The 44,016-nt window shown below is 72.2% G+C and carries 43 protein-coding genes; 25 read left to right on the forward strand and 18 right to left on the reverse strand.

Going from position 1 to position 44,016, the window contains the following annotated elements:
• Positions 1-494 precede the first annotated feature (494 nt).
• Entirely contained in the window at positions 495-2,096 is a 1,602-nt protein-coding gene (locus LX15_RS28000; protein WP_253673231.1) for a CocE/NonD family hydrolase, read from the reverse strand.
• Between the two features lie 300 nt (positions 2,097-2,396).
• Between LX15_RS28000 and folP the strand changes: the two genes are divergently transcribed.
• Positions 2,397-3,266, forward strand: coding sequence for a dihydropteroate synthase (folP, locus tag LX15_RS28005; protein WP_253673233.1), 870 nt, complete (start codon positions 2,397-2,399; stop codon positions 3,264-3,266).
• An 8-nt stretch (positions 3,267-3,274) separates the two neighbouring features.
• Positions 3,275-4,216, forward strand: a complete 942-nt coding sequence (locus LX15_RS28010; protein WP_253673235.1) for a glucosyl-3-phosphoglycerate synthase — start codon at positions 3,275-3,277, stop codon at positions 4,214-4,216.
• 208 nt (positions 4,217-4,424) lie between these two features.
• On the opposite strand, the gene LX15_RS28015 is transcribed toward LX15_RS28010, so the two are convergent.
• Both LX15_RS28015 and LX15_RS28020 read right to left on the reverse strand, forming a co-directional pair.
• A complete protein-coding gene (locus tag LX15_RS28015; protein ID WP_253673237.1) occupies positions 4,425-4,781 on the reverse strand; it encodes a hypothetical protein in 357 nt (118 codons plus the stop codon).
• A 1-nt stretch (position 4,782) separates the two neighbouring features.
• A complete protein-coding gene (locus LX15_RS28020) occupies positions 4,783-6,528 on the reverse strand; it encodes an AbeC-like domain-containing protein (protein WP_253673239.1) in 1,746 nt (581 codons plus the stop codon).
• A 459-nt stretch (positions 6,529-6,987) separates the two neighbouring features.
• On the opposite strand from LX15_RS28020, the gene LX15_RS28025 reads away from it, so the two are divergent.
• The 5 genes from LX15_RS28025 (at position 6,988) to LX15_RS28045 (ending at position 9,449) form a co-directional block, all read left to right on the forward strand.
• Positions 6,988-7,326 (forward strand): PadR family transcriptional regulator, encoded by a 339-nt coding sequence (locus tag LX15_RS28025; RefSeq protein WP_253673241.1) that lies wholly within the window; start codon positions 6,988-6,990, stop codon positions 7,324-7,326.
• On the forward strand, positions 7,308-7,964 hold the full coding sequence (locus LX15_RS28030) for a permease prefix domain 1-containing protein (RefSeq protein ID WP_253673248.1): 657 nt from the start codon (positions 7,308-7,310) through the stop codon (positions 7,962-7,964). Before LX15_RS28025 ends, LX15_RS28030 begins: the two co-directional genes overlap by 19 nt.
• Before the next feature lie 86 nt (positions 7,965-8,050).
• Positions 8,051-8,380 (forward strand): DivIVA domain-containing protein, encoded by a 330-nt coding sequence (locus tag LX15_RS28035; RefSeq protein WP_253673250.1) that lies wholly within the window; start codon positions 8,051-8,053, stop codon positions 8,378-8,380.
• Positions 8,377-8,844, forward strand: coding sequence for an SRPBCC family protein (locus LX15_RS28040; protein WP_253673252.1), 468 nt, complete (start codon positions 8,377-8,379; stop codon positions 8,842-8,844). Before LX15_RS28035 ends, LX15_RS28040 begins: the two co-directional genes overlap by 4 nt.
• Positions 8,841-9,449, forward strand: coding sequence for a DNA-3-methyladenine glycosylase I (locus tag LX15_RS28045; protein WP_253673261.1), 609 nt, complete (start codon positions 8,841-8,843; stop codon positions 9,447-9,449). The genes LX15_RS28040 and LX15_RS28045 overlap by 4 nt, the downstream gene beginning before the upstream one ends.
• Positions 9,450-10,358: 909 nt before the next feature.
• Here the strand turns inward: LX15_RS28045 and LX15_RS28050 are convergent.
• The gene (locus LX15_RS28050) at positions 10,359-11,150 is read right to left on the reverse strand and encodes an enoyl-CoA hydratase-related protein (RefSeq protein WP_253673263.1); all 792 of its coding nucleotides are present in this window, start codon (positions 11,148-11,150) and stop codon (positions 10,359-10,361) included.
• Positions 11,151-11,208: 58 nt separating this feature from the next.
• Positions 11,209-11,988 (reverse strand): PaaX family transcriptional regulator, encoded by a 780-nt coding sequence (locus LX15_RS28055; protein WP_253673265.1) that lies wholly within the window; start codon positions 11,986-11,988, stop codon positions 11,209-11,211.
• A gap of 197 nt (positions 11,989-12,185) precedes the next feature.
• Here LX15_RS28055 and LX15_RS28060 point away from each other — a divergent pair, with 197 nt between their 5' ends.
• Both LX15_RS28060 and LX15_RS28065 read left to right on the forward strand, forming a co-directional pair.
• Positions 12,186-12,353, forward strand: coding sequence for a DUF3117 domain-containing protein (locus tag LX15_RS28060; RefSeq protein WP_073487062.1), 168 nt, complete (start codon positions 12,186-12,188; stop codon positions 12,351-12,353).
• 299 nt (positions 12,354-12,652) lie between these two features.
• Positions 12,653-14,170 (forward strand): leucyl aminopeptidase, encoded by a 1,518-nt coding sequence (locus LX15_RS28065; RefSeq protein ID WP_253673267.1) that lies wholly within the window; start codon positions 12,653-12,655, stop codon positions 14,168-14,170.
• A 90-nt stretch (positions 14,171-14,260) separates the two neighbouring features.
• Here LX15_RS28065 and LX15_RS28070 read toward each other — a convergent pair whose 3' ends face one another.
• The 3 genes from LX15_RS28070 to LX15_RS28080 all read right to left on the reverse strand — a co-directional run bounded on the left by LX15_RS28070 (position 14,261) and on the right by LX15_RS28080 (position 17,470).
• Complete coding sequence (locus tag LX15_RS28070; RefSeq protein ID WP_253673269.1) at positions 14,261-15,532, reverse strand: pentapeptide repeat-containing protein; 1,272 nt, start codon at positions 15,530-15,532, stop codon at positions 14,261-14,263.
• A 62-nt stretch (positions 15,533-15,594) separates the two neighbouring features.
• On the reverse strand, positions 15,595-16,389 hold the full coding sequence (locus tag LX15_RS28075; protein WP_253673277.1) for a PhzF family phenazine biosynthesis protein: 795 nt from the start codon (positions 16,387-16,389) through the stop codon (positions 15,595-15,597).
• Between the two features lie 160 nt (positions 16,390-16,549).
• Positions 16,550-17,470: a LysR family transcriptional regulator gene (locus tag LX15_RS28080; RefSeq protein WP_253673286.1), complete on the reverse strand. Its 921-nt coding sequence runs from the start codon at positions 17,468-17,470 to the stop codon at positions 16,550-16,552.
• 65 nt (positions 17,471-17,535) lie between these two features.
• On the opposite strand from LX15_RS28080, the gene LX15_RS28085 reads away from it, so the two are divergent.
• Positions 17,536-18,825 carry an MFS transporter gene (locus tag LX15_RS28085; protein ID WP_253673288.1) on the forward strand — a complete coding sequence of 430 codons (1,290 nt, stop codon included), beginning with the start codon at positions 17,536-17,538 and terminating at the stop codon, positions 18,823-18,825.
• Here the strand turns inward: LX15_RS28085 and glgA are convergent.
• The gene (glgA, locus tag LX15_RS28090; RefSeq protein ID WP_253673290.1) at positions 18,804-19,988 is read right to left on the reverse strand and encodes a glycogen synthase; all 1,185 of its coding nucleotides are present in this window, start codon (positions 19,986-19,988) and stop codon (positions 18,804-18,806) included. The two genes, LX15_RS28085 and glgA, sit on opposite strands and share 22 nt — an antisense overlap.
• 151 nt (positions 19,989-20,139) lie before the next feature.
• Between glgA and glgC the strand changes: the two genes are divergently transcribed.
• Positions 20,140-21,357, forward strand: a complete 1,218-nt coding sequence (gene glgC / locus LX15_RS28095) for a glucose-1-phosphate adenylyltransferase (RefSeq protein WP_253673292.1) — start codon at positions 20,140-20,142, stop codon at positions 21,355-21,357.
• A gap of 439 nt (positions 21,358-21,796) precedes the next feature.
• Here the strand turns inward: glgC and LX15_RS28100 are convergent, their stop codons facing one another.
• Positions 21,797-22,444, reverse strand: a complete 648-nt coding sequence (locus LX15_RS28100; protein WP_253673294.1) for an O-methyltransferase — start codon at positions 22,442-22,444, stop codon at positions 21,797-21,799.
• Positions 22,445-22,721: 277 nt separating this feature from the next.
• Between LX15_RS28100 and sigE the strand changes: the two genes are divergently transcribed.
• The 4 genes from sigE (at position 22,722) to LX15_RS28120 (ending at position 26,367) form a co-directional block, all read left to right on the forward strand.
• Positions 22,722-23,315 carry an RNA polymerase sigma factor SigE gene (gene sigE / locus LX15_RS28105; protein WP_253673296.1) on the forward strand — a complete coding sequence of 198 codons (594 nt, stop codon included), beginning with the start codon at positions 22,722-22,724 and terminating at the stop codon, positions 23,313-23,315.
• The gene (locus LX15_RS28110) at positions 23,312-24,088 is read left to right on the forward strand and encodes a zf-HC2 domain-containing protein (protein ID WP_253673298.1); all 777 of its coding nucleotides are present in this window, start codon (positions 23,312-23,314) and stop codon (positions 24,086-24,088) included. The genes sigE and LX15_RS28110 overlap by 4 nt, the downstream gene beginning before the upstream one ends.
• Before the next feature lie 156 nt (positions 24,089-24,244).
• The gene (locus tag LX15_RS28115; protein WP_253673306.1) at positions 24,245-25,867 is read left to right on the forward strand and encodes a S1C family serine protease; all 1,623 of its coding nucleotides are present in this window, start codon (positions 24,245-24,247) and stop codon (positions 25,865-25,867) included.
• Between the two features lie 98 nt (positions 25,868-25,965).
• Positions 25,966-26,367, forward strand: coding sequence for a sec-independent translocase (locus LX15_RS28120; RefSeq protein ID WP_253673308.1), 402 nt, complete (start codon positions 25,966-25,968; stop codon positions 26,365-26,367).
• Positions 26,368-26,568: 201 nt separating this feature from the next.
• Here the strand turns inward: LX15_RS28120 and LX15_RS28125 are convergent, their stop codons facing one another.
• Positions 26,569-27,714: an Mrp/NBP35 family ATP-binding protein gene (locus LX15_RS28125; RefSeq protein ID WP_253673310.1), complete on the reverse strand. Its 1,146-nt coding sequence runs from the start codon at positions 27,712-27,714 to the stop codon at positions 26,569-26,571.
• A gap of 137 nt (positions 27,715-27,851) precedes the next feature.
• Between LX15_RS28125 and LX15_RS28130 the strand changes: the two genes are divergently transcribed.
• Entirely contained in the window at positions 27,852-28,343 is a 492-nt protein-coding gene (locus LX15_RS28130) for a MarR family winged helix-turn-helix transcriptional regulator (protein ID WP_253673312.1), read from the forward strand.
• Positions 28,344-28,388: 45 nt separating this feature from the next.
• Positions 28,389-28,808: an NUDIX hydrolase gene (locus tag LX15_RS28135; RefSeq protein ID WP_253673315.1), complete on the forward strand. Its 420-nt coding sequence runs from the start codon at positions 28,389-28,391 to the stop codon at positions 28,806-28,808.
• A 54-nt stretch (positions 28,809-28,862) separates the two neighbouring features.
• Here LX15_RS28135 and LX15_RS28140 read toward each other — a convergent pair whose 3' ends face one another.
• The 3 genes from LX15_RS28140 to LX15_RS28150 form a co-directional block, all read right to left on the reverse strand.
• A complete protein-coding gene (locus LX15_RS28140) occupies positions 28,863-29,378 on the reverse strand; it encodes a DUF1003 domain-containing protein (RefSeq protein WP_253673323.1) in 516 nt (171 codons plus the stop codon).
• Between the two features lie 83 nt (positions 29,379-29,461).
• Complete coding sequence (locus LX15_RS28145; RefSeq protein ID WP_253673326.1) at positions 29,462-30,739, reverse strand: magnesium transporter MgtE N-terminal domain-containing protein; 1,278 nt, start codon at positions 30,737-30,739, stop codon at positions 29,462-29,464.
• 52 nt (positions 30,740-30,791) lie between these two features.
• A complete protein-coding gene (locus LX15_RS28150; RefSeq protein WP_253673328.1) occupies positions 30,792-31,238 on the reverse strand; it encodes a MarR family winged helix-turn-helix transcriptional regulator in 447 nt (148 codons plus the stop codon).
• 72 nt (positions 31,239-31,310) lie between these two features.
• Here LX15_RS28150 and LX15_RS28155 point away from each other — a divergent pair, with 72 nt between their 5' ends.
• Entirely contained in the window at positions 31,311-31,772 is a 462-nt protein-coding gene (locus LX15_RS28155; RefSeq protein ID WP_253673330.1) for a DUF1579 family protein, read from the forward strand.
• Positions 31,773-32,652: 880 nt separating this feature from the next.
• Here the strand turns inward: LX15_RS28155 and LX15_RS28160 are convergent.
• Complete coding sequence (locus LX15_RS28160; protein ID WP_253673338.1) at positions 32,653-32,988, reverse strand: hypothetical protein; 336 nt, start codon at positions 32,986-32,988, stop codon at positions 32,653-32,655.
• A gap of 164 nt (positions 32,989-33,152) precedes the next feature.
• Between LX15_RS28160 and LX15_RS28165 the strand changes: the two genes are divergently transcribed.
• The 5 genes from LX15_RS28165 to LX15_RS28185 all read left to right on the forward strand — a co-directional run bounded on the left by LX15_RS28165 (position 33,153) and on the right by LX15_RS28185 (position 40,074).
• Positions 33,153-34,112, forward strand: coding sequence for an HpcH/HpaI aldolase/citrate lyase family protein (locus tag LX15_RS28165; RefSeq protein WP_253673341.1), 960 nt, complete (start codon positions 33,153-33,155; stop codon positions 34,110-34,112).
• A 238-nt stretch (positions 34,113-34,350) separates the two neighbouring features.
• On the forward strand, positions 34,351-37,857 hold the full coding sequence (locus LX15_RS28170; protein WP_253673343.1) for a patatin-like protein: 3,507 nt from the start codon (positions 34,351-34,353) through the stop codon (positions 37,855-37,857).
• A 57-nt stretch (positions 37,858-37,914) separates the two neighbouring features.
• Positions 37,915-38,160 (forward strand): hypothetical protein, encoded by a 246-nt coding sequence (locus tag LX15_RS28175; protein WP_253673345.1) that lies wholly within the window; start codon positions 37,915-37,917, stop codon positions 38,158-38,160.
• A gap of 319 nt (positions 38,161-38,479) precedes the next feature.
• On the forward strand, positions 38,480-39,061 hold the full coding sequence (locus LX15_RS28180) for an RNA polymerase sigma factor (protein ID WP_253673347.1): 582 nt from the start codon (positions 38,480-38,482) through the stop codon (positions 39,059-39,061).
• Positions 39,028-40,074 carry a CU044_5270 family protein gene (locus LX15_RS28185; RefSeq protein ID WP_253673349.1) on the forward strand — a complete coding sequence of 349 codons (1,047 nt, stop codon included), beginning with the start codon at positions 39,028-39,030 and terminating at the stop codon, positions 40,072-40,074. Before LX15_RS28180 ends, LX15_RS28185 begins: the two co-directional genes overlap by 34 nt.
• 51 nt (positions 40,075-40,125) lie before the next feature.
• Here the strand turns inward: LX15_RS28185 and LX15_RS28190 are convergent, their stop codons facing one another.
• Together LX15_RS28190 and LX15_RS28195 are read right to left on the reverse strand one after the other, a co-directional pair.
• Positions 40,126-40,692, reverse strand: a complete 567-nt coding sequence (locus tag LX15_RS28190) for a GNAT family N-acetyltransferase (RefSeq protein WP_253673351.1) — start codon at positions 40,690-40,692, stop codon at positions 40,126-40,128.
• 95 nt (positions 40,693-40,787) lie between these two features.
• Positions 40,788-41,303: an HAD hydrolase-like protein gene (locus tag LX15_RS28195; RefSeq protein ID WP_253673353.1), complete on the reverse strand. Its 516-nt coding sequence runs from the start codon at positions 41,301-41,303 to the stop codon at positions 40,788-40,790.
• A 67-nt stretch (positions 41,304-41,370) separates the two neighbouring features.
• Between LX15_RS28195 and cutA the strand changes: the two genes are divergently transcribed.
• The gene (gene cutA / locus LX15_RS28200) at positions 41,371-41,694 is read left to right on the forward strand and encodes a divalent-cation tolerance protein CutA (RefSeq protein ID WP_191892448.1); all 324 of its coding nucleotides are present in this window, start codon (positions 41,371-41,373) and stop codon (positions 41,692-41,694) included.
• On the opposite strand, the gene LX15_RS28205 is transcribed toward cutA, so the two are convergent.
• Positions 41,691-43,028, reverse strand: coding sequence for a helix-turn-helix domain-containing protein (locus LX15_RS28205; RefSeq protein ID WP_253673355.1), 1,338 nt, complete (start codon positions 43,026-43,028; stop codon positions 41,691-41,693). The genes cutA and LX15_RS28205 overlap by 4 nt on opposite strands.
• Before the next feature lie 359 nt (positions 43,029-43,387).
• On the opposite strand from LX15_RS28205, the gene LX15_RS28210 reads away from it, so the two are divergent.
• The gene (locus tag LX15_RS28210) at positions 43,388-43,684 is read left to right on the forward strand and encodes a hypothetical protein (RefSeq protein WP_253673357.1); all 297 of its coding nucleotides are present in this window, start codon (positions 43,388-43,390) and stop codon (positions 43,682-43,684) included.
• Positions 43,685-44,016 lie beyond the last annotated feature (332 nt).

Genomic DNA, 44,016 nt, shown 5'->3' on the forward strand with positions numbered 1-44,016 from the left:
CTCGGGGCCGGCTCTGGTGTTCGAGCCCGGCCGGTTCGACGTGTTCCTGCGGCAGGTCAGGCGGTAGGTCGTTGCTCTGGGTGTCCTTCGTCGCCCGGTGATCCTGCTCGGATGGTGGCGTGGGTGAGTCCCGGGTGAGGCGAGCCTCGGAGTTGTCCACAGTCACCCGATTTCCTCCACAGGGCCTGGTGTGGGCCTTGGGCGCGGGGTGGTGGGCCGATAGGCTGGAGCAGGGCTCGCCCCCCAGGGCGGGTGGGGGCTGTACCGGAGTAGTGGGGCGCGGGTGACCGTGCCGGGGCCGCCACCAGGAGTTCTCGGGGCATTGAGGATGAGGGCCGCGTCGTGTGTGGCTGCCTGGCCCCGACGTGCGGGGAAGTGGCGGGAAGCCCCCCAGGGCGTCGTGACGGGGAAGAGCGGCTGATCTGTCCTTAGTGGACGAAGGGTGCGGTCGGGACGCCGTTGTCCCGACCGCACCCGTGGTCCGGCGGTGTCCGTCAGGCCGTGGGGATCCGCAGCCAGGACGGGTCGCCCTCCGGCGAGCCGAAGGTCACCGTGGCCCCGCGCTGGCTCATGCCGACGTAGCGCGGGTCGACGGTGTCGACCACCAGGACCAGTCGGTGCCCGGCCGGGACGTTCCAGGTCACGGGCTCCAGGTCGATGTCGACGCTCTGGGCGACACCGGGCTTGGCGCCGCGCAGCGTGAGCGGCTTGTGCGTGATCAGTGCGCCGTCGCCGAGCGAGCCCACGTCGTACAGGTAGGCGTAGAGCGTCGTGGTGGCCGCGCTCGGGGTGACGGTGGTGTGCAGGCGCGGAGCACCGTTGACCGTGGTGGCCCTGTCGTAGCTGGGACCCCACCAGACGCCGGCGTCGGCGCGGTTCACCTGGGGCATCCACACCCCCGTGGGGATGTTGAAGAAGCCCTGCAACATGCCACTGACCATGATCGTGCCGCTGTTGGCGGCGGTGTCCCACCCGGTGTTGATGCGGTGCGTCCAGCCGGTCGCCGGGGAGCCGGCCAGCGAGCCGGTCACCTGCGGCGAGGTCCAGCCCGTCGTCGGCTGGGTCAGGTAGAACGTGCTCGTGCGCCCGGTGGCCGCCTCCCAGCTCGGGTAGCTGCGCCAGCCCCCGCCGTTGTTCGGCTTCAGGTGCACCGGGTTCTCGCGGTCGATGCCGTTGTCCACCCCGCGCAGGTGGTGGTCGAACCAGCGCCGGGTGTTCTCCCAGATCTCGTTGGGGAACCCGGCCGCGCCGAACAGCTCGGGGGTGGCGTGGTCGCCGGGGCTGAGCATGAGCCGCTTCGGGCCGCTGACGCGGTTGTAGAAGTCGACGAGCTGGCTGGGCGGGAAGATGCCGTCCTGCCAGGGGTGCGCGATCATGACGGCCGGGCGGTTGGCGTTGATCTGGTCGACCTTGGTGGACACCGAGCGCTCCGGCGCGATCGGCAGCACCTTGTCGAAGTTCCCCGCGCGGTAGTCCGCCTCGGCCTGCCGCAGCTCGGGGCCTGGCCGGCCGGTCAGGTGGCCCAGCCCCATCAGCAGCTCGACGGCCTGGAAGCTCACCGTGTGGTTCGGGTAGAGGGAGGCGGCGAGGTCGGCCCAGCCGCTCATCGCCGAGACCGCGCGCACCCGCCGGTCGGCGGCGGCGGTCAGGAGGCTGATGCCCGAGCCGTAGGAGATGCCGGCCATGCCGACCCGCGCGGGGTCGCCGCCGGCGTGCTCGATCGCCCAGTCGATGACCCTGCGGGCGTCCGCGACGTCGGTCGGTCCGGCCACCCCGATCTCGCCGCCGGAGTCCCAGAAGCCCCGGCTGGTGTAGCTGACCACGACGTACCCGGATTCGTAGGCCATCTTCCACGCGGCGCCGACGTACTCCAGGTTGTTCACACCCCAGCTCGACGGCAGCACCAGCAGCGGGTGCGGTCCGGGGCCGCGTCCGGTCGGCCGGATCACGAACGCCTTGAGCGGCGTGCCGCCCTCGCCGGGGATGGTCTCGTACCGCGTGGTGAAGCCGGGCGCGGCGGTGGCCGCCGGGGTGACCAGGAGCGAGCCGAGCAACGCGGTCAGGGCCGCGAGCAGGAGCAGGGGGATCCGCCGCATCCCGACCTCCTTGAACGTGAGGTTTCTTCGGTGTTACTGCCGGGTAATGGTCGTGGAGTGGATCACATGATCGGCGTCACTGTGACCAAGGTCACCGCGAGCTGTTGACGTCCACCGTGACCGCGTTGACGTGCGGAGATCGATTCAGCGCGGTGGCGGATGCCTTCTGGCTCCCGCCGTTCGGGTTACTCTCTGTGGCGCACGAGGGTGATGGTGCTCACGAGAGTTCGACAGAAGTGAGCGAGGTCACATCGGTCGCCGCGCGGCGGTTCCGCTGTCATCGCCTGGCACGATCGGGACGTGAGCACGCTGCGGTTCGGCAAGCGCGAGGTCCGGCAGGACCGCGCCCTGGTGATGGCGATCGTCAACCGGACCAGGGACTCCTTCTACGACCGCGGCGCGACCTTCGCCGAGGACGCCGCGCTGGCCGCCGTCGACCGCGTGGTGGCCGAGGGCGCCGACATCGTCGACATCGGAGGCGTGCGCGCCGGGTCGCACGGCGAGGTCGTCGACGTCGACGAGGAGATCCGGCGCGTCGTCCCGTTCGTCGCCGCCGTGCGCGAGCGCCACCCCCGCCTGGTGATCAGCGTCGACACCTGGCGGCACGAGGTCGGGCGGCTGGTCTGCGAGGCGGGCGCCGACCTGCTCAACGACACCTGGGCCGGGGCCGACCCCCGGCTCGCCGAGGTCGCCGCCGAGTTCGGCGTCGGCATCGTGTGCTCCCACACCGGAGGCCTCGCCCCGCGCACCGACCCCCACCGCGTCCGCTACGCCGACGTGGTCGCCGACGTCGTCGAGGAGGTGACCCGGCAGGCCGAGCGGATGGTGCGCCTCGGCGTGCCCAGGGAGGGGGTGCTGATCGACCCCACCCACGACTTCGGCAAGAACACCTGGCACAGCCTGGAGCTGCTGCGCCGGCTGGACGAGCTGGTGGCCACCGGGTGGCCGGTGCTGATGGCCCTGTCGAACAAGGACTTCGTGGGCGAGACCCTCGACGCCGAGGTGGGCGAGCGGGTCGACGGGACGCTCGCGGCGACCGCGGTCGCGGCGTGGGCCGGCGCGAAGGTGTTCCGTGCGCACAACGTCCGGCAGACCCGGCACGTGGTGGAGATGGTCGGCAGCATCGCCGGGACCCGTCCGCCCGCGCGGGTGCTGCGGGCCATGGCCTGACCGTCGTCATGCGGTCCGACGTCGAGCGCTGGTTCGCCGCGCGCACGATTCAGTATCCACAGTGGACTGTTGAGGAGCTGCGCTCGGCCAAGGGCGGGCGCACGGTGAGCGTCGTGCTGCCCGCGCTGAACGAGGAGTCCACGGTGGGGGACGTGGTGGCCGCCGTGCTCCCCCACACGTCCACAGTGGACGGACGGCGGCTGGTGGACGAGGTCGTCGTGGTCGACTCCGGGTCCACCGACCGCACGGCGGAGGTGGCGGCCTCGGCCGGCGCGCGGGTGGTGCGCCGCGAGGACGTCGTGCCGCACCTGCCGCCGGTGCCCGGCAAGGGCGAGGTCCTGTGGCGCTCCCTCGCCGCGACCACCGGCGACCTCGTGGTCTTCCTGGACTCCGACCTGGTCGAGGTCGACGTGGGTTTCGTCCCCGCGCTGCTCGGGCCGTTGCTCACCGTCGACGGCGTGCACCTGGTCAAGGGCTTCTACCGCCGGCCGCTGCGGATGGAGAACAGCGAGGCGGACAACGGCGGAGGGCGGGTCACCGAGCTACTCGCCCGCCCGCTGATCGCCGCCCTGCGGCCGGAGCTGTCCGGCATCGTGCAGCCCCTCGGCGGCGAGTACGCGGCGACGCGCGAGTTGCTGGAGTCCGTGCCGTTCGCCGCCGGCTACGGCGTGGAGATCGGGCTGCTGCTCGACACGGCCCACCGGTACGGCGTGGACGCCATCGCGCAGGTCAACCTCGGTGTCCGGAAGCACCGCAACCGCTCCCTGCGCGCGCTGGGCGTCATGGCGCGCCAGATCCTCGGCACCGTGCTCCGCCGGTGCGGCCTGCCGGACGACGGCGGCCCCTACGCGCAGTTCGCACAGGTGGCCGGCGAATGGCTGCCCGACGAGACCGAGGTCCGGCTCGGCGACCGGCCACCGATGCGCGAGGTGCTCGCGGCCGAGCGGTGACCCGCGCCGCGAGCGGGCCTGCGGCCAAGCGGTGACCGGCGCCGCGAGCGGGCCTGCGGCCGAGCGGTGACCCGTCGGTCGCGCTGATCCGCATGCCGGCGGCCGATGCCGTGCCGTGGTGCCCAGTTCCGTGATGACCAGTGCCGTGGTGCCCTGTGCGGTGGTGCCCAGTTCCGTGATGACCAGCGCCGTTGCGGCGCCCGGGCTGTCAGAGCAGCTTGCCGATCCCGTCGGCGATCTCCGCGATCGCGCCGCCGGCGGTCAACGCGGTGAGCAGGCCGCGCAGGCGCTGCCACCGGTCCCGCACGCGCCGGGGGTCGGGCTCGTCCGCCGCCAGCTCCTCCGCGAGCAGCTCCGCGTGCGCGTCGGCCCGCGCGTAGGCCGGGTCGTCCGCGTGCGCGGCCAGCTCCACGCGGAGCCGGGCGACGAGCGCGCGCAGGTCGTCACCCCGCAGCGCGCCGCCGATCGTCACGTCGCCGACGTCGACCTTGTTGTGCCGGCCCCCGAAGTTGGCGCCGACGACGGTGCTGCCGGTGATGTGGGTGTTCCTGCCTCGGTTGGCCACGTCAGTCCTTCCCGCCGCCCTCGTTGTCGCGGCTCATCGTGGCGTTGCCGGTGGTGACCGTGTTGCCCCTGCCGCCGATGTTGAGCCCGGAGACCTGGCTGTCGTTGATCACGGTGTTGTGGATGACCGCCGACGTGCTGCCACTGAACTCCTTGGTGGAGTAGCCGTGCTCCTCCAGGCAGTCGGCGATGGCCGCCATGGCCCTGCGCTCCATCAGCTTGACGTGCCGGATGCCGTCCATCTCGTGGAAGTACGTCTCGCCGTGCCGGCCGGCGGCCAGCTCGCGGATGCTGCGCCGCGACCCGTAGGTGGAGGGGAGGATGGCCTGCTCGGAGAAGATCCCGTTGCGGCGGGCCACCTCCCGCACCACGCGGAAGATCGTCCGCAGCCGCCGGAACACCGTGCCCGGCATGGCCACCAGGTCGACCAGCGCCCGCGCCACCGCGTTCGACAGGCGGGCCTCCGCCCACTCGCCGCGCGCGTAGTAGGGGGCGACGGGGTTGAGCTGGAAGGCGTTCCACTCGACGTAGAGCGTCCGCTCGTCGCACCCGATGTGCAGGTAGCTGGAGATGACCAGCTCCTTGTGCCAGGTCTCGACGCGGAAGCAGCGGTAGTAGCGGATCCACTCCGGGCTCCGCTCGGTCAGGCCCCGCACCACCTCGGTGGGCAGCCAGTTGGCCGGCGTGGACGCCGGGCTGGGCAGGATGTGGCAGGCCAGCTCCTCGTGCCGGTAGCGGATGAGGGACCGCGCCGACACGACCACGTGCTCGCTGTCGGACAGCTCGCGCAGCCGCAGGCCGGGGGCGAGGTTGTCCGAGGCCCGCATCCGCTTCAGCTCGTCCGCCACCCGGTCGTACAGCTCCACCGGGCTGAGCGGCGTCGGCTCCTCGTCGTCCCCCGCCTCCTCGTCCCGGCGAAGCCGCACCGCGATGGACCAGGACCGGGACAGCGACCCGGATCCGACGAACGCGCGCCACCCGTCGTGCACCACGAGGTTGCCGCGCTGGCCGGCGTTCGCGATGAGCTGCAACCGCTGGGCGTGCGGCTGCCACCCGGAGGCCCTCAGCGCGTGGTCGAGCCTGCCGTCCTGGGGCTGGGGTTGGCGGAACCGCCCGTAGGTGAAGTGGTTGACGAGCAGGTGCCGCAGGGCCAGCCGGTCGGCCAACAACACCGCGAGCATCACGGCGAGCAGCAGGAACACCGCGACGCCCGGGGCGACGGCGTCCACCGCCTCGTCGACGGGGTCGCGGTAGGTGGAGCGGCGGCCGTAGCCGGTCGTCGGGGGTGACAACGCGTTCACGAGGAAGAACAACAGGGCCACCAGGATGGTGGCGGTGACCAGGCCGGTCCTGGCGCTGCCGGGCGGCGAGCCGCCCCGCACCCTGGCCGCCGCCGCGGACATCCCGTGGACCATCAGCCAGACGACGGCGACCGCGATCCACGCGACCGCGGTCACCGGCGCGATGATCAGGATGACCAGGAACAGCACCAGGACGGCCGTGTCGCGCAGCACCCGCCGCCGGCGGGCCGCCAGCGCCTCCCTGAGCACGACGGCCGCGTCCACGCCGGGGGAGGGCGGGACCGCTCTCCTGGGTTCGGCGAGGAACTCCTCGATCGCGTTGTCCGCGAAGTTCTCGTCCAGGTGCGCCGCGGCCGAGAGGTGCCGGGTCGCCTCGTCGTCCCACTGCGGTGCGGCGGCGGCCGCGACGGCCTGGTCGCCCGGGTTCGCAATCGATTCAGCGGTCATCAGACCTCCAGCGCGACGGGCTGTGGGGAGATCGGTGGTGGCCCGAAGTGTTGACCCCCGTTGGCACCAACGGAAAGGAATCGGTCGCCTTCCACACGGATGGGCTAGTTCACCGGTACGTTTCCCGGCAACGACGCCGCGGAAGGGTGAGCGCGGCTCGGACGAACGGGCGGCACTGGTCATTCGCTTTCGGCGCGAGGGCGATTTCTGCGCGTCGCCCCAATGTGGGATGCCCCTGTCCCTCAACTCGGGCGTGGTGCCCTCGGGAGCCGCGAGGGCTCGGGGCGCGCCGGTCGCCGCATCGGGCGCCCCCGGCCCCGGGATGACCTGTCCGACACCCCTCGATCCACTGTGGAGGGCGGTCCGCACCTCGGCGTTCCCGCGCTCCGGGACGGTCCGCCTCCGTTCAGCCACCGGGCGGTGACACACCTCCGGGGGGCATCCGTAGACTCACTACACGTGAAGGCGGACGCGCTGCGTGGGCACCTGGATGCCTTGCTGCTGGCCACCCTCGACGGCCGCGAGCTGCATGGTTACGCGATCATCGAAGCGCTCCAACTCCGCAGTGGCGGGGCGCTGGACCTGCCGACCGGGACGGTCTACCCGGCGCTGCGGCGGCTGGAGCGGGCGGGCTACGTGCGGAGTGAGTGGACGACCGTCTCCGGTCGCCAGCGCCGCACCTACCAACTGACCACCGCCGGCAAGAAGGCGCTCACCGCGGAGCGCGCGGCATGGCGGGAGTTCACCACGGCCATCGAGGGTGTGCTGGGGAGCGGACCGTGGCCGGCCAAAGCCTGATCGACGACTACGTCGACGCGCTCGCCGCGCGCCTGCGCGGCCCGGCGGCCCTGCGCCGCGACCTGCTCACCGAGGCCAGGGACAGCCTGCACGACGCGGCCGAGAGCTACCTCGACGCCGGCTTCGACCCCGAGGAGGCGCAGCGGCGCGCCGTCGAGGACTTCGGCCCGGTCGGCCGGATCGCCAGGGAGTACCAGGCCGAGCTGGCCGTGGCCCACGGCGTGCGGTTCGTCCGTTCCCTGCTGCTGCTCATCCCGCTCGTGCACGGCCTGTGGGAGCTGAACCGCCTGCTGTGGGTCGGCGAGGGGCAGCCGGACTGGTACCGCACCGTCGCCCAGGCCACCGACCTGACCTCGTGGGTGCTCGCCGGCTCCGCCGCGGTCATCCTGATCGCGTTCCGGTGGCTGGCCCGGCTCATCGGCGACACCCGGCTGGTCGGCCGGCTCACCGGCGCGTGGTCGGTCGGCGCGGTCGGGGTCTACGGCTTCAGCCTGCTCACCGTCGTGGTCGCCACGGCGGGTGTCGACCCGGGCCTGGTGCTGCTCTCCCCGCCGGTGCTGCTGGCGACCCTGGTGACCTTCGCCGTGGTCGCCCGCCTCGTCGTGCTCGCCCGTCGCTGCTTCGTGCTCGTCGCCTGAGCCCTCCGCCCGCGCGGAGGTGCTCGTCGGAAAGCCGCGCGCCCGGCCGCCGGACGACGGTCGGCCGGGCGTGCCACGATCTGGGCGTGACCACCGCGCTCATCTACCTCGTCGTCATGGTCGCCGTGGCGGCGGTGGTGTTCCTGATCGCCTCGGCCGTGTTCGGGCGGGGCGAGGAGCTGGCCCCGCTGCCCCCGGGCGCCTCGCCCACCCGACTCCCGCCCGCCGAGGTCACCGGCGACGACGTCAGGGCCCTCCGGTTCCAGCAGGCGGTGCGGGGCTACCGCATGTCCGAGGTCGACTGGGCGCTGGAGCGCCTGGCCGGCGAACTGGACCAGCTCCGGGGCCGCGTCGCCGAGCTGGAACGCGAGCTGGCCGACCGGACGCCGTCGGAATCGTCGGAACCGTCGGAATGAGCCCCGCCGGCCGCGCCCCCGCGATCCACCTGGAGCTGACGACGCCGGTCGCGGCGCCGCCCGAGGTGGTGTTCGCGGCCGCCACGGACTGGACCCGGCAGCGGGAGTGGATGCTCGGCACCCAGGTCCACGTGGTGGCCGGCTCCGGCCACAGCGTGGGGTCCCGCCTGGTCGCCTTCACCGGCGCGGCCGACCTCGGCTTCCTGGACACCATGGAGATCACGGTCTGGGACCCGCCGCGACGCTGCGAGGTCCGGCACCTCGGCCGCCTCCTGCGTGGCTTCGGGGTCTTCTCCGTCCGGCCCCACGGGCGCGGCGCGGTGTTCGTCTGGGAGGAGCACCTCCACGCGCCGCTCGGCCCGCTCGGCGTGGCCGGCTGGACGCTCCTCGGCCCCCTCGTCCGGTGGGGCCTGCGCCGCTCGTTGACCACCTTCGCCTCGTTCTGTCAGGAGTACCCACGATGAGCGGTCCGGCCCTCGGCGCCGACGGCCTCGCCCGCTGCCCCTGGGGCGCGTCCACCCCGGACTACGCCGTCTACCACGACACGGAGTGGGGCGTGCCGCTGCGCGGGGTCACGGCCCTGTTCGAGCGCATGTCACTGGAGGCGTTCCAGTCGGGGTTGTCGTGGCTGGTGATCCTGCGCAAGCGGGAGGGCTTCCGCCGCGCCTTCGCCGGCTTCGACCCCGAGACGGTCGCCGGGTTCGGCCAGGACGACGTGGCCCGCCTGCTCGGCGACACCGGGATCGTGCGCAACCGCGCCAAGATCGAGGCGACGATCAGGAACGCGCGGGCCGTGTGCGACCTCGCCGAGCCCCTGGACGACCTGCTGTGGTCGTTCGCGCCGGACCACGAGGGCCGGCCGGCGCCGGAGTCGTTGAGCGACGTGCCGGCGACGACGGCGGAGTCCAAGGCGATGGCGAAGGAGCTGAAGCGGCGCGGCTTCGTCTTCGTCGGCCCGACCACCTGCTACGCGCTGATGCAGGCCACCGGCATGGTCAACGACCACCTCGCCGGCTGCTGGCGCCGCGCGGCGGTTCCGGTCGTGGACGTGTCCCGACCGGTCGCGTGACACCGGGGAAGGACCTCTGAACGACGGCCTTTCCGTGGGCTGGCTGATCCCGCCTCCCGCTGGGCGAACGCTGGACGACGTCCGCGCCCTGTCGGAGAAGTGCCGGCACTGGAGTCCCGGTTGCTCATCGGATGGCAGTTGGAGATCGACATCGACGTCATGGCGGCCGAGAGCCCGCTCGACCCCCTCACCCCTGACGTCGTGGTGTTCTCCGTGGACGGGCCGCTGACGACGAGGCCGATCAAGGGAGCGAACGTCCTGCTCGTGGTGGAGGTCGTCTCGAAGGGGGCCTGGCGGGAGGTCCGAGGGTCCAAGCCCATCGCGTACGCCGAGGCCGGAACCCGCACCTCTGGCGGGTCGAGAGTCCGGCGAGCGGGGCGCTCGGCGTCTGCGTGCACACCGTCGAATTCGACGAGAACCGTGGCGGGTGCGGGGCCACCGGGGAGCACCAGGACGGTCTCGTCACCGCGTCGCCGTTCACGGCGGACGCCGACCTGAATCGGCTGACCTTCCAGGGCTGGCACCGCTCACCGCCCCCACAGGAGCGCCCACCATTCCCGCCCTCGGGACAGCCCCCACCCGCCCTGGGGGGCGACCCCGCGTCCAGCCTACCGAGAGCGGACCCGCCCCCGCACCCCCAGAACCGTCGCCTGTGGACAACTCCGGAGAAATCCGCTCCCGTTCACCCGAACATCGGGTAACCGAGGACAACAGCCGATGGAGGTTGGGGATAACTCATTGCCCGAAAGTGTAGATCGCGACGCGCTTTCTGTTCACTGCCAAGGAAAGACGCGACACTGGAAAGCCCGGCCTCCGCCCGGGAGGAACCCGCGCCGCGAGCACGTCACGAGCACGCCGCGAGTTCGCTCCCGAGCGAGGACAGCCGAAACGCCGAGCCCCTCCCGTCGGTCAGCGACCGGTGAACCGGGGCTTCCGCTTGGCCACGAACGCCTCCACCGCCTCGCGGTGGTCCGCCGTCGCGCCGGCCTCGGCCTGCGTGCGCGCCTCCACGGCGAGCGCCGCCTCGACCGCCGCGCCCGCCGCCGCCAGCATGGCCTCCTTGATCTTCGCGTAGGCGGTGGTCGGCCCCGCCGCCATCCGCCCGGCGATCTCCTGGGCCACGGCCAGCGCCTCGCCGTCCGGCACGACCCGGTTGACCATGCCGATCCGCAGCGCCTCCTCGGCGCCCACCGGCTCGGCCAGCAACATCATCTCCATCGCCCTGCCGTGGCCGACCAGCCTCGGCAGCGTCCACGACGCGCCCGAGTCCGCCGCGAGCCCGACGTTGGCGAAGGCCATGAGGAACTTCGCCGACTCCGCCGCCACCCGCAGGTCACACGCGTACGCCAGCGACGCGCCCGCGCCCGCCGCCGTCCCGTTCACGGCCGCGATCATCGGCTTCGGCATGTGCAGCACCGCCGTGATCAGCGGGTTGTAGTGCTCCTCGACCGTGCGCAGCGGAGCCGGGTCACCCGAGGTGAGCAGCTCGACGTGCTCCTTGAGGTCCTGCCCCGCGCAGAACGCCCGCCCCGCGCCGGTGACGACCACCGCGCGCACCGCGTCGTCGGCCGCCGCCTCGCGCATCGCGCCCAGCAGCTCCTCCTTCAACGCCGTCGTCAGCGAGTTGTACGCCTCCGGCCGGTTCAGCGTGAAGGTGCGCACGCCCTCGGTGTCGTCGATCAGCAACACGGCTTCGGACACGGGTGTCCTCCCTCTCCTCGGTGCGTCGGCGTCGGCGTCGGTTCGGCGACACCGCCGTTCACTGGCCGTCCAAGCAGGACTCGACGAAGCGGTTCGCGCCCGGCGCGAGCCGCCCCGTGTGGTGGTCGAAGAACCGCGCCGCCGCCCGTCCCGGCCAGTCCTCGGGCAGGAGCTGCGGCGGCAGCCCGGGATCGCGGAACAGGAACTTGCGCCACGCGTGCAACAACTGTTGCGAGGCGGCGAACGCCTCGGCCGCCGCTGAGGCGTCCACAGCGGACACCCGGGGCTCCCACTCGGCGACGAACGCCGCGTAGTCCCCGCCCAGCTCGGCCAGGTCCCACGCCCGCGCGGCCAGCTCGGTGTCGTCGCCGTCGTGCTCGCCGTGGAACGTGCGCGCGGCGACCTCCTCCGAGGTCAGCACGTCGGTCAGCTCGGGGGAGGGGCGGGGCGCGACCCAGGTGACGGGTCCCAGCTCTCCGTAACCGAGCAGGCGCAGCGAGGAGGTGAGCCGGTCGCGCGCGGGGCGGGGAGGAAGCTCCTCCAGCACCACCACGTGCCATCGTCCGTCCCAAGTGGACGGACGCGTCCGGTAGATGCGCGCCGCGGCCTCGTCCAGCCGCGTCTCGGCCCGTGGCGTGAGCGCGTACCCGGGGCCGGCGGGCAGCCGCACCGGGCGCAGCCATCCCTGGCGCACCGTGCGGGAGACCGCCGTGCGCACGGCGGGCGCGGCGAAGCCGAGCGGTTCGAGCAGGCGCACGAGGGCGGCGATCGTCGCGGCGCCACCCCGCTCCCTGAGATGGCCGCCGTAGACGTCGAACAACGCTGAACGAGCCCGCACGACGGCTGAGTTTGTCAGCCCGAAAGCCACTCGACCAGTGCGGTTGGCGAGTGTGTGACCAGCGCGGAATCCGGCTTCGCGCGACACGAAGTGATCGTTCGGTTTCGTCCGTGCGTACGAATGGGGGAGAATGGACCCCGCACCCGGCGCGCTGGGCGGTGTGTCGGGCGGGGAAGAGTTGACGGAGGGAGCACGCTATGGCGGCCATGAAGCCCCGGACCGGCGACGGTCCCCTCGAGGTCACCAAGGAGGGTCGCGGGATTGTGATGCGCCTCCCGCTCGAGGGTGGTGGGCGCCTCGTCGTCGAGATGTCGGCGGAGGAGGCCAGCGAGCTGGGCGACGCCCTGAAGGCCGCTGCGGGCTGAGGTAGCCGAACCGCCAACCGGCCGGCCCGGCCAGACAACGTCCGGCCCCGGCTTCCCCATCCAGACGCTCATCCCCGACGTCCGCCGCGGGATCGAGCCCCTCGGAGGCGCCCCACCGGTCTTCTGGCCGGTGGGGCCGGTTTCCGCGGCGGCCGTTCGCGGGGGTGAGCGACTGGCACGGGGAGCCGGGGCCGGCACACATCGTCAGGCCCCTCGCCCGGCGGTCTCGGCTCCGTCGCGCGTCGTCGCGCCGGCCGGCCGCCCACGCGAGGGAGGATCACCTGTTAGGAGCGTCACAAGTGCCGTCACCGTTGCCCTCCGTTCCCACGCCGCTGGTCGATGTGCAGGTCACGACCGCGCCCCGGCGTGGCGTCCCGCTCGCCGTCGTGGCCTCACCGGCCGACGAGACCGGCTCGGCGCCGGTTCTCGGCCCCCACGCCGACCGGTTGGGACTCGACGCGGAGTGGCTGGAGCTGGTCGGCGCGACCGGCAGGGCCGGGCAGACCCACGCGGTGCCCGCGCCCGACGGCTCCCAGGGCTGGCTGGTGGGCGTCGGCTCCGGCGACGCCCGCGCGTGGCGCTCGGCCGGCGCCGCGCTGATGCGGGCCGTCGACGGCCAGGCCGCCAACGAGCAGCGCGAGGGCCGACGCCCGGCGCGCGCCGTGCAGGTGGCCCTGCCGGAGAGCGCCGACACCGAGGCGGTCGCCGCGTTCGCGCTGGGAGCCATGCTCGGCAGCCACGCGTTCAAGGTGACCAACGAGCGCACCGCCCGCACGAAGGAGCTGCGCCTCGTCCCGCCCGCCGGCGCCGACGAGGCCGCCGTGGCCGAGGCCGTGCGCGAGGCGTCGATCCTGGCGAGGGCGACCGGACTGGCCAGGGACCTGGCCAACACCCCCTCCGACGTGAAGGACCCGGCCTGGCTGGCCGGCACCGCCGCCCGGCTGGCCGAGGCCGCGCCCGGCCTCACCGCCACCGTGCGCGACGAGGCGTGGCTCGCGGAGAACGGCTTCGGCGGCATCCTCGCCGTCGGCGGCGGCTCGGTCCGCCCGCCGCGCCTGCTGGAGCTGAGCCACCGCCCGCGCGGCAGCGCCAAGGCGCCGCACCTGGTGCTGGTCGGCAAGGGCATCACCTTCGACACCGGCGGCATCTCGATCAAGCCCGCCGAGGGCATGCACCTCATGCGCACGGACATGTCGGGCGGCGCGGCGGTCATCGCCGCCCTGATCGCGATCGCCGAGCTGAACCTGCCGGTGCGGGTCACCGGGCTGGTGCCGTGCGCGGAGAACCACGTCTCCGGGTCGGCGTACCGCCCCGGCGACGTCGTGCGCCACTACGGTGGGACCACCACCGAGGTGACCAACACCGATGCCGAGGGCCGCATGGTGATGGCCGACGCCCTCGCCTACGCGGTGCGTCAGCTCAAGCCGAGCCTGCTGGTCGACGTCGCCACCCTCACCGGCGCGATGAAGGTCGCGCTGGGCCTGCGCACCGGCGGCCTGTTCGCCACCGAGGACGAGCTGGCCGAGCGGATCAACGAGGCGGGTCGGCGCACCGGCGAGGCGTGGTGGCGGATGCCGCTGCTGGACGACCACGCGGCCGACGTGCGCAGCGACATCGCGGACGTCCGGCAGTGCCCGCCCGGCCCCGGCGGCATCACCGCCGCCCTGTTCCTGCGCGAGTTCACCGGCGGCCTGCCCTGGGCGCACCTGGACATCGCCGGCCCGGCGCGCGCCGACCGGGTCTATGACGAGGTCAACCCGGGCGGCACCGGTTTCGCCGCCCGCACCCTCGTGGAGTTCGCCCGCTCCTACTGCTGACGACTCATTCCGACGGCGCGCCCCGATCACCTTCGGGGCGCGCCGTCGCTTCTGGCCCCTCAGCTCGTCGCTCGTTCTCCGCTCGCGAACTCACTCACCGCTCTCCCTCTGTTCCTGTTCGCCCTTCGCTTCTTCCGCCTCTCGCGCGATGGCCGGTGTGTACGGTTCGCCTCCCAACGTCGCCTTCTCGAACGAAGGCGAGTTTTCGAACGCGGCGTCCTCGAAGTCGGGCCTGGTCACGAAGGTGGTTCCGACAAAACGAGTGTGCCCTTTGAAGATGGTGTCTTCGAAGTCGGCGACTTCGTTGAAGGTCGTGGTTATGAACGCGGTGTCGCCGTTGAAGGTGGCCGTATTGAAGATCGCCATTTCCCTGAAGGTTGCCCCCATGAAGATGGCGAATCTGGAAAACGTGGCACAGGGGAACAGGGTGAAGCCTTCGAAGACGGTTCCCGAGAACCGGGTTTCGCAGTCGAAGGTGGCCCCGACGAAACTGACATCGTCAGTGAAGGTCGTCCTCTCGAATGTCGCGTGGCCGGTGAAGATGGACCAGTCGAAATTGGCGAAAGGAATATGACACGCTCTCAGGTCGATCTCGATGAGCGTGGCTCTGGTGAGGTCGAGGGTGAGAACCTCGGGCCAGAAGCTCTTGTTGGTGGGGATGCCGTCGCTGTCGTAGGTGGGGCGGAGGTGAGCGGCGAGAATACGCTGAGCGGCGAGACGGACGTCTCGTTCCAGTTCGGCTTCTCGACGACTCGGATTCTTGGGAGCCGTGTCACGGCCATGAGGTCGGGCTAATCTTTTTCGTTGGTTCTTGTTGGTGACCAGGGGACGCTCGACGTTCGCGCTCCCTGTTCGGTCGCCTGTTTCTGGGGGAGGGGTGTAGGGCGTGCGGAGGTAGCCGCACAGGAGGTTGACAATGGTCTGTCGATGCTCGGGGTTGTTCTGGGCGAGTCGTTCCAGGGCGTAGAGGCCGGCTAATCGGACCACGTGTTTGTCGGAGCCGAGTTGTTCGGCGGCCTTGGTGTACAGCTCGGTGATCCGACGCTCGGTCGCGTCGTGTTCGGTGATCTGACTGGTGCGTTCGGACAGGCGGTGGGCCTGTTCGGTGGACCACTGCCGACGGCTGGCCAGCACCAGGGCCACGACACCGCCGGTGCCCGCGCCGACGCTCAGCGCGGTCTTCACGAGGTCGGTGCGTTCGCCGACTGATGCTGGGTCGAGCGCCCACACCAACACCACGATGGTGAGTCCGGTGATCAGCAGGACCGGCAGGACCACCACACTGGCCAGCCACCACAGCGACTCCGGTCGTGCCCGCCACCGGCGTTTTCCTTGCCGCTTCGGCTCTTCCGTCTCTTCCACGCCCGACATGATCGGCGGAACCGGGCCGCTCCAAGACCGGTTCCGCCGATCCGACGGTCAGCTCAGGGCGCGATGTGGAACTCGCCGGAGTAGGTGCTGAGGGCGCGGCCGCCGAGCAGGAGCCGGTCCCCGTCGACGTCGACCGAGAGGACGCCCCGCCGGGGCGACGCCTGGACGGCCGTCAGGCGGGAGCGACCCAGGCGTCGTGACCACAGTGGACCGAGGCAGCAGTGCGCCGACCCGGTCACCTGGTCCTCGTCCACCCCGAGGTTGGGCGCGAACACGCGGGACGTGAAGTCGGCCCCGTTCGCGCCGCCCTGCGCGGTGACGGTCACCCGCAGGACCGGGAAGTCCCGCAGCCGCGCGGTGTTCGGCTGGAGCCGCTCGACGGCCTCCGGCGAGTCCAGCTCGACCACGAAGTCGTTCTCGGCCAGCCCGAACCACGGTTCGTCGGCCACGCCGAGGGCGTCGAGGAGGCCGTCCGGGGCCGAGGCCTCCACCAACTCGACCGGGGACAGCTCCAACCAGATCTGGTCGCCCTCGGGCCGGGCCACCAACGTCCCGCCCCCGGTGCGGAACGTGATCGGCTGGCCGGCCGGCACGGCCCCGTTCTCGTACAGCACGTGCGCGGCGGCGAGGGTCCCGTGGCCGCACAGCGGGAGTTCCGTGCTGGGGGTGAACCACCGGATGCCGTAGCCCTCGGACTCCGGCCACACGAACACCGTCGCGGGCTGGTTGAACTCCGCGCCGACCCGCCGCAGCCACGTCTCCTCCGCCGGCTCCTCCAGCAGGAGGACGGTGGCGGGATTGCCGCCGAACGGCGTCGTGCTGAACGCGTTCACCCCGTAGAACCGCACCTGTTGACGCTCCTCGTGCTCGTGGCCCGTCCGCTGCGGGCGGTAGGGAGGATCGTGTTGCCCCGATCGGGGCTGGTCAAACGGTGTTCGAGGTCACGGCGCCTGCCTTTTCGGTCACATCGTGACGGTCGCGACGGGACGAGGACGCGGGGCGGCGGCCTCAGCGCTGGGCCGTCCGCGAGCGCTGACGGGCGAAGTCGCGGAAGGCCCGCACCGACGGCGGCAGGGGGCGGTCGGCGGCCCAGACCAGGCCGATCGTGCGGCTGGCTCCGGGCAGCAGGTCCAGCTCGACCGTGCCGGGCGGGGGCATCGGCCAGGCACGGCAGACCACCGTCACGCCCAGCCCCGCCGCGACCAACCCGCGCAGGGTGTCCGTCTCCTCGCCCTCGAAGGCCAGACGCGGGCTGAAGCCCGCCTTCGCGCACAGCGCGTCGGTGATCTGCCGCAGGCCGTACCCCGGGCTGAGGGCGACGAAGTCCTCGTCGGCCAGCTCGACCAGGCGCACGCGACGCCGTTTCGCCAGGCGGTGGTGTTCGGGCACCAGCACCACGAGCGGCTCCTCGTGCAGGGGCGCCGCCGCGAAGTCGGGGGAGTCGGTCGGCGGTGGCGAGGTGAGCACGAGGTCGACCTCGCCCAGTCGGAGCCGGTCCAGCAACCCCTCGTGGGACCCCTGCACCAGCGCGAACCGCACCTGGGGGAACCGCTCCCGGAACCCCTGCACCAGGTGGGGGACGAGGGTCTGGCCGAGCGTGTGCAGGAACGCGAGCGAGACGTGACCCCTTCCGGGGTCCGCCTCCTCCACCGCCCGGCGGTATCCGCTGGTCACGGCCGCCAGGGCGTGTTCGGCGGCGTCCGCGAGGAACCGGCCGGCCCTGGTGAGCTGGACGCGTCGTCCCACCCGGACGACGACCGGGGTGCCCAGCTCCTCGCCCAACGCGGCGAGCCAGCGGCTCACGGTGGGTTGCGGAATGCCCAGGCGCTCCGCCACGCGGGTGATGTGCGGGTCCCTGCCGAGTTCCCGGAGCAGCGTGAGCCGGGGCGCGAGCCCGGTGGCCAGCGCTTCCGCCCTCTCATTCAGCACGGTATGGATTCTGGCCGTTCTTCGTATTGGACGCATCGGTTGGGGCATGCCTAGCGTCGCCGCTCGTGACCTCCCTGACCGGGTCGACAGCCCCACCGGTGCCCCTGCGCCGCATCGGGATCGCGGTGTTGTGCGCGGGGCTCGCGGTGTTCGCCCTGCTCTACGCGCCCCAGCCGGTCCTGCCGCAGATCGCGGCCGAGTTCCGGCTCGACCCGGGGACGGCGGCGCTGGCCGTCACCGTCAGCACCGCGGCCGTCGCGGTGGCGGTCGTGCCCGTCGCGACCGTGTCCGAGGCGGTGGGCCGCCGCCCCGTGATGCTGGTGTCGCTGGCCCTCGCCGTCCTGGTCGGCGTGGCGATGCCCTTCGCGCCCACCTTCGGCGCGCTGGTCGCGCTGCGCGCGGTGCAGGGCGTGGCGGTCGCCGGACTGCCGGCCACGGCCATGGCGTACCTGGCCGAGGAGATCGGCTCGACGCGGCTGGGCTCGCTCATGGGTGTCTACGTCGCCGGCACCACCGTCGGGGGGATGAGCGGCCGACTGGTCGCCGGCGTCGTGGCCGACGACGTGTTCGTGCGCGACGCCGGGTGGCGGGGTGGTCTCGTCGCCGTCTCGGTCCTGTCGGCCGTCTGCGGCCTGCTGGTCGCCTGGCTGCTCCCCGCGTCCCGTCGGCACCAGCGGCAGCCGCTGCGGGTCGCCCCGCTCATCGCGGGCCTGCGCTCCGCCGTCACCGATCCGGTCCTGTACGGGCCGTACGTGGTGGCCGTGCTGTCGGTCGGGTCCTTCATCGGGATCTACAACGCCATCGGGTTCCGGCTCGTGTCGCCGCCGTTCCAGGTCAGCCCCGCCGTCGCCGCGTTGGTGTTCCTCGCGTACGCGGCCGGCGGGATCTGCTCGGCGGTGGCCGGCCGCCTCGCCGACCGGTTCGGCCGGCCCGTCGTGCTGCTCAGCGCCCTGGCGCTGACCGCGGTCGGCGTCGTCATGACCCTGCCCGACCAGCTCGGGTGGGTGCTGGCCGGCCTGGCGGTGCTCACCGGCGCGTTCTTCGCCGCGCACGCGGTCTCCAGCGGGTGGGTCGGCGCGCGGGCCGACCCGGCGGCCAGGGGGCAGGCGTCCTCGGTCTACCTGTTCGCGTACTACCTGGGCAGCAGCGTCGGGGGATGGCTCGGCAGCACGGTGTACGGCGTGTGGGGGTGGTCCGCCCTCGTCGCGACCACCTGCGCGTGGTTGTCCGCCGCGGTCGTCGCCGTGGTCATGGCGACGTGGTTGCCGGCCCACTCCTCGGCGGACGGCCGGGGGCGCAGGGCCGAGGAGTTCGATGTGGACGGTGCGGACCGTCAGGAGAGGATCTCGCGGTAGACCTCCACGGTCCGTTCCGCCACCGTCGCCCAGGAGAACTCCTCGACCGCCCGTTGCCGGCCGGCCCGCCCCATCGCCGCCGCCCGCGCCGGGTCCGCCAGCAGCTCGTTGACCGCGTCGGCGAGCGCACGCTCGTACTCCTCGGGCTCCGACGCGTCGTAGGGCACCAGCAGCCCCGTCCTGCCGTGCGCGACGACCTCGGGGATGCCGCCGACGTCGGAGGCGACGACCGCGGTCCCGCACGCCATCGCCTCCAGGTTCACGATCCCCAGCGGCTCGTACACCGAGGGGCAGACGAACACCGTGGCGCGCGAGAGGATCTGGCGCAGTTCCGGCTGCTCAAGCATCCTCTGGACCCAGAAGACCCCGGGGCGGGCGCTGGCCAGCCGCGCCACGCGCGCGCTCGTCTCCTCGGCGATCTCCGGGGTGTCCGGGGCCCCCGCGCACAACACGACCTGCGCGTCGTGGTCGATCCGGTGCGCCGCGGACACCAGGTGCCCCACGCCCTTCTGCCGCGTGATCCGGCCGACGAACGCCACCACGGGACGGGCGGGGTCGATCCCGAAGCGCTCCAGCACGTCCGTCCCGTCCACGGGATGGAACGCGGTCGTGTCGATGCCGTTGCGCACCACGTGCACCCGGTCGGGGTCGAGCGCCGGGTAGCAGTCGAGGACGTCGGCGCGCATCCCCTCACTCACCGCGATCAGCGCGTCGGCGGCCTCGTAGGCGGTGCGCTCCACCCACGACGACAGGCGGTAGCCGCCGCCGAGCTGCTCGGCCTTCCACGGCCGGCGCGGCTCCAGCGAGTGCGTGGTGATCACGTGCGGGACGTCGTGCAGCACCTTGGCGAGGTGGCCGGCCAGGTTCGCGTACCAGGTGTGCGAGTGGACCAGGTCCACCCCGTCCACGGCCGCGGTGATCGACAGGTTCACCGCCAGGGCGCGCAGCGCCGGGTTCGCCCCGTCCAGCCAGCGTGCTCCGTCCTGCCCGATCGGGTGGTGATGGGGGATCGCGTCCCGCACCGCGTCGGCGCGCGGCCCGCCGAAGCAGTGGACGTCGACGTCGACGAGATCCCGTAGTCGGGGCACGAGGGAACCCACGTGGACTCCGGCGCCGCCGTAGACCTCCGGAGGGAATTCGCGGGTCAACACGCCGATGCGCACCCTTCCGGAGGTTAGTGGCGGCCGGTCGCGGACGGGGGCAGCGCGGGTGTGCTGCGCCCGGGTGAACGTTGGACGTCGGGGCCGGTCTCACCCCGTCCCGCCCCGGCTGGTCGGTGGCCGCTCCCCACGGCCCCGGATAGGGTCGGCCCTCGTGAAGGGGCAGCCCCACGTCCTCGGGATCGTGCTGGCGGGCGGTGAAGGAAAACGGCTGTGGCCCCTGACCGCGGACCGGGCCAAACCGGCCGTGCCGTTCGGGGGAAACTACCGCCTGGTCGACTTCGTGCTGTCCAACCTGGTCAACGCCGGCTACCACAAGCTGTGCGTGCTCACCCAGTACAAGTCCCACTCCCTGGACCGCCACATCTCCACCACGTGGCGGCTGTCCAGCGTGCTCGGCCAGTACATCACCCCGGTCCCCGCGCAGCAGCGACTCGGCCCCCGCTGGTACCTGGGCAGCGCGGACGCGATCTTCCAGTCGCTGAACCTGGTGTACGACGAGCGACCCGACCACATCGTGGTGTTCGGCGCCGACCACGTGTACCGGATGGACCCGGCGCAGATGGTGGAGCAGCACGTGGAGAGCGGGGCCGGGGTGACCGTCGCCGGCATCCGGGTGCCCAGGGCGGAGGCCAAGGCGTTCGGGTGCATCGACTCCGACGCGTCCGGGCGGATCACCCGGTTCCTGGAGAAGCCCGCCGAGCCGCCGCACGTCCCCGACGACCCCGAGGTGACCTTCGCGTCGATGGGCAACTACGTGTTCAGCACGGAGGTGCTCGTCGAGGCCCTGCGGTCGGACGCGGCCAACCCCGACTCCGACCACGACATGGGCGGCGACATCATCCCGTTGCTGGTGGCGCACGGCGAGGCCGCGGTCTACGACTTCGCCGACAACGTCGTGCCGGGCACGACCGAACGGGACCGGGGCTACTGGCGCGACGTCGGCACGCTCGACGCCTACTACGACGCGCACATGGACCTCGTGTCCGTGCACCCGGTGTTCAACCTCTACAACCGGCACTGGCCGATCCGCACGGCCACGCCGCCGTTGCCCCCGGCCAAGTTCGTGGAGGGCGGCACCGCGCAGGAGTCGATCGTCGGCCCCGGCTCGATCATCTCGGGGGCGTCCGTGCGGCACTCCGTGGTCGGGTGCGACGTCGTGGTGGAGGCCGGCGCGCACGTCGAGGGCAGCGTGTTGCTGCCGGGCGTGCGGGTCGGGAAGGGCTCGGTGGTGCGGCGGGCCATCCTGGACAAGAACGTGGTGGTCGCCGACGGCGCGCAGATCGGGCTCGACGCCGAGGTCGACCGGGAGCGCTGGACGGTCAGCACGAGCGGGGTCGTCGTCCTCGGCAAGGGAACGCGCGTCGACTGACGTCGCCCGCGCCGAGCCCACCGACCCCACCGACCCCGCTGAGCCCCCCGAGCCCGCCGGCCTCCGAACCTCGAAACCCGTGTCGTTTCCCGAGATTCGGCGGTTGATTTCCGGTTCCCCGTGACGAGGATTGACGAACAGGTGTCACCCCTTCGCGCGCATTTCCCGCCCTCGGTCGAAGAACCGCGGCGCGCCGGCGCGATGTGATCAACATATGGAGTGACGTTCCCACCCGAACTGTTGATGTCGAACGGAAAACGCGCCGGGAGCGGTCAGGGAACGCGGCGGGGACCTCCGCCCGCGGAGCACGCGGAAAACCCGCGCGCGCGGCGACGGAGTAGCGCGGCGTGTGATCCGCGAGGGACCAGCACCCAATCGGCGTCCGTGGGCGGAGAAGGACCAGGACCGCCCATGGACGCCTCCGGCGCCGGGACCCGCCTCAGAGCTTCGTGGCGGCGAGCAGGCCGCCGTCCAGCGGCAACAGCACCGGGACGAGGGACTCGTCGTCGCGCACCGCGCGCGCGACCTCGCGGATTGCCACCGTCTCCGGGTCCCGGTGCGCCGGGTCGGCGACCCGGCCCTGGCCCAGCGCGTTGTCGAACACGATGACGCCGCCCGGCCGCAGGAGCCGCACGCCCTCCTCCAGGCAGCGCGGGTACTCCGTCTTCGTCGCGGCCACCAGGACCAGGTCGTACCCGCCGTCGGTGAGCCGGGGCAGCACCTCCAGCGCCTGCCCCATGATCAGCCGGGTCCTGCCCGGCGCGACCCCGGCCTCGGCGAAGGCCCGCTTGGCGGCCCTCTGGTGCTCCGGCTCCACGTCGATCGAGGTCAGCACGCCGTCGGGCGCCATGCCCCTCAGCAGCCACAGCCCGCTCACCCCGGACCCGGTCCCGACCTCGACCACCGCCCTCGCGCGCAGCGTGGCGGCCAGGAACCGCAGCGCCGCGCCGGCGCCCGGTCCGACGGACGGGCAGCCCAGCTCGGCGCCTCGGGCGCGGGCGGTCTGGAGCACCTCGTCCTCGGTGAGGTAGCCCTCGACGTAGTCCGACACCTCGGGCGCGGTGCTGGTCGGCGTTCCGGGGGTCACGAGGGGAGGTTAGCGGGGGTCTGACGGCTTCTCAGGGGGAATGCCCGGGGAAACCCGGAGGACAGGACGCCGTCCGCATTCTCAGACTGTTCTCAGGTCGCTCTCACGGTCGCCTCACGAGTGGACGGAATCCTGAACCCGGGGTCATGGGACACGTCACGCCCACCGGAGTGGCGACCCGGCGTTCGGCCTCCACCCGGAGCCCCGGGAACACGGACCCGACCGTGCACGTTGTCGAGAGGGCGGACAAGCCCGCCAGGAGGTGCCCTACCAGACGATGCGTACGCTGCCGACCGCGACGCCCGACGTCGCGACCACGACCGCCGCTCCCCAGGAGACGGCCGGCTGGACGCCGCCGTCCTGGGACGAGGTGGTTCGGGAACACGCGGACCGCGTCTACCGGCTGGCCTACCGCCTCACCGGGAACCAGCACGACGCCGAGGACCTCACCCAGGAGACGTTCATCCGGGTGTTCCGCTCCCTGGCCTCCTACAAACCGGGCACCTTCGAGGGCTGGCTGCACCGGATCACGACCAACCTGTTCCTGGACATGGCGCGCCGCCGGTCGCGGCTGCGCATGGAGGGCCTGCCCGAGGACACCGACCGGCTGCCCGGCGGCGACCCGAGCCCCGAGCAGGTCTACTCCGAGACCCACCTGGACCCCGACCTCCAGGCGGCGCTGGACGAGCTGCCGCCGGAGTTCCGCGCCGCCGTGGTCCTCTGCGACGTGGAGGGCCTGTCCTACGAGGAGATCGGCGCCACACTCGGGGTGAAGCTCGGCACGGTCCGGAGCAGGATCCACCGTGGCCGGCAGGCTCTCAAGGCGGCGCTGGAGCGCCGCCGCGTCGGTGCTCGGGAGGACCTTGCATGACCCACTTGCGCGGGTGGGCGCTACCGGTGCAACACCTTGCGCCGGACGCCGTCGTGGCCTTCGTCGACGGTGAGCTGTCGCCCACCGCCCACGACAGGGCCGCGGCCCACCTCGCGCGGTGCCCCCAGTGCGCGGCCGAGGCCGCGACGCAGCGGCAGGCCCGCGCGGCGGTGCGCGCCGCGGCGGCCCCGCACGTCCCCACGGGACTGCTGGCGGCCCTGCGGGACATCCCGCGGAACACCGAGCTGCCGCCGCCGCCCGACAACCTGGCGGTGAGTGAGGACGGGCAGCTCGTGGCCGTGCTCCGACCCCGCCCCGCCCGTGGCGGCGGCCCCAGGGGCTCCGGCGGCTCCGGCGGCTCCGGACGGGTGTTCGGCGAGGGCCCGGTCCTGGGCTCCTCCGCGCCGCTGGGCGCCGGCCCGGCCGTGCTGGGCCAGCAGCGCCGCGGCCGGCGGAGCTGGCAGGGCGCGGGCCTGGTCGTCTCCGGACTGGTCCTCGGCGCGTTGGCCCTGGTCCCCTCGGTCGCGCCGGTCGGCGGCGACTCCGACGGCGAGGAGCCCTCGCGCGTCGCGCCGGCCAACGCCAGGGCCGTCTTCGGCGGCGAGGGCGCGCGGCCCGCTCCCACCACGACGTCCGCTCCGACGCCCACGAGGACCTCGGGCGCGGTCGACCCCCGGCTGAACGGCGATCCCGCCGCGGTGGGCCCCGACGGCGGCCCGACCCCCGCGAGCCAGCTCCGGCCACCGCTGATCAATCCGCACTTCGATCGCTGAGCCGGGGGGACCCGCTACGCGGACTTCACCTGTCCGGCGGCAGGATGAGGACCGGCGGACGGCTGCCCACACCCCGTCGGGTGATCTCGGCGGCCGGACGGGTCATCCGTCGCCGCCCACCCAGTCCGTCCCGTCCGACCGCCGCCACGGGGAGCGATGAGCCAGCAGCCGCCGCCGAGCCCGCACCAGCCCGAGCCGGCCGCCCGCGCCGAGCACGCGGGCCCGGCCGCGCCGTCCGCCCCGGCCACGCCGCCCGCCGACGCCGCCCCGGCCGCCCCGAGCGACGCGCCGGAGGGCCGTCCCCGGCTGCGGCCGCGCCCGGTGGCCAAGCCGCCGGTCGACCCGGCCCAGGCCGCGGTGTTCGCCCGACCCCGCGACGTGCGCGGCTCCTTCGCGCCCCGGCAGGAGCGCGGCGAGCAGAAGAGCGCCGGCCTGCTGTTGACGCCCCCGCCACCCGAGGTGCTCCAGAAGGCGTTCCGCCGGCCGGACGGCAGCGAGGAGCTGCTGCAACGTCCGCCGGGATCGCGCCGTGACGACGACCGGGGGCGCGCGGAGTCGCCGTTCTGGAACGAGGACGCCGAGCGCGACCCGTGGCGCGACCCGGCCGCGGCCGCGGTGCTCGGACCTCCCGCCGTGGACGTGGAGGAGGGCGCGGGCGGCGAGCCGAAGGAACGCGCCGAGGGAGCGCGACTGAGCCTGCGCGAGCTGCTGTTCGGCCGCCGCGTGCGGCCCACCGCGCTGGCCGCCCTGTTCGGCGCGGCGCTGCTCGTGGGCGCCGTCGGCGGCTTCCTGGGCCGCCTCACCGCCGAGGAGGGCAGCCCGCTGACCTCGCCGGACGTCACGCTCGCCGAGGTCACCCCCGGCAAGGAGCGGCCGGCGGGCTCGGTGTCCGACGTGGCGGGCAGGGTGCTGCCCGCCGTGGTATCGATCGAGGTCGTGGTCGGCAACGGCGGTAGCACCGGCTCGGGCGTGGTGATCGACGGCGGCGGCTACGTGCTCACCAACAACCACGTGATCGCCGACGCGGCCAAGGGCGACGCCGCCAAGCTGTTCGTCGTCTTCCACGACGGCACCCGCACGCAGGGCCGGATCGTCGGGCGGGACCCGAAGACCGACCTCGCCGTGGTCAAGGTCGAGGTGCGCAACCCCACCGTCATCCAGCTCGGGAAGTCCGGCGACCTGAAGGTGGGCGACGGCGTGATCGCCATCGGCTCGCCGCTGGGCCTGGCCAGCACGGTCACCGAGGGCATCGTCAGCGCCGTCAACCGCGCCGTGCGCCTGGAGGGCGAGGGCGGCGGCCCCGTCGTGATCAACGCCGTGCAGACCGACGCGGCGATCAACCACGGCAACTCCGGCGGCGCGCTCGTCGACTCGCGGGGCGCGCTGGTGGGCATCAACACCGCGATCCGCACGGCCAGCGAGGGCGGCGGCTCGGTGGGCATCGGGTTCGCCATCCCGGTCGACGACGCGCGCCGCATCGCCGAGGAGCTGATCCGCAACGGCCAGGTCAAGCACGCCGAGCTGGGCGTGAACACCAAGACCGTGATGGACGGCAGCGGCAGTGGGGCCCAGGTGCAGAACGTCCGCCAGGGCAGCGCCGCCGCCGAGGCCGGCATCGCCGAGGGCGACATCATCACCAAGCTCGGGGACCGGGCGGTGCGCAGCGCCGACGACCTGGTGGTGGCCGAGCACCAGCAGAAGATCGGGCAGCGGGTGCCGGTGCAGGTCGTGCGCCAGGGTCGGCAGATCACCCTGGAGGCGGCGCTCAAGTCCGACTGAGCGCCCGGCCGGGCGGGGTGTGGCAACCGCCATCTGGGCCCTCGACGGCTTCCCCTGGCGGGTTACCCTGGTCGCGGTCACGGACGCGGAGGTGCCGGGTGCTGGAGAACATCGGCTGGGGCGAGATCCTGGTGCTCGTCGTGGCCGGCCTGTTCATCCTCGGCCCCGAGCGGCTGCCGTCCGCGGCGGCGTGGCTGGGGCGGACCGTCCGGCAGGTCCGCGAGTACGCGACCGGCGCGCGGCAGCAGTTGCGCGACGAGCTGGGCCCGGAGTTCGACGAGATCCGCAAGCCGCTGGAGGACCTGCGCGAGCTGCGCAACTTCGACCCCAAGCGCGCCGTGACGCGGCACCTGCTCGACGACGGGGACTCCGACTTCCGGGCGCCGGACTACCGCGCGACGAACAACGGCTACTCGGACTACCCGCCGCCGGCGCCGCGGCCGGCGCAGAAGCCGCTTCAGCCGCACGAGCGTCCGCCCTTCGACCCGGACGCCACCTGACCTGCTCCCACTCGCCTGATCGACGGGCCTGGCCCTCGGTCAGGTCTTCGCGCGTCTGGCGACCCGCGTCCAGCGATCCAGCACCCCCTCAAGGTGCCCGTGAAACAACGTCTCAAGGTGCCCGTGAAACAACGTGCCCCTGAAACGCCTCGGCACGGCACACCAGGTGGGGTGCCGTGCCGAGGGAGAGCGTGGGGTTCGTCAGCGACCGGCGGGGCTCACGCTGAGCAGGCGGCCCGCCAGGCCCCGCGCCCGGGTCGACAGCCGCTTGGCGACGTCGCGCAGCACCGCGGCGGCCGGGGCCTCCGGGTCGGACAGGACCAGCGGCTGGCCCGCGTCACCGGCCTCCCGCAGGCGCGGGTCGAGCGGCACCTGGCCCAGCAGCGGGACCTCCGAGCCCACGGCCCTGGTCAGCGACTCGGCCACGGTCTGGCCACCACCGGAGCCGAAGACGTCCATCCGGGAGCCGTCGGGCATCTCCAGCCAGGACATGTTCTCGATCACGCCCGCCAGCCGCTGGTGGGTCTGCAACGCGATCGCGCCCGCCCGCTCGGCCACCTCGGCCGCGGCCTGCTGCGGCGTGGTGACGACCAGGATCTCCGCGTTCGGGATGAGCTGGGCCACCGAGATCGCCACGTCGCCGGTGCCCGGCGGCAGGTCGAGCAGCAGCACGTCGAGGTCGCCCCAGAACACGTCGGCGAGGAACTGCTGGAGGGCGCGGTGCAGCATCGGCCCCCGCCACACCACCGGGGTGTTGCCCGGGGTGAACTGGCCGATGGAGATCACCTTCACGCCGTGCGCCTGCGGCGGCATGATCATCGTCTCGACCTTGGTCGGCCGGCCGGTGGCGCCCAGCATGCGCGGGACGGAGTGGCCGTAGATGTCGGCGTCCACCACGCCGACGGACAGCCCCCGGTCGGCCATGGCCGCGGCCAGGTTGACCGTGACGCTGGACTTGCCGACGCCGCCCTTGCCGGAGGCCACGCAGTACACCCGGGTCAGCGAGCCCGGCTGGGCGAACGGGATGACCGGGTCGCTGGAGTCGCCCCGCAGCTTCCGCCGCAGCTCCGTGCGCTGCTCGTCGCTCATGACGTCCAGCTCGACCCGCACCTCCCGCACGCCGGGCAGCGCGGACACGGCGGAGGTGACGTCCTTGGTGATCTTGTCTCGCAGCGGACAGCCCGCGACCGTGAGGAACACCGCGACGTCGACGACGCCGTTCTCGGCGACGCGGACGTCCTTGACCATGCCCAGCTCGGTGATCGGCCGGCGGATCTCGGGGTCCTGCACGCGGGCCAGCGCCTCGCGCACGGCGTCCGTGGTCGGGACGGTCTGACTGGTGGTCACGGGGCGACCTTCCGACGATCGGTTCGGGTGATGGCCATGCTAGTCGCGCGCGGGGCGCGTTCAGGTGACTGGTGGGTAACCCCCGAGAGATGGGGGCGCTCCGCAGTCATGTAGACGCGCTCCGTAACATTTGCACTGTGTCCAAGACCGGAACCGCCCGGTTACCGACGAGGGACGAACTGTCGGCCTGGCGCTCCTTCCTCCGTGCCCACGCCCGGATCACCCGTCGTCTCGAAGCCGAGCTCATCGCCGAACAACGCCTGTCACTGGCGGCCTACGACGTGCTGGTCCAGCTCGCCGAGGCGCCGGAGAAACGGATGCGGATGACCGAACTGGCCGAAGCCGTGCTGCTCTCCCGGTCGGGGGTGACCCGGTTGGTGGACCGACTGGAGCGGAACGGCCTGGTCTGCCGGGAGCGGGCGGACGAGGACGGGCGGGGCGTGGTGGCCGTCTTGACCAGGCGTGGGCTGGACCGGCTGCGCACCGCGTCCAACACGCACCTGTCCGGCATCGTCCGGCACTTCGCCTCCGCGGTCGGCGACGAGGAACTCGACCTGCTGAGCCGCACCTGCGCCCGCCTGGCCAACGGCGACATCCCCGACGCCCCGTCCCGCAGGGCCGACCCCTGACCCCTCCCGGCCGGCCGCCGGCCCGGCGCGTGCGAGAGTGGGGGTGTGAGTGAGCCCCGGGTGATCAGGACCGTCGGCCTGCTGCACGTCGTGGGCCGGCGGCTGCTCGTGGTGCGCCCCAGGGGCAAGGCCGCGTTCTACCTGCCCGGCGGGAAGCTGGAGCCGGGCGAGGCGGAACCGGACGCGCTGCGGCGCGAGGTTCGCGAGGAGTTGGGCGTCGAGCTGGCGCCCGACTCGGTGCGGGAGGCCGGCCGGTACCTCTCCGCCGCCTACGGCGAGGGCGAGGGCGTGCTGGTCGACCTGTCCTGCTACACCGCCGAGCTGACCGGGCGGCCGCGCCCCTCGGCCGAGGTGGACGAGCTGGCGCTGGTGACCGAGGGCGAGTACCTGGCGCACCAGGAGACCGCTCCGGTGATCGTCGAGTTGCTGCGCGACCTGCGGGCGTCCGGCCTCGTCGCCGCCTGACCCCAGCCCCGACGGCGCGACGCCAGCCCCGACGGCGCGACGCCGGCTCCGGCCTCAGTCCTCCCCGCCGGCGTGCCGCCTGCGCTCGTCGTCCAGCAGACCGGCCCTGACCAGGTCCGCCCGCAGCCGGTCCAGCTCGCCCCGCAGGTAGTCCCTGGTCACCCCCTCGCCGAGCGCCAGCCGCACCGACGCCAGCTCGCGGGCCAGGAACTCGGTGTCGGCCTTGGTCCGCTCCGCCCGCATCCGGTCCTCCTCCAGCGAGACCCGGTCCCGGTCGTCCTGCCGGTTCTGCGCGAGCAGGATCAGCGGGGCCGCGTAGGCCGCCTGGGTGGAGAAGGCCAGGTTGAGCAGGATGAACGGGTACGGGTCCCAGGCCAGCGACGCGGCGGCGAGGTTGACCGCGATCCACACGACCACGATCACCGTCTGCCAGAACAGGAAGGTCCCCGTCCCGAGGAACCGGGCGATGCGCTCGGAGAACCGGCCGAACGCCTCCGGGTCGACCTCGATGGTCAGCCGGCGGGGCGTGCGGGGCTGGTCGAGACGGCGTCGGGTCAGCAGCTCGGGCATGGGTGTCCTCCGGTGGTCGCCGGCCGGGCCGCCCGGCCGGTCCCGCGGTGCGGGCGCGGGCTCCCGCGCCGGACCGGCCCGGATCACCCGGGCTGGTCCAGCTCCTCGGTCTCCGGCAGGCCGGTCTCGCGCCAGCCCTCCGGCAGCAGGTGGTCGAGCACGTCGTCCACGGTCACCGCGCCCAGCAGGTGCTCCTGGTCGTCGACGACCGGCGCGCAGACCAGGTTGTAGGCGGCGAAGTAGCGGGTGACCTCGCCCAGCGTGGCCGTGGGCGGCAGTCGGGCGAGGTCGGCGTCGGCCACCCCGGCGACCAGGTGCGACGGCGGCTCGCGCAGGAGCTGCTGGATGTGCACGCAGCCGAGGTAGCGGCCGGTCGGCGTGGCCGAGGGCGGCCGGCAGACGAAGACCATGCTGGCCAGGGCGGGCGTCAGGTCGGGGTTGCGGACCAGCGCCAGCGCCTCGGCGACGGTGGCGTCCGGGGCGAGCACGACCGGCTCCGGCGTCATCAGACCGCCCGCGGTGTCGAAGGAGTAGGCGAGCAGGCGGCGCACCGGCGCGGACTCCTCCGGCTCCATCAGCTCCAGCAGCCGGTCCTTGTGCCGCTCCGGCAGCTCGCCCAGCAGGTCGGCGGCGTCGTCGGGGTTCATCGCCTCCAGTACGTCCGCCGCCCTGTCCTCGCCGAGGTAGGTGAGCACGTCCTTCTGGTCGTCCTCGGGCAGCTCCTCGATCACGTCGGCCAGGCGTTCGTCGTCGAGCGCGTCGACCACCTCGTAGCGGCGCTTGAGCGGCAGCTCGTGCAGGGCGCTGGCGACGTCGACCGCGCGCATGGTGTCGAAGACGGCGAGCAGCTCCTGCGCGCCCTGGGGCTGCCCGGTGATCTCGGCGAGGCCGAGCCCCGTGACCTCGTCCCAGGCCACGACCTGGAGCGGGCCGCGCCGGGCGAGGCGGCCGGTGCGCTCCCGGACCGCGAGCCGGGTGACCAGCCAGTCCCTGGTGCGGGTCTGCTCCATGCCCGCGTCGACCACGATCATCTCGACGTCGGTGGACCGCAGCCGGACGCGGGCGTCGAGCATCTCGCCCAGCACGAGCAGCTCGTTGGGGCGCTGGTGGAAGCGGCGGAGGTTGACCGAGCCGGTCGCCAGGGTCACCGCGTTGGGCTCGATCGCGTTGACCCGCAGCATCGGCACGAAGATCCGGCGCCGGGTGACCAGCTCGACGACCAGTCCGAGCACGCGCGGGGCCTGTCGGGCGATCCGCATCCCGACGACCACGTCGCGGACCTTGCCGACGGACTCGCCGTCGGGGCCGAACACCCCCAGTCCGGCGAGCTGCGCTGCGTAGACCCGGGTCGCGCCTCCCACTCCGATCAGGTTAATCGGGTGGTCCCCCGTCCGCCGGGCAGCGCGCCGTCGTTCAGACGTTCTTCTCCAACCGTTCCCGCAGCGCGCGCAGAACGGCGAGGGCGGTGACCAGGTCTTCGGCCGGGATCGCCCTGGCCAGCTCGTCGGCCCACGCGGTTTGCGACGGCCCGAGCGCGCGCAGGGCGTGTTCCCCCTGTTCGGTGATGTGGATGAGGGGCGCCCGACGGTCCCGCGGATTGGGGTGGGCGGCCACCAGGCCGTCGGCCCGCAACCGGTCGACGGTCTCCTGCACGCTCTGGCGGCGCAGGCCCCTGGCGCGCGCGACCTGCGCGACGGTGGCCGGGCCGTGCGCGAGCACGCCGAGCACCTGCCAGCGGGCGCTGGTCAGGCCGTGGGGGGCGGTCATCGCGTCGCCGGCCCGCAGGACCAGGCCGTTGAGGGCGAACACCTCCTCGACCAGATCGGTGACGACGTCTCCTCCCGAGGTTCGCCTGGGCACGCTGCTAGGGTGGGGTTTTGACAGGGGCCTGTCAAACTCGCTCCTGGCTGGTCGACTGGTGAGGGTGGGGACATGGGCAACGCTCGGCCCGGCCCGGCGCACGAACGGCTCGGTGCGCTGGTCGGGGAGTGGGAAGGCGAGGAGGAGTTCGCGGCCACGCCGTGGGCGCCGGCCGGCACGGCACGGTCGCGGCACAGCTTCCGGTCGGGGGTGGGCGGACTGGCCGTCATCCACGACTACGCGCAGGTGCGCGACGGCGAGCCGTTCGACGGGCACGGGTTCTTCACGGCGGACCCGGGGACCGGCGAGGTCGTGTGGTTCTTCTTCGACGGCGTCGGGTTTCCGCCGGACGTGCCGCTGCGGGGCGACTGGGACGCCGACGGGGTGCTGCGGCTGGCCAAGACGACGCCGCGCGGCCAGGCCCGGCACGCCTTCCGGTTCGACGGGGACACGTTCGAGCACGAGATCGACGTCCGGTTGGGGGACGCGGAGACGTTCTCGCCGTTCGCGCGCGGGCGTTTCCGCCGCGTGTGACGCCCTGACCGGATCGGCTCACCGCGCTCTACTGGGGGTGCGCGGTGAGCCGATTTCGTGTTGCGGGTTCTCCCAGTGGGTCCCGGTGTTTGCCGGTGCTGTCGGCGTTCCCGCGTTGGCGGTGTCCCGGTGATTTCGGGGTTGTTCTTGAAGGCTGCGTGCGGTGACGAGGTGGCAAGGCGGCGCGGTGGCAAGGCGACGAGCTGGCGCGGTGACGAGGTGACGGCCGAGGTGCTTCGGCCTGGTTTCTGTCGCTTGTCGTGCTCGGGCTCGTGATGCCTGGGGCTGTCGCGGTCGGGTCGTCGAGCTGGTGGGCCGTGCTCAGGGTCGTTGTGAGTCGGGTTCGTCGTGCTCGGGTTCGTCGTGTCGTGCTCGGATTCGTTGTGGGGTGGGTTCGTCGCGCTGGTTGTCTCGCGGTCGGGTTCCTCGCGGTCGGGTTCGTCGTGCTGGTCGTGCTGGTTCTGTCGTGCTCGGGGTCTTGGTGGTCGGGTTCGTCGTGTTGGTTGTCTCGCCGTCGGGTTCGTCGTGGTGGGGTTCGCGGTTCATCGCCCTTTGGGCGGTTGTAGTTCGGCTCGTCGTGCTTGCTTGAGGTCAACCCTCTTGTCGCGGTTTCAGCCTCTCGTGGTGACTTTCCCCCCGTCTGGGCACGGAGTTATCCACAGGGCGCCGAGTTGTCCACAGGGGACGGTGTTGTGGTTCCGGCGCGGGGGTGGTGCCGGATAGGCTGGAGCGGGGCTCGCCCCCCGGGACGGGTGGGGGCTGACCTCAGGGGAGGGCGAGCCGTCGGGTGAGTGCCGGCGGCGGCGGCGCCAGGCGGCGCTGAGACCGGGTTGCACGCAGAGCGGGCGGCTCTCGGACTTGGTCGCGTTCAGGGTCGCGCTCAGACCGGGTCCAGCCGGTAGACCGACTCCCACCGCGGCGGCGCGTTGAGGCGCGCCGCGGTCAGCGCGGCGGTCGTGTCCTCGTCCGGGTCCACGAGGCTCGCCCGCGCCGTCAGGTCCATCAGGTGCGAGTGCGTGCTCGGCGAGCGCAGGGTCACCCGGCAGGACACGCCGTCGGCCAGCCCGGGGACCTCCTGCTCCTCCGGTCCGACGGCGACCCAGAGCGCGCCGCCCCGCCAGACCGTCCAGACCAGTCGGGGCGGGTGGTTGGCCGCCGCCACCCACACGGCCCCTGCCTTGCGCAGCGCGGCGTCGAGCACACGAGTCGTCTCCACCGGTCCAGAATCGCACGGCCTGTGAAAGACGCCTCAGCGCGTGGCGGGTGCGGCCCGGCCGTGCCAGCATTCGCCGCACATCGGTTACTCGTCGGTACGGCGCTCCACCGGCCTGGCGTCGCCGCGCCGGGCACCGCCGTCACCCGGACAGGGAGGTCCCGAACGTGGTCGACCGCCAGCGCCCCCGCCGCTCCTGCCTCGCGGTCCCCGGCTCCAGCCCGAAGATGCTCGACAAGGCCCGCGGCCTGCCCGCGGACCAGGTCTTCCTGGACCTGGAGGACGCCTGCGCCCCGCTGGCCAAGCCGGAGGCCCGCAAGAACATCGTGGCGGCCCTCAACGAGGGCGGCTGGGGTGACAAGACCCGGGTCGTGCGGGTCAACGACTGGACCACCGAGTGGACCTACCGCGACGTGGTGGAGGTGGTCGAGGGCGCCGGCGCGAACCTCGACTGCCTGATGCTGCCGAAGGTGCAGACCGCCGAGCAGGTGCACGCGCTGGACATGCTCCTCACCCAGGTCGAGAAGACCATGGGGCTGGAGGTCGGCCGGATCGGCATCGAGGCCCAGATCGAGAACGCGAAGGGCCTGGTCAACGTCGACGCCATCGCCGCGGCCTCGCCCAGGGTCGAGACGATCATCTTCGGCCCGGCGGACTTCATGGCGTCCATCAACATGAAGTCCCTGGTCGTGGGCGAGCAGCCGCCGGGCTACGACGTCGGCGACGCCTACCACTACATCCTCATGCGCATCCTCATGGCCGCGCGGGCGCACGACGTGCAGGCCATCGACGGTCCGTACCTCCAGATCCGTGACGTCGACGGGTTCCGCAGGGTCGCCGGCCGTTCCGCCGCGCTCGGCTTCGACGGCAAGTGGTGTCTGCACCCCGGCCAGATCGAGGTCTGCAACGAGGTGTTCAGCCCGCGCCAGGAGGACTACGACCACGCGGAGAACATCCTCGACGCCTACGACTGGTTCACCTCGGAGGCGGGCGGCAAGCGGGGCGCGGCCATGCTCGGCGACGAGATGATCGACGAGGCGTCGCGCAAGATGGCGCTGGTGATCGCGGGCAAGGGCAGGGCGGCCGGCATGACCCGCACCAACCGCTGGACCCCGCCGGAGGAGTGATCCCACCTCCGCATGGCCACAGCGAAACAGACGCGATCACGTGGCCCCGGCCAAGAAGAAGCAGCCAAGGCACGGGCTCCCCGGTCGTCCCCGGGGAGCCCGTTCGCCTTTCAGGGGCCACGGCGGCCCGAGGCGGGTGGGGCGGGTGGTGGGTTGACCACGGCGCGGAGTGCTCCGCGCGGGTGAAACCGCACTGAGGGGGGACCTTCACGCGACCGTGTAGGTCCACTGTGAGGGCGTGGACCCCTTCCGCCCCCACCCGGCGCACGCGGGCTGGAACCGCCAGGAACTCCGTCTCGCCCTGGCCATGCGGGGCGGGGTCAGCCTCGCGGTCTGGATCGGCGGCGCGGTCGCCGAGATCGACCGCCTGCGCTCGGCCACGAGCCAGCGCCTGGACCACCCCTGGGCGGCGCTGGCCCGCCTCGCCGGCTACGACTCGGTGAGCGTCGACGTCCTCACCGGCGCGTCCGCCGGAGGGCTCAACGGCACGCTGCTTGCGGCCAGCCTCGTCTACGGGTTCCCGTTCAGCGACACAAGGGACGTGTGGGTGCGACTGGCCGACCTGGAGGCCATGTGCCGCCCGATCCCCGGCCTGGTGTCGTCTCGTCCCTTCCGCCTGCTGCCGCGCTCGCAGTCGGTGCTGGAGGGCGACGGCTACTTCCAGGCCAGGCTCGCGGCCGAGCTGGGCAGGCTGACCGACGGCGGCCCGCGCCGCCCCGCCGCGGACCGACTGGACCTGCTGCTCACCGCGACCCTGGTGGACGCGGTTCCGGTGCTGTACCGGGACGACCGGCTCGGGGCCATCCACGAGTCGCGGCGCGGCGCGTGGTTCCGGTTCCGGCACCGGGGAGCGCCCGGCGACCCCCTCTCGCACTTCGCGCCGTGGAAGGACGCGGGCCCCACGCTCGGCCGTCTCGCGCTGGCCGGGCGGTCCACGTCGTCGTTCCCGCTGGCCTTCGAGCCGGCGACGGTCTTCTCGCGGCCGGACCCGCCGGCGGACAAGCCGGACATGAGCGGCGTGTTCTCCGAGACGGCCCCGCCGGGCGCGGGTCCGTTCGGCGTGATCGACGGCGGGGTGTTGGACAACATCCCGGTCGGGGCGGCGATCCAGGCGGTGGCCGCCGCGCCCGCCGAGGGGCCGACGGAACGCTGGCTGCTCTACCTCAACCCTGATCCGAGCGTGGGGGAGACGGGCGGAACGCCGCGTACCCCGCTCACGCTGCCGGCGCTGCCCACGGTCCTGCGGGCGGTCACCACGCGGTTCACCCAGGAGTCGCTGCTCGCCGACATCGCGGAGCTGGAGGCGCACAACCGTGAGGTGCGCTGGGCCGAGCTGCGGGCCGTGTCGTTGCACGCGCCGTTGGCCGCGGCCGCGCCGGAGGACCGGGTGGCCCGCCTGGCGGAGCTGGTCGACCAGGTGCGGCGCGAGCACGCGCGCGTGGTGGCCGGGACCACCGCGGAACACCTGTTCCGCGTGCTCACGGAGCCCCACCAACGCCAGTCGGGCCTGTTGTCGGGGTTTCCCCAGGGCGATGCGCTCGCCGGATGGGCGCCCGCGGCCCGCGCCTCGCTGCCCGGCCTGCTCGACACGCGCCTCTGCGAGCGCGCCGAGACGGGCGAGCGCGTGTTCGACGGCCTGTCGGCGGCGGACGCGGCGGTCGGGCTGTGCGTGGCGTGGGCGCGGGAGCTGGAGCGGTGGGCGCGTGGCCCCGGCCTGACGGCGGTCAGCGCGGTCAAGGCGGACCTGTACCGCCTCCGGCAGGTGATCAACCTGCTGGAGGAGAACGTCGAGCGCTCCTGGCTGGACGCGGCGTTCGCCCGCCCGGTCACGGACCCGGCGCGGTTACCCGAGTGGGTTGACGCGGCGCTCGCGGAGGACGAGCGCCGCCAGCACGCGCTCGGCGCGGACGTGCGGCCCGCGTTGGACGAGGTGTTGGCCGGCGGCGCGGCGGACTTCCAGAAGCGGTTGGTCCGCCTGGCGGACGCCCTCCGGCGCGAGCCGACGGACGCCCCCGACCGCGCCGCCCACCCGGCCAATGAGTCCTCTGTGGACTCAGCGGGTTCTGCCGACGGGACGACGACGACCGACGCGGCCCGCCTGGTCTGGGCGGCGCTGCACCGCCTGGTCGACCGGCTGGCGGAGGCCGCTCCGCCGCGCGAGTCGGATGATCCGCTGGTCACGCACGAGATCGACCCCAGCCGGCGCCCGGAGCTGGTCGGACACGTGATGCTGGAGCGGGCCGAGCCGTCACGACGTCCGGAGGTGCTGGCTGGCCTGGTCATCCTCACCGTCCCGTTGCGCGTCGGCCAGGTCCCCAACGGCCGCATCGCCTTCCTCCGGGTGGCCAGCGACGCGGACACCGCCCTGCCCTTCCGCGCCCTGCGCGCCGGCGTCGACCGGCTCACCCCGGAGACCAAACTGTGCGGCGTCGACCTCGGCAACTTCGCGGCGTTCTGCTCGGGGGCCTGGCGCGCCAACGACTGGATGTGGGGGCGGCTGGACGCGGTCAGCAGCCTGGTCGCGCTGCTCACCGACCCCGACCGGCTCCGCAGGTTCCACAGTGGACGGAGCGTGGACGACCTGTTCGCCGAGGTGGCGGCCATCGCGACGAGCCCGCCGACGCGCGACGAGCTGAGCCCGGCCGACGCGGGGCGGGTCGACGCCGAGGCGTGGCGCGCGTTCCTGACGGAACGGTGGAACGAGCGCGCCGAGGCTGTCCGCGCGGAGCTGACCGACCTGCTCGCCGCGTCCGACCCGGCGCATTCCTCGGCGCATCGCCTGACCGCGTTACGGGCCGCCCTCGTGGAACGCCTCCACTGGGGGGTGGCGGCCACCGAGGTCCCGTTCGTCTCGGCGCTCACCTGCGGCAGGGGAAACGACACGGCCGACACGGGTGCCACGGACGACACCGGTGACGCCGTTCCTCCGCCGCAGCCGGCGCCGCCCAGCCCTGCTCACCTGGTCGAGGAGGTGGAACGGTACGACGTCGGACGGCAGAGGCTGCGGGACCTCGGCGAGGACCGCGTGACCAGGATGGCGATGCGGGTCGGCCTGGTCGCCTATCGGGCTCTGCGGCCGAGGAGCGCGCGACCGGCGGCGCTCGCCGTGCGCACCGCCATGACGGTGCTGCGGCCCGTGTGGCTGGCTGTCCTGTTCGCGCTGGGCGCGCCGGAACGTCTGGTGTTCACCGTCGGGCTGTCCCTGTCGACGTGGCTGTGCACACAGTGGTCCGATGTGGACGGTGGCCGTGGCTGGGCGCGTCTTCCTCTGGTGTACGCGATGGGGGAGACGCGGTGGGACGTGCCGCGAACACTGCTCGCCGTGGGAGCACTCCTCTGCGCCGTCGTCGCGCTGCCCATGACCTGGTCCCGACTGGGCCAACGACCACCGGCGCACTGCCCGCGACGGCCCGTGGTGTTCCCGTTGCTGGCCCTGGTCTGCGTGGTCGGCGGGTTCGTCGCGGCGCTGTGCGGTGTGACGCTGGGTCCGCTCGCGGTCACCCTGGCGGGGATGCTGGCGACTCGGGTGGGGGTCTTCTGGATGCGACCCGTGGCCCGGTTCATGACCACGCTGCTCGCGGGAGTCTGCTACCTCGGCGGCGCGATGGTGTTCGCGGCGTGGGCGCTGCCGATCAGTTGGTGGCTGGTCGCCGCGACGGCGGCCATCTGGTACGCGGTCGCCGCGCTGACCGCCGTCGTGGACGTCCTGCCGGACGTGCCGGCGCGCCACCCCGCCGACACCTGATCGTTGTCACGCCCGGCAACATCAGGACAACATGTTGTGTGCCATCGCGGTGAGATCATGCACATCTGGGGGCTCGCGATTGTCCAAACCGGGACCGCGCGGGTCAGGCTGCTGGGCATGGCCAACCCCGAGCATCCCCGGGGCGCGCTGCGGCGCGCCCTGCGACTGTTCCCCCGTCGCCGCCGTGACGACCTGTTGGAGCGCAGCCTGCGCCCGTGTGGGGGCTGCGGCGAGCAGGTGCACGTGTTCGCCGAGACCTGCCGCCACTGCGGCCACACCCTCGACCTGGTCGCCACCGTCTGAACGACCGGCCCCGGTTCTCGCGTGCCCGCCCCCCACGACGACGGCCTTTCCGCTGGCCAATAGTCCTCAGTCAGCCTTGAGACCGTAGCCGTGCAACGTCCGATTCTCGGCTCTGGTTGCTAGGACTGAATGCGAGTTCGGCATTTCGGTCGCCCTCTGGCCATGCTTCCTCACCGCAACCCGCTCTTAATGCGGCGGGTGGGGCGAACCGGCCGACCTGGCCTCGACCCCAGCGGGTTGATCCACCGGCTTGATCCCCGTCGGAACTTCCTGACGAACCTCGCGTAAGAAGCCGGCGAGCCACGAAAACTACCAGGTGATGGCCCTGGAGTGGCGGGCGCGAGAGGAAGGCTTCATGACATGGGACCACGCGCGATTCACCCAGCTCTACCTCGACACTCACCAACGTGTCCTCCGCTACGCCCTACGTCGGGTCGCGCCGGAGGACGCCCGTGATGTCGTCGCCGACACCTACGTGATCGCGTGGCAGCGGCGCTCACAGCTCCCCTCCAACCCACTGCCGCGGTTGTTACGCACGACGCACAACCGAATCGGAAACCTGCTCCGCCGAGCAGCGACCAGGGATGCGCTCCAGGCCACCCTGGAGCAGCTTCGGGGGCTGGAGCCGCCCGCCGCCGACGTCAGCGTGCTCGAACGCCTCGCTGTCCTGGAGGCGCTGAACCGACTGACCGAGCTGGAACGCGAGGCGATGTTGCTCGTCGCATGGGACGGCCTCTCCTCCCGAGAAGCGGCAACGGTTCTGGATCGCTCGGCGGCAACATTCGCTGTTCGCCTCCATCGGGCGCGACGGCGCTTCTCCAATCACCTTGAGCAGCTCGACGTAGAACTCTCGGGAGGTCTCCAACTATGCGGAAGCGCCGCAGCGCGTGGGCACGCCTGACCAGTCAGCAACCAATCAACGCTGATCTGGTAGGGGACGGCTCACCCCCGCCTCTGCCGGACCTCGAATCGGTCCGACCAGCGCACGCCTTACCGACGCCCCGCCCACCAGTTCGAGGGTGGGTCCGCCCCGCCCTGCTCGCCGCAGCGGTTGCGGCGGTCGTCGCCACGACGATGGCGGTGACACACTTCGGCACCAGCAATGAAACAGCATTCACTCCGCCGCTCCTGACGTTCCAGCCAGCGGCGAAACAGGACGCACACACTCTGCTTCTTGGACTGGCCGAGACGGCAAGCCGCCAGCCGGCGCTGAGCGGACAGGGCGCGGTTCATTACTCCCTCGCGCGCCAGTGGGTCTTCACTTCGTCCCGCGACCACTCGGGGCAGCACCTCGGGTCCAGGCTGGGTGAGTACAAGATGGAGACGTGGCGAAACCCTGACGGCACCGGCCGATCGCTTCGAGCGGAGCAGAATCCACCGCCTGGTAGCAACCCCGTTGTCATGGACATGCCTCTTCGCCCCAGCGAGACCACCCCGACCACATCCGAACGCTCTCGTCCCGACCAGGAGACGCTCCCGCCTGTCGGCCGAGCCGACGCGAACAGCCTCCGAGAGCGCCTTCTCGCTCAGGACTCAAACCGCACCGCAGGGCAGTGGTTCGAGGTCGCTGCCTCGATCTGGGGCGGACGTGCGGGTGATCCAGCCTCCGCGGAGGCCCTGCTGCGCATTCTGGCCGACCAACCGGACATCAAGGCGGAGGGAACCACCGAAGACCGGTCAGGTCGGCGAGCCATCGCAATATCAACAGATGGCGTGAACGGGGACAGCCGGTTCCCTGAGCAACGTCAGTACCTGCTCATCGATCCCCAGACAGGATTCTTCCTCGCCCGTGAGCAGGTTGCGCTCGCTGTCAGCCCCACTGCCGGGGAGACAGTTCAGACGCCGGCAACCATCGGCTACTACCTGTGGCTCAAAGCTGCGCTCGTGAGCGACACGACGACGCGGCCCGAGTAGTCATGGAAACGACAACGGCGAGCGGGGCGCCAGTGGGAGGTGCCCCGCTCATCAATCGCCCGGTTTGGCAGCGGACTGTGCCTGCCCGAGCTGGCGCCAGTCGTCCTCCAGCATTGAGTAGAGCAGGCTGTCGCGCCATGAGCCGTTGGTGAACACGTGGTCGCGGAGACGGCCCTCCAGTGTGAAGCCCAACTTCTCGATGACCCGGAGCGAGACGGTGTTCTCCGGACCGATGGTGGCTGTGATCCGGTGGAGCCCAAGCTGGCAGAACCCGAAGTCGACCATTGCTCGGGACGCGTCGGTGGCGTAGCCCTGGCCATGGTGGTCAGCGGCGATCGCCACGCCGAGCTTGCCGGCGCGCGCCTCTCCGAGGCCGAGCCGGCAGAACCCGATGAGCCGGTCGTCATCCAGGCGCGTGACCGCGAGGTAGAACTCGGTTCGCGGGTGGTGCTGTGCCCGTTGGATGGCCGCGGTCAGTCGTGCGGACTGTTCCTCGCGGCTCAGTGAGTCGAAGGACAGCCACTTCGTCACCCGGTCATCGCCGACGACGGCCATCGAGTCGTCAAGATCGTCAGCCCGAAACTCGCGAAGCGCCACCCGCGAACCCACCAACCGCATGGGCGGACGGTAGCGGTGCACAACTCACCGAGGAAGCGCTGCGAACGGGTGACACCCAAACCGTCGCACGACAAGGGAAGAAGGCGGATGCGAGGTCAATCCCTGAACACAGCACGCAGTACTGCCTCTGTGTCCCGCAGGTCTGGCAGGACGACGGTCGCCCCAGCGGCTTCCAGTTCTGAGGCTGTGCTCTTCCCGGTGGCGACGGCGACCACTCGGGTGCCCGCGCTCGTTCCGGCCGCGACGTCATGGGGTGTGTCTCCGATCAGCACGGTGTTCGTTCCGTCGAAGGTGTCGCCGCTTCGTTCGCTCGCGCGATGCTGAGCGATCTTCACGAGGTCCGCGCGGTCGGTGTGTCCGTTCCCGTAGGCGCCTGTCGAGAGGTCGAGGTACGGGATCAGCCCGAAGACCTGCGCCTTGATCCGGGCGACCTCGGGCAGGTTGCCGGTCAGAACGCTCTGCCAGGCGCGGGGCTCGGCGTCGAGTGCCGCCAGGGCGGCGACAGCTCCGGGCAGCGCGCGGCCCTGCCGGCCGAGCCAGTCCCGATGCCGGTCATAGTCCCGATCCCGAACCGCGTACTTTCCGCTGTCGTCCATGCCGCTGGTCAACATGACTCCTATGGGTCAGATCCAGTGACCCTCCTGACCTTCGCGGAGGGTGAGTGGATAACGTCGGAGTGTGAGTGAGTACAGCGAGGTCGTGACGACCACCGGTTCCGCCGAAGCCGCCGAGGAACTCGCACGCGGCATCATCAAGGAACGCCTCGGCGCGTGCGTGCACATCGTGCCCATCCGCAGCGTCTACCGGTGGGACGGCGAGGTCCAGACCGACGACGAGTGGCGCTGCATCATCAAGACCACCACCGCGCGGGTGGAGGAGCTGGTCGCCCACATCAAGGCGAACCACTCCTACGACGTCCCGCAGGTGACGGTCACCCCGATCATCACCGGCAACCCCGACTACCTGGCCTGGGTCAGCGAGGAAACCCGCCCCACGAGCTAGGCATCTCCCAACACGGCGAGCCGCTGACGAAGTTGATCGGCAGTACCCGAGTGCCTCTTTCGCGGCAGTGCCGACCGAAGTTCGCGGAGCCGACCAATCGCCAGGCTTGCCTCGGTGCGCGAAGCCAAGTCCAGCGCGGCCGAGGCAAGCCCATCGGCGCGGTCGAAGTTCTGGGTGCGGACGGCGGACAACGCAAGGTCAGACAGAACAAGCGCGCGAACCTTGTTCTCGCTGGGGCCGAGTGAGGCGAGCAGCGAGTCCGCCGTGGCGTCGGCATCCCGATGGCCCAGACGGTTGTAGGTGGTCACGGTCGAACTTCCGAGCCGGCTCGCGGTGAAGAAGGCGGTCCAGGGCCGTTCCGTTCGCGGGTGGGCGTAGTCGAACGCGGTGATCGCCCGCTCCACGGCGCGCAGCGCTTCGCTCTCCTCGCTCAGGCTCGCGCGTTCCTCCGCCTCGCGTACCGCGATCCATGAACGAGTGGCGGGAGCGGAGGAACCGCGAACCCGTTCCCCGGCGGCGACCAGCATCCGGATGGCGGCGCGGGTGGCTCCCCTCGCGCTGGCGAGGTAACTCCAGTAGCCCAGTGCGCACGCGGCGAGAGGACCATCGCCCACCTGTTCGGCGAGCTGCAACGTACCGCGCCACGCCAGGGCAGCGTGGTCGGGTTGGTTGAGATCGAACCAGAGCCAACCAGTGAGCGCGTCGGTTTCTCCAAGCGCGACGAGCAGTCGAGACCGCAGGTCGGCGCGCCGGGTGTTGTTGACGAGCGCATGGATGGTGGCGCGATGCTGGCGGAGAGCAGTGAGAAGTTGGCGCGCGGGAACGACTTCTTCAGTCTGATAGAACTCCGAAGTCTTGTCCTCGACCAGCTCGACGGTCGTGTCGTCTGCCGCCCGGCCTCGTGCGGTGGCCTCGGTGAGCCGTTGCCAGGGAGACGCCGCGAGCAACGCCGAGCCAGCCGCTGCTGCGGTCACGCCCGCCGCCTTCAACAGGCCCCGTCGGTTCACGTCGTCGCCCCCTTCGTCGGGAACTTGCCGCCTCAAGGGCAGGTTACGGGGGAGGATCAATCGCTTGACAGGGTGAAAATCGTCGACGGGTTCAACCGGTGGCAGCGTGAACCAGAGCAAGCGTTCTGGCACACGCAGAGCGCGAGCCCACCGTTCGAGTCGGTGGAGGTCGGTCACCGGCCCGCCTCGCTCGTGCCGGCTCACCTGTCCCTGGGTGAGCCCGATCCAACGCCCGACAGTTGTTTGGCTGATCACGGGATCGTGGGCGTACCGGTATGCCCGGATGACCTTCCCGATGTGGCGTGACGCGAGGGCGTCACGCAGCATGTCCCGATCCCACCACTCGTCGGGATGATGAGGCGCCTCATTCAGCTCAGGCTCGATGAGCCGAGAGCACGGGGCGCATCTGGTGCCGCTGTTGTCTTGAGCAAGAGCGTTCTCGCAGTTGACGCACCGTCGAATGGCGCTGCGACCACTCATCGCGCCGCCTCCCCCGTGAGCGGAAGACCACGAAGCGTAGTGCAACGTGTGCACTGCGCTGCCGCTATGAGTGAGGCTCATACCGCATGTGTCGCTGGGATTCCTCTATTCGCGCTGGTGCGAGACCTTCTGTCACGCCCAACGACGTTGTCGGGAGGTTTGCGGATGGTGGATGGTGCCGTCACTGCTACGGCCCGGGGGCGGGCGTGAGTCTGGTTGCCACTGGTCTCGCGGTCGGGCTGCTCGGGGTCGCGTTCTGGATGCTCGGGCACTGGGCTCGCTGCATCCGCCCTGAATGTCGGGTGTGCGGCGTCGAACTCGCCGACGTGCTCGTGCCCACCTCCGACGGTGGTTTCGTCCTCGTCCTGCCCGGTCCGCCGATCCGGGTTCGGGTGCGCGTCGCCCGGGTCGCCCGAACGGTGATCGCGCTTCTGGTCGCCGTGATCGTGCTGACCAGCGACGTGGGCGCGCTCCTGTTCACGGCCGTGGCCAGCCAGGGATAGGCGACCGCGTCTCGTCCGTTCAGTCCTCGTGTTCGTTCACGGGCGGGGGCTGCCCAGTAGCGGGCGAGACGCGGGATGAGGCCCCGTTGGTGGAGCGGGGCTTCGGCGGCGGGACCGGGCCCCTCCCATCCCTTGGCCCGGTCCCGCCGCCACCAGACCCGAAACTCCAGCGCACATCCGGAGGATCTGAATGCGCCGCACCACAAGGGAAGGAAGCTGATGTGAGGTCAATCGGCGCGAACCGCACACGGTGCCGCTCGGATCAGACAGGCAGCCCGGCCTTCTTCGCCAGTCGGACGAGGGCCGGATTGCTTCGGCGGTGCAGGGCGATG

Origin of the sequence: Streptoalloteichus tenebrarius, from assembly GCF_024171885.1 — a bacterium.
Lineage (GTDB): Bacteria > Actinomycetota > Actinomycetes > Mycobacteriales > Pseudonocardiaceae > Streptoalloteichus > Streptoalloteichus tenebrarius.

Excerpts from the sequence above, each read along its gene's own strand:
- LX15_RS28190 (WP_253673351.1), bottom strand. The coding sequence starts at position 40,692 with ATGCGGTTGGTGGGTTCGCGGGTGGCGCTTCGCGAGTTTCGGGCTGAC.
- LX15_RS28195 (WP_253673353.1), bottom strand. The coding sequence starts at position 41,303 with ATGTTGACCAGCGGCATGGACGACAGCGGAAAGTACGCGGTTCGGGAT.
- LX15_RS28020 (WP_253673239.1), bottom strand. The coding sequence starts at position 6,528 with ATGACCGCTGAATCGATTGCGAACCCGGGCGACCAGGCCGTCGCGGCC.
- LX15_RS28040 (WP_253673252.1), top strand. The coding sequence starts at position 8,377 with ATGAGCCCCGCCGGCCGCGCCCCCGCGATCCACCTGGAGCTGACGACG.
- sigE (WP_253673296.1), top strand. The coding sequence starts at position 22,722 with ATGCGTACGCTGCCGACCGCGACGCCCGACGTCGCGACCACGACCGCC.
- LX15_RS28115 (WP_253673306.1), top strand. The coding sequence starts at position 24,245 with ATGAGCCAGCAGCCGCCGCCGAGCCCGCACCAGCCCGAGCCGGCCGCC.
- LX15_RS28045 (WP_253673261.1), top strand. The coding sequence starts at position 8,841 with ATGAGCGGTCCGGCCCTCGGCGCCGACGGCCTCGCCCGCTGCCCCTGG.
- LX15_RS28060 (WP_073487062.1), top strand. The coding sequence starts at position 12,186 with ATGGCGGCCATGAAGCCCCGGACCGGCGACGGTCCCCTCGAGGTCACC.
- LX15_RS28175 (WP_253673345.1), top strand. The coding sequence starts at position 37,915 with ATGCACATCTGGGGGCTCGCGATTGTCCAAACCGGGACCGCGCGGGTC.
- LX15_RS28110 (WP_253673298.1), top strand. The coding sequence starts at position 23,312 with ATGACCCACTTGCGCGGGTGGGCGCTACCGGTGCAACACCTTGCGCCG.
- LX15_RS28000 (WP_253673231.1), bottom strand. The coding sequence starts at position 2,096 with ATGCGGCGGATCCCCCTGCTCCTGCTCGCGGCCCTGACCGCGTTGCTC.
- LX15_RS28140 (WP_253673323.1), bottom strand. The coding sequence starts at position 29,378 with ATGCCCGAGCTGCTGACCCGACGCCGTCTCGACCAGCCCCGCACGCCC.
- LX15_RS28180 (WP_253673347.1), top strand. The coding sequence starts at position 38,480 with ATGGCCCTGGAGTGGCGGGCGCGAGAGGAAGGCTTCATGACATGGGAC.
- LX15_RS28205 (WP_253673355.1), bottom strand. The coding sequence starts at position 43,028 with ATGCTGCGTGACGCCCTCGCGTCACGCCACATCGGGAAGGTCATCCGG.
- LX15_RS28010 (WP_253673235.1), top strand. The coding sequence starts at position 3,275 with ATGCGGTCCGACGTCGAGCGCTGGTTCGCCGCGCGCACGATTCAGTAT.
- LX15_RS28155 (WP_253673330.1), top strand. The coding sequence starts at position 31,311 with ATGGGCAACGCTCGGCCCGGCCCGGCGCACGAACGGCTCGGTGCGCTG.
- LX15_RS28185 (WP_253673349.1), top strand. The coding sequence starts at position 39,028 with ATGCGGAAGCGCCGCAGCGCGTGGGCACGCCTGACCAGTCAGCAACCA.